The organism is Streptomyces sp. NPDC001515 (assembly GCF_053597115.1).
The window spans coordinates 156451-211767 of sequence record NZ_JBSFHN010000003.1; the positions used below are offsets into that span (position 1 = coordinate 156451).

Annotated in this window: 52 protein-coding genes (1 of these 52 only partly in view); 22 read left to right on the top strand and 30 right to left on the bottom strand. The window is 74.5% G+C overall.

Going from position 1 to position 55317, the window contains the following annotated elements:
• Positions 1 to 115: 115 nt before the first annotated feature.
• Positions 116 to 1681, bottom strand: a complete 1566-nt coding sequence (gene mhpA / locus ACWCXC_RS05825; protein WP_450886848.1) for a bifunctional 3-(3-hydroxy-phenyl)propionate/3-hydroxycinnamic acid hydroxylase MhpA — start codon at positions 1679 to 1681, stop codon at positions 116 to 118.
• Between the two features lie 218 nt (positions 1682 to 1899).
• On the opposite strand from mhpA, the gene ACWCXC_RS05830 reads away from it, so the two are divergent.
• The 5 genes from ACWCXC_RS05830 to ACWCXC_RS05850 all read left to right on the top strand — a co-directional run bounded on the left by ACWCXC_RS05830 (position 1900) and on the right by ACWCXC_RS05850 (position 7014).
• Positions 1900 to 2103 carry a thiazolylpeptide-type bacteriocin gene (locus tag ACWCXC_RS05830; RefSeq protein ID WP_450679970.1) on the top strand — a complete coding sequence of 68 codons (204 nt, stop codon included), beginning with the start codon at positions 1900 to 1902 and terminating at the stop codon, positions 2101 to 2103.
• A gap of 76 nt (positions 2104 to 2179) precedes the next feature.
• On the top strand, positions 2180 to 3826 hold the full coding sequence (locus tag ACWCXC_RS05835) for a class I adenylate-forming enzyme family protein (RefSeq protein ID WP_450886850.1): 1647 nt from the start codon (positions 2180 to 2182) through the stop codon (positions 3824 to 3826).
• Positions 3823 to 4665 carry a 2-amino-3,7-dideoxy-D-threo-hept-6-ulosonate synthase gene (locus ACWCXC_RS05840; protein ID WP_450679968.1) on the top strand — a complete coding sequence of 281 codons (843 nt, stop codon included), beginning with the start codon at positions 3823 to 3825 and terminating at the stop codon, positions 4663 to 4665. The genes ACWCXC_RS05835 and ACWCXC_RS05840 overlap by 4 nt, the downstream gene beginning before the upstream one ends.
• Entirely contained in the window at positions 4637 to 5758 is a 1122-nt protein-coding gene (locus ACWCXC_RS05845; protein WP_450886852.1) for a 3-dehydroquinate synthase II family protein, read from the top strand. Before ACWCXC_RS05840 ends, ACWCXC_RS05845 begins: the two co-directional genes overlap by 29 nt.
• Positions 5755 to 7014 (top strand): FAD-dependent oxidoreductase, encoded by a 1260-nt coding sequence (locus tag ACWCXC_RS05850; RefSeq protein ID WP_450886854.1) that lies wholly within the window; start codon positions 5755 to 5757, stop codon positions 7012 to 7014. The genes ACWCXC_RS05845 and ACWCXC_RS05850 overlap by 4 nt, the downstream gene beginning before the upstream one ends.
• Here ACWCXC_RS05850 and ACWCXC_RS05855 read toward each other — a convergent pair.
• From ACWCXC_RS05855 to ACWCXC_RS05890, 8 genes are all read right to left on the bottom strand, one after another.
• Positions 7009 to 7617, bottom strand: a complete 609-nt coding sequence (locus tag ACWCXC_RS05855) for a LuxR C-terminal-related transcriptional regulator (protein WP_450679965.1) — start codon at positions 7615 to 7617, stop codon at positions 7009 to 7011. The two genes, ACWCXC_RS05850 and ACWCXC_RS05855, sit on opposite strands and share 6 nt — an antisense overlap.
• A 235-nt stretch (positions 7618 to 7852) precedes the next feature.
• Positions 7853 to 9253 (bottom strand): amidase, encoded by a 1401-nt coding sequence (locus ACWCXC_RS05860; RefSeq protein ID WP_450886857.1) that lies wholly within the window; start codon positions 9251 to 9253, stop codon positions 7853 to 7855.
• Complete coding sequence (locus ACWCXC_RS05865) at positions 9250 to 10476, bottom strand: NADH:flavin oxidoreductase (RefSeq protein ID WP_450679963.1); 1227 nt, start codon at positions 10474 to 10476, stop codon at positions 9250 to 9252. Before ACWCXC_RS05865 ends, ACWCXC_RS05860 begins: the two co-directional genes overlap by 4 nt.
• Positions 10473 to 11474 carry an oligopeptide/dipeptide ABC transporter ATP-binding protein gene (locus ACWCXC_RS05870; protein WP_450679962.1) on the bottom strand — a complete coding sequence of 334 codons (1002 nt, stop codon included), beginning with the start codon at positions 11472 to 11474 and terminating at the stop codon, positions 10473 to 10475. The genes ACWCXC_RS05865 and ACWCXC_RS05870 overlap by 4 nt, the downstream gene beginning before the upstream one ends.
• Positions 11471 to 12517, bottom strand: a complete 1047-nt coding sequence (locus tag ACWCXC_RS05875; RefSeq protein WP_450886860.1) for an ABC transporter ATP-binding protein — start codon at positions 12515 to 12517, stop codon at positions 11471 to 11473. Before ACWCXC_RS05875 ends, ACWCXC_RS05870 begins: the two co-directional genes overlap by 4 nt.
• On the bottom strand, positions 12514 to 13548 hold the full coding sequence (locus ACWCXC_RS05880; protein ID WP_450679960.1) for an ABC transporter permease: 1035 nt from the start codon (positions 13546 to 13548) through the stop codon (positions 12514 to 12516). Before ACWCXC_RS05880 ends, ACWCXC_RS05875 begins: the two co-directional genes overlap by 4 nt.
• The gene (locus ACWCXC_RS05885) at positions 13541 to 14509 is read right to left on the bottom strand and encodes an ABC transporter permease (RefSeq protein ID WP_450886862.1); all 969 of its coding nucleotides are present in this window, start codon (positions 14507 to 14509) and stop codon (positions 13541 to 13543) included. Before ACWCXC_RS05885 ends, ACWCXC_RS05880 begins: the two co-directional genes overlap by 8 nt.
• Before the next feature lie 96 nt (positions 14510 to 14605).
• Positions 14606 to 16219, bottom strand: coding sequence for an ABC transporter substrate-binding protein (locus tag ACWCXC_RS05890; RefSeq protein ID WP_450886864.1), 1614 nt, complete (start codon positions 16217 to 16219; stop codon positions 14606 to 14608).
• 342 nt (positions 16220 to 16561) lie between these two features.
• Between ACWCXC_RS05890 and ACWCXC_RS05895 the strand changes: the two genes are divergently transcribed.
• On the top strand, positions 16562 to 18205 hold the full coding sequence (locus ACWCXC_RS05895; RefSeq protein ID WP_450886866.1) for a class I adenylate-forming enzyme family protein: 1644 nt from the start codon (positions 16562 to 16564) through the stop codon (positions 18203 to 18205).
• Positions 18206 to 18279: 74 nt separating this feature from the next.
• Here the strand turns inward: ACWCXC_RS05895 and ACWCXC_RS05900 are convergent, their stop codons facing one another.
• Both ACWCXC_RS05900 and ACWCXC_RS05905 read right to left on the bottom strand, forming a co-directional pair.
• Positions 18280 to 19056, bottom strand: a complete 777-nt coding sequence (locus ACWCXC_RS05900) for an SDR family oxidoreductase (protein WP_450886868.1) — start codon at positions 19054 to 19056, stop codon at positions 18280 to 18282.
• Between the two features lie 115 nt (positions 19057 to 19171).
• Positions 19172 to 19771, bottom strand: coding sequence for a TetR family transcriptional regulator (locus ACWCXC_RS05905; protein WP_450679955.1), 600 nt, complete (start codon positions 19769 to 19771; stop codon positions 19172 to 19174).
• A 177-nt stretch (positions 19772 to 19948) separates the two neighbouring features.
• Between ACWCXC_RS05905 and ACWCXC_RS05910 the strand changes: the two genes are divergently transcribed.
• Complete coding sequence (locus ACWCXC_RS05910) at positions 19949 to 20824, top strand: TIGR03619 family F420-dependent LLM class oxidoreductase (protein ID WP_450886870.1); 876 nt, start codon at positions 19949 to 19951, stop codon at positions 20822 to 20824.
• Positions 20821 to 21312: a nuclear transport factor 2 family protein gene (locus ACWCXC_RS05915; protein WP_450679953.1), complete on the top strand. Its 492-nt coding sequence runs from the start codon at positions 20821 to 20823 to the stop codon at positions 21310 to 21312. The genes ACWCXC_RS05910 and ACWCXC_RS05915 overlap by 4 nt, the downstream gene beginning before the upstream one ends.
• Before the next feature lie 63 nt (positions 21313 to 21375).
• Here the strand turns inward: ACWCXC_RS05915 and ACWCXC_RS05920 are convergent, their stop codons facing one another.
• Entirely contained in the window at positions 21376 to 22296 is a 921-nt protein-coding gene (locus tag ACWCXC_RS05920; RefSeq protein ID WP_450679952.1) for an SDR family oxidoreductase, read from the bottom strand.
• Positions 22297 to 22430: 134 nt separating this feature from the next.
• Between ACWCXC_RS05920 and ACWCXC_RS05925 the strand changes: the two genes are divergently transcribed.
• From ACWCXC_RS05925 to ACWCXC_RS05940, 4 genes are read left to right on the top strand one after another with little or no spacing between them, the layout of a single operon-like run.
• Positions 22431 to 23186, top strand: coding sequence for an enoyl-CoA hydratase family protein (locus ACWCXC_RS05925; protein WP_450679951.1), 756 nt, complete (start codon positions 22431 to 22433; stop codon positions 23184 to 23186).
• 14 nt (positions 23187 to 23200) lie between these two features.
• Positions 23201 to 24049: a CoA transferase subunit A gene (locus tag ACWCXC_RS05930; RefSeq protein ID WP_450887018.1), complete on the top strand. Its 849-nt coding sequence runs from the start codon at positions 23201 to 23203 to the stop codon at positions 24047 to 24049.
• Positions 24046 to 24825 (top strand): CoA-transferase subunit beta, encoded by a 780-nt coding sequence (locus tag ACWCXC_RS05935; protein WP_450679950.1) that lies wholly within the window; start codon positions 24046 to 24048, stop codon positions 24823 to 24825. The genes ACWCXC_RS05930 and ACWCXC_RS05935 overlap by 4 nt, the downstream gene beginning before the upstream one ends.
• Positions 24826 to 24839: 14 nt before the next feature.
• Entirely contained in the window at positions 24840 to 25889 is a 1050-nt protein-coding gene (locus ACWCXC_RS05940; RefSeq protein WP_450887020.1) for an NAD(P)H-dependent flavin oxidoreductase, read from the top strand.
• 64 nt (positions 25890 to 25953) lie between these two features.
• Here the strand turns inward: ACWCXC_RS05940 and ACWCXC_RS05945 are convergent, their stop codons facing one another.
• The 9 genes from ACWCXC_RS05945 to ACWCXC_RS05985 all read right to left on the bottom strand — a co-directional run bounded on the left by ACWCXC_RS05945 (position 25954) and on the right by ACWCXC_RS05985 (position 33799).
• A complete protein-coding gene (locus ACWCXC_RS05945; RefSeq protein ID WP_450886874.1) occupies positions 25954 to 27009 on the bottom strand; it encodes a serine hydrolase domain-containing protein in 1056 nt (351 codons plus the stop codon).
• On the bottom strand, positions 27006 to 27929 hold the full coding sequence (locus ACWCXC_RS05950) for a DUF6895 family protein (protein ID WP_450679948.1): 924 nt from the start codon (positions 27927 to 27929) through the stop codon (positions 27006 to 27008). The genes ACWCXC_RS05945 and ACWCXC_RS05950 overlap by 4 nt, the downstream gene beginning before the upstream one ends.
• A gap of 22 nt (positions 27930 to 27951) precedes the next feature.
• Entirely contained in the window at positions 27952 to 28926 is a 975-nt protein-coding gene (locus ACWCXC_RS05955; protein ID WP_450886876.1) for a DUF6895 family protein, read from the bottom strand.
• A complete protein-coding gene (locus tag ACWCXC_RS05960; protein ID WP_450679946.1) occupies positions 28923 to 29642 on the bottom strand; it encodes a hypothetical protein in 720 nt (239 codons plus the stop codon). Before ACWCXC_RS05960 ends, ACWCXC_RS05955 begins: the two co-directional genes overlap by 4 nt.
• A 10-nt stretch (positions 29643 to 29652) precedes the next feature.
• Positions 29653 to 29829, bottom strand: a complete 177-nt coding sequence (locus ACWCXC_RS05965; RefSeq protein WP_219569054.1) for a hypothetical protein — start codon at positions 29827 to 29829, stop codon at positions 29653 to 29655.
• A gap of 234 nt (positions 29830 to 30063) precedes the next feature.
• A complete protein-coding gene (locus ACWCXC_RS05970) occupies positions 30064 to 31221 on the bottom strand; it encodes an acetyl-CoA C-acetyltransferase (protein ID WP_450886879.1) in 1158 nt (385 codons plus the stop codon).
• Positions 31222 to 31251: 30 nt separating this feature from the next.
• Positions 31252 to 31845 (bottom strand): TetR/AcrR family transcriptional regulator, encoded by a 594-nt coding sequence (locus ACWCXC_RS05975; RefSeq protein WP_450680097.1) that lies wholly within the window; start codon positions 31843 to 31845, stop codon positions 31252 to 31254.
• Between the two features lie 5 nt (positions 31846 to 31850).
• Positions 31851 to 32636 carry an SDR family oxidoreductase gene (locus ACWCXC_RS05980; protein ID WP_450679944.1) on the bottom strand — a complete coding sequence of 262 codons (786 nt, stop codon included), beginning with the start codon at positions 32634 to 32636 and terminating at the stop codon, positions 31851 to 31853.
• Positions 32633 to 33799 (bottom strand): acyl-CoA dehydrogenase family protein, encoded by a 1167-nt coding sequence (locus tag ACWCXC_RS05985; protein ID WP_450679943.1) that lies wholly within the window; start codon positions 33797 to 33799, stop codon positions 32633 to 32635. The genes ACWCXC_RS05980 and ACWCXC_RS05985 overlap by 4 nt, the downstream gene beginning before the upstream one ends.
• A 46-nt stretch (positions 33800 to 33845) precedes the next feature.
• On the opposite strand from ACWCXC_RS05985, the gene ACWCXC_RS05990 reads away from it, so the two are divergent.
• The 9 genes from ACWCXC_RS05990 to ACWCXC_RS06030 all read left to right on the top strand — a co-directional run bounded on the left by ACWCXC_RS05990 (position 33846) and on the right by ACWCXC_RS06030 (position 45113).
• On the top strand, positions 33846 to 34694 hold the full coding sequence (locus tag ACWCXC_RS05990) for an enoyl-CoA hydratase (RefSeq protein ID WP_450679942.1): 849 nt from the start codon (positions 33846 to 33848) through the stop codon (positions 34692 to 34694).
• On the top strand, positions 34694 to 35869 hold the full coding sequence (locus ACWCXC_RS05995) for an acyl-CoA dehydrogenase family protein (RefSeq protein ID WP_450886882.1): 1176 nt from the start codon (positions 34694 to 34696) through the stop codon (positions 35867 to 35869). Before ACWCXC_RS05990 ends, ACWCXC_RS05995 begins: the two co-directional genes overlap by 1 nt.
• A complete protein-coding gene (locus tag ACWCXC_RS06000; protein ID WP_450886884.1) occupies positions 35869 to 36855 on the top strand; it encodes an acyl-CoA dehydrogenase family protein in 987 nt (328 codons plus the stop codon). Before ACWCXC_RS05995 ends, ACWCXC_RS06000 begins: the two co-directional genes overlap by 1 nt.
• A 25-nt stretch (positions 36856 to 36880) precedes the next feature.
• A complete protein-coding gene (locus ACWCXC_RS06005) occupies positions 36881 to 37957 on the top strand; it encodes an acyl-CoA dehydrogenase family protein (RefSeq protein ID WP_450886886.1) in 1077 nt (358 codons plus the stop codon).
• A 37-nt stretch (positions 37958 to 37994) separates the two neighbouring features.
• A complete protein-coding gene (locus tag ACWCXC_RS06010; protein WP_450886888.1) occupies positions 37995 to 38783 on the top strand; it encodes an SDR family oxidoreductase in 789 nt (262 codons plus the stop codon).
• A gap of 127 nt (positions 38784 to 38910) precedes the next feature.
• Entirely contained in the window at positions 38911 to 40452 is a 1542-nt protein-coding gene (locus ACWCXC_RS06015; RefSeq protein WP_450886890.1) for an alpha/beta fold hydrolase, read from the top strand.
• Positions 40449 to 41645 carry a serine hydrolase domain-containing protein gene (locus ACWCXC_RS06020; protein ID WP_450886892.1) on the top strand — a complete coding sequence of 399 codons (1197 nt, stop codon included), beginning with the start codon at positions 40449 to 40451 and terminating at the stop codon, positions 41643 to 41645. Before ACWCXC_RS06015 ends, ACWCXC_RS06020 begins: the two co-directional genes overlap by 4 nt.
• A 151-nt stretch (positions 41646 to 41796) precedes the next feature.
• Entirely contained in the window at positions 41797 to 42612 is an 816-nt protein-coding gene (locus tag ACWCXC_RS06025) for an ABC transporter ATP-binding protein (RefSeq protein WP_450886894.1), read from the top strand.
• Positions 42609 to 45113 carry an ABC transporter permease gene (locus ACWCXC_RS06030; RefSeq protein WP_450886896.1) on the top strand — a complete coding sequence of 835 codons (2505 nt, stop codon included), beginning with the start codon at positions 42609 to 42611 and terminating at the stop codon, positions 45111 to 45113. Before ACWCXC_RS06025 ends, ACWCXC_RS06030 begins: the two co-directional genes overlap by 4 nt.
• Positions 45114 to 45132: 19 nt before the next feature.
• Here the strand turns inward: ACWCXC_RS06030 and hsaA are convergent, their stop codons facing one another.
• The 4 genes from hsaA to ACWCXC_RS06050 form a co-directional block, all read right to left on the bottom strand.
• On the bottom strand, positions 45133 to 46299 hold the full coding sequence (gene hsaA, locus ACWCXC_RS06035) for a 3-hydroxy-9,10-secoandrosta-1,3,5(10)-triene-9,17-dione monooxygenase oxygenase subunit (protein ID WP_450886898.1): 1167 nt from the start codon (positions 46297 to 46299) through the stop codon (positions 45133 to 45135).
• A gap of 22 nt (positions 46300 to 46321) precedes the next feature.
• Positions 46322 to 47923, bottom strand: coding sequence for a FadD3 family acyl-CoA ligase (locus ACWCXC_RS06040; protein WP_450886900.1), 1602 nt, complete (start codon positions 47921 to 47923; stop codon positions 46322 to 46324).
• A gap of 58 nt (positions 47924 to 47981) precedes the next feature.
• Positions 47982 to 48776, bottom strand: a complete 795-nt coding sequence (locus ACWCXC_RS06045) for an SDR family NAD(P)-dependent oxidoreductase (protein ID WP_450886902.1) — start codon at positions 48774 to 48776, stop codon at positions 47982 to 47984.
• A 129-nt stretch (positions 48777 to 48905) separates the two neighbouring features.
• On the bottom strand, positions 48906 to 50465 hold the full coding sequence (locus ACWCXC_RS06050; RefSeq protein ID WP_450685335.1) for an FAD-dependent oxidoreductase: 1560 nt from the start codon (positions 50463 to 50465) through the stop codon (positions 48906 to 48908).
• 175 nt (positions 50466 to 50640) lie between these two features.
• On the opposite strand from ACWCXC_RS06050, the gene ACWCXC_RS06055 reads away from it, so the two are divergent.
• Positions 50641 to 51252, top strand: coding sequence for a TetR family transcriptional regulator (locus tag ACWCXC_RS06055; RefSeq protein WP_450685336.1), 612 nt, complete (start codon positions 50641 to 50643; stop codon positions 51250 to 51252).
• 48 nt (positions 51253 to 51300) lie between these two features.
• Here the strand turns inward: ACWCXC_RS06055 and ACWCXC_RS06060 are convergent, their stop codons facing one another.
• From ACWCXC_RS06060 to ACWCXC_RS06080, 5 genes are all read right to left on the bottom strand, one after another.
• Complete coding sequence (locus ACWCXC_RS06060; RefSeq protein WP_450685337.1) at positions 51301 to 52227, bottom strand: 3-oxoacyl-ACP reductase; 927 nt, start codon at positions 52225 to 52227, stop codon at positions 51301 to 51303.
• Positions 52228 to 52376: 149 nt separating this feature from the next.
• On the bottom strand, positions 52377 to 53165 hold the full coding sequence (locus ACWCXC_RS06065) for a 2-keto-4-pentenoate hydratase (protein WP_450685338.1): 789 nt from the start codon (positions 53163 to 53165) through the stop codon (positions 52377 to 52379).
• Positions 53158 to 53988 carry a MaoC/PaaZ C-terminal domain-containing protein gene (locus tag ACWCXC_RS06070; RefSeq protein WP_450685339.1) on the bottom strand — a complete coding sequence of 277 codons (831 nt, stop codon included), beginning with the start codon at positions 53986 to 53988 and terminating at the stop codon, positions 53158 to 53160. The genes ACWCXC_RS06065 and ACWCXC_RS06070 overlap by 8 nt, the downstream gene beginning before the upstream one ends.
• The gene (locus tag ACWCXC_RS06075) at positions 53985 to 55163 is read right to left on the bottom strand and encodes a lipid-transfer protein (protein WP_450886905.1); all 1179 of its coding nucleotides are present in this window, start codon (positions 55161 to 55163) and stop codon (positions 53985 to 53987) included. The genes ACWCXC_RS06070 and ACWCXC_RS06075 overlap by 4 nt, the downstream gene beginning before the upstream one ends.
• On the bottom strand, positions 55160 to 55317 hold the 3' portion of the coding sequence (locus tag ACWCXC_RS06080) for a MaoC family dehydratase (RefSeq protein ID WP_450685341.1). Its footprint extends 277 nt past the window's final position; only the last 158 of its 435 coding nucleotides appear in the window; its start codon lies beyond the right edge, outside the window — the gene reads right to left on this strand; it ends in the stop codon at positions 55160 to 55162. Before ACWCXC_RS06080 ends, ACWCXC_RS06075 begins: the two co-directional genes overlap by 4 nt.

The window sequence follows — 55317 nt, forward strand, 5'->3', positions numbered from 1 at the left end:
GCCTGCGGGGTTCCCGCCCCCCGCCCGCCCGGCGCGCCCCCGATCCCCGGCCGGGGGGGGGGGGGGGGGGGGCCCCGCGCGGGCCGCCCCACCCCTCCTCCGTGGCCCGGCCGGGCTACGCGGTCGGCTCCAGGGACGGCGCGTAGTGGTCGGCCAGCCCGTGCAGCAGGGCCTCGGTCTGCTCCGGGTTCCGGGCGAGCCCGTAGAGCCGGCAGTCCGGGCGGACCACGGCCGCCGTCGCGCCGAGGGACTCCAGCCAGGCCAGCAGGGCCGCGTCGGCGGGGTCCCCCGGCCGCAGCCGGCGCAGCCGCAGCCGCCAGCGCCCGGCGCGCTTCACCGCGCCGGCGGCGGACGGCAGGGCGGGGTCGCCGGCCGTGAGGAGGACCGGGTCCGGGCCGAGGTGCCCGGCGGTCCCGAGGGCCGAGGGCGGCACCGGCAGGCCCGCGCCGGGGCCCGGCCCGCCGTCGTCCGCGCGGTGGAACAGGCCCCCGTCCGGGGCGTGGACGCCGGGCGGTGCGGGGTGGGCCCGGTCCGCGCCGGGCCGGCCCGCCATCGCCCGGTCGCGGTGGGCGGCGGCGACCGGATCGGTCAGGCAGATCATCCGGCCGAGCGCCACGGACCGGTCGATGCTGCCCTGGGCATGGGGGCGGCGCTCGGCCTCGTAGCTGTCGAGCAGCTCCGGGCGCGCGGCACCGGCCAGGACCCGGTCCAGCTTCCACGCCAGGTCCTCGGCGTCGCGCAGCCCGGAGCACATCCCCTGGCCGGCGAACGGCGGCATCTGGTGGGCGGCGTCGCCGGCGAGCAGCACCCGGCCGGACCGCCAGCGGTCGGCGTTGCGGGCGGCGAAGGTGTACACCGCGTGGCGTTCCAGCACGGCGTTGCCCGGGTGGACGCCGAACATCGCGAGCAGCCGCCAGGCGTTCTCGGTGGTGCCGAAGGTATCGGGGGCCTCGTGCGGCAGACGCATGAACTCCCAGCGGCGGTGGCCCGGTCCGGCGGAGACCGCCACCCGGGGCCGGGCGGGGTCGGCGATCTGCACGTTGCACCGGGGGAAGTCGTCCGCACGGTGCGGTGTCACGTCGCAGGCCATCCAGTCCAGCGCGAAGCCCCCGTCGCTCAGTTCCGCGCCCATCGCCGCGCGCACCATGCTGTTGGCGCCGTCGCACCCGACGACCCAGCGGGCCCGCAGCACCCGTTCCGGTCCCCCGGCGGCGCGGCGCACGGTGAGGGCGGCGCCGGACTCGCTCGCGTCCAGCCGGACCGCCTCGTGGCCGCGCAGCAGCCGCAGCTCCGGAAGGCGCGCGGCGCGTTCGGCCAGCGCCTCCTCCAGGCCCGGCTGGTACATGGAGGTGGAGGCGGGCCAGCGGTGGGCCGGGTCGTGGCCCAGGGCGATCCGGAGCAGGGTGCGTCCGGAGGCGTCGGCGACCACGTAGTCCCGCGACGGCTCCCCGAAGGCGCTCAGACGGTCGCCGACCCCGGCCGCGTCCAGCACGCGGGCGGCGTCGGCGTCGAAGGCGACCGCGCGCGGCATCGGGTAGGGCCGGGGCCACCGCTCGACGACCGTGACCCGCCATCCGCGCCGGGCGAGCAGGATCGACAGGACCTGGCCGACCGGGCCGAACCCGACGACGAGCACATCGGCGGGGGCCTCGTGGGACGCCGGTGGCGGCGCAGCGCTCAACTCTCTCTCCCTTCCCGGGGCGACCGGAAACGTGGTCACGCTAGCCCTCGTTCCACGCCGGGCGGCCCCGTGGAACCCCCTCCGGAAAAGAACGTGATGAATGTCAGGGCGGTCCGGGCGGCCGTTGTCCGGGCCGAGAGGCGACTGCCAGCATCAGCCCGTCATCGAAGCCTCTGCCCAGGCAGAAGCCTCTGTCCAGGCAATGGAAGGGACCTTTCATGAGCATGCTCGCCAACGAGAACCCGGTCGGCGACCTCTTCGCCTCCTTCGACATCACCGAGCTGGAGGTGCTGGAGGTCTCCGACAGCGTGGGTCTGCCGGAGATGGGCGCGAGCTCGTCCGCGCTGAGCGTCTCCTCCGAGGCCGCGGCCGACATCAGCCTCTGCTGCTCGTCGTCGTCCTCCACCTGCTGCTGCTGCTGATCGCGGGTGCCCGCGTACCGGCCCCTCCCGGACCGGTACGCGGGACCGCTTCCCGCATGCCCCGGAGAGGAGCCCCATGAGCGCCGGTCCCCCCGTGCGGACGCCCCCTTCCTGGGCGCGGCACGAGCACTACGCCTTCCGCCTGCTGCACGCCTGGACCCGTCGTCCGGACGCGCCGGCGGTGTACTGGTCGGGGCTCCGCCTCACGGCCCGGGACTGTCTGTCCTCGGTCCTCGGGACGGCCGCCGCGCTGCGGGACGCGGGCATCGCCCCCGGCGACACGGTCGCGCTGCTCACGGCGGCCAACCACCCCACGGCGCTCTTCGCGCGGTACGCCGCGCATCTGCTGGGCGCGGCCGTGGTGTCGGTCCGCGCCGCCAATCCGCGCAGTGACGCGGAGATGCTGCCCGCCGAGGTCCAGGCCGCGGTGGTGCGGGACACCGGAAGCCGGCTCCTGGTCGCCGACGAGACCACGGCCGCCCGCGCGTCCGCGCTGCTCTCGCCCGCGCTGCGCGGTCTGCTGCTGCCCGCCCCGGGCCGCACCGCGCCCCGCGCGCACGGCTTTCCGGACCCGGTGCCCGAGGGCGCGGCTGCCTTCGCCCCGGACGCCGTGGCACCGTACGATCCCGGGGCCCGCGCCCGGGTCACGTTCACCAGCGGTACGACCGGGCTGCCGAAGGGCATCGTCCAGAGCCACCGCACCTGGAACGCGACGGTCGGCGTCTACCCGGCCGCCCCCGGCCCCGACGGGCCGGCCCGCATCCTGGCCGTCACCCCGGTGAGCCACACGGTGGGCTCCATGGTGGACGCGGTGCTCGCCTCGGGCGGCTCCGTGGTGCTGCACGACCACTTCGACGCCGACGCGGTGCTGGACGCCTTCGGCCGCCTCGGGGTGACGGACACGTATCTGGCGGTACCGCACCTCTACCGGCTGACCGAGCGGCTCGCGGGGGGCGGCGGTCCTGATCTGTCGGCGCTGCGCCGGGTGGTGTACAGCGGGACGCCGGCGGCGCCGCGCCGGATCGCCGAGGCGCTGCGCTGGTTCGGGGGCCCGCTGTCCCAGCTGTACGGCTCCTCGGAGGCGGGGGGCATCTGCGGCCTCGACCGCCTCGACCACCGGGAGCCGGAACTGCTCGGCTCCGTGGGCCGGCCGTTCCCCTGGGTGGGGCTGCGGCTGTGCGACCCGGACACCGGGCGCGAGGTCCCACGGGGCGCGGCCGGGGAGGTGTGCGTACGGTCCGCGACGGTCATGGACGGTTACCTCGGCCGTGCGGCGGCGGAGGGGCGCACCCCGGACGGGTGGCTGCGCACGGGTGATCTCGGCCTCCTCGACGTGTACGGCAGGCTCCGGCTGACCGGGCGGCTGGGCCAGGTCATCAAGAGCGGCGGGCAGAAGGTCCATCCGGCCGCCGTGGAGAGGGTGCTGACGGAGTGTCCGGCGGTACGTCAGGCCGTGGTGTTCGGGGTGACGGACGAGGACCGGGTGGAGCGGGTGCACGCGGCGGTGTCGCTGCATCCGGGGAGCGAGGACGACGAGGCACGGCTGCGGGCCCATGTCGGGGCGCGGCTGGACTCGGCGCATGTGCCGGTGCGCATCAGCCGGTGGCCGGAGCTGCCGCTGAACGACAGCGGCAAACCCGATGTGCGGTATCTCCGCGGCCTCGCACGGGCGGCGGAGAGCGGACCCGGCGCGGGCATCCGCGGCGAGAGGAGAGCGGTATGACGGCACATCTGCATTTCGCGCGCGAGATGCGGCTCGGCAGGCTGTTCCGTCACGGGGACGGAAGGCTTCTGATCACCCCGCTCGACCACTCCCTCACCGACGGTCCGGTGGTGCCCCGGGGGAGCACCATCGACCGCCTCACCGGTCAGCTGGCCGAGGGCGGTGTCGACGCGGTGGTGGTCCACAAGGGCGTGCTGCGGCACATCGGCCCGTCCCGCTTCGCGGGGATGTCACTGATCGTGCATCTGAGCGCGAGCACCCGGCACGCGCCGGATCCGGACGCCAAGTGCCTGGTGACCGCCGTGGAGGACGCGATGCGGCTGGGGGCGGACGCGGTGAGCGTCCATCTCAACATGGGGTCGGCCGACGAGGGGCGGCAGATCGGGGACCTGGGCCGGGTGGCGGATCTGTGCGACCGGTGGAACCTGCCGCTGCTCGCGATGGTCTACCCGCGCGGCCCGGGCATCAGGGATCCGCACGCCCCGGAGCTGGTGGTGCACGCGGCGACGCTCGCCGCCGACCTGGGGGCCGACCTGGTCAAGACCCCGTACGCGGGGAGCGTCGCCGAGATGCGCGATGTGGTGGCCGCGTGCCCGATCCCGCTGCTGTGCGCGGGCGGTCCGCGGCGGGGGGCGGACGGCGACGCGCTGGCGTTCGTCAGGGACGCCCTGCTCGGCGGCGCCGCCGGGATCGCGATGGGGCGCAACATCTTCCAGGCCGCCGACCCCCGTCGGATGGCCGCCCAGGTGGCCGCCGTCGTGCACGGCGCGCCCCGGCCGCTTCCGGCCGGCGAGACAGAAGGGCAGTGTGATGAACGGACAGAAGCTGTGCTGGCTTGACATCCGCGGTGCCGGTGCCGCCGCACCCGCGATCATCGAGGAGGCCCTGCACCGGCGGACCGACGGCATCGTCGCCGGTGACGTCCGGACGCTGGCCGGCCTCCCGCCGACCGTGAGCAAGGTGCTGCTGCCCGGCGGTGACGGCTGGTGGCGCGACGAGTGCTTCCCCGGGGAGGCCGACATCGTCATCCTGCCGCCGGGCTTCACCACCGGCCGCGCCGAGCTGGAACGGGCCCATCCGGAGGTGGAGTTCGGGCGTCTGGTGGAGATCACGGATGCCGCGAGCCTGGAGGAGGCCTGCCACGCGGCGCGGACCGAGCGCTGGAGCGTCCTGGACTTCCGCGATCCCACCAAGATCCCGCTGGAGATCGTCATCGCCGCCGCGGCCGGGGCCAAGGGCGCGATCGTGACCACGGCCGCCGACCCCGAGGAGGCGGCGATCACCTTCGGGGTGCTGGAGCTGGGGTCGGACGGGGTGATGATGCCCGGCCGCTCGGTGGGCGACGCCACCGCGCTGGTGGAGGCGGCCGGGTCGGCGACCGGGGAACTGACGCTGACCGAGCTGACCGTCACCGCCACGACGCACATCGGCATGGGCGAGCGGGCCTGCGTGGACACGTGCAGCCAGCTCCGGGAGAACGAGGGGCTGCTGGTCGGCTCGTACTCCAAGGGCATGGTGCTGTGCGTCAGCGAGACCCATCCGCTCCCCTACATGCCGACCCGCCCCTTCCGGGTCAACGCCGGCGCCGTCCACTCCTACGTCGTCGCCCCGCACGGACGCACCAACTACCTCAGCGAACTGCACGCGGGGGCCCCGGCGCTGGCGGTGGACTCCGAAGGGCGGACCCGAGTGGTGCCGGTGGGCCGGGTCAAGATCGAGACCCGGCCGCTGATCTCGGTCGACGCGGTGTCGCCGGAGGGCGTACGGGTCAATCTCGTCCTCCAGGACGACTGGCACGTCCGGGTGCTGGGCCCGGGTGGCGCGGTGCTGAACTGCACCGCGCTCGTCCCGGGCGACACCCTGCTGGGGTACGTGCCCACGGCCGACCGCCATGTCGGCTACCCCATCGACGAGTTCTGCCGCGAGCAGTGAGCGGCACGCACGGCGCCCGGGAGGACTCGTCGGCCGTGGCGGTGGTCGGCGGGGGCATCGCGGGGCTGACCCTGGCCCTCGCGCTGCGCCGCGAAGGGGTGGACTGCACGGTCTTCGAACGGAGCCCGGAACCGGCCGGGACCGGGGCGGGGCTCCAGCTCGCGCCCAACGCCACCCGGCTGCTGCGCCGCCTGGGCGTCGCCGAGGCGCTGCACGCCGTCGCGGTCCTCCCCCGCGCCCTGCGCGTACGCGGCTGGGACGACGACCGTACGCTCGCCACCACCGCCCTGGGCGCGGCCTGCTTGCGGGCCTACGCCGCCCCCTACTACACCGTCCACCGGGCCCAGTTGCACCGGGTGCTGCGGGAGGCCGTCGGCGCCGACCGGCTGCGGACCGGACACCGGCTGACCTCCTGGACGGAGGACGCCGACGGGGTGCGGCTCTCCTTCGCCTCGGGCGCCCGGCACCGGGCCGGCGTGATGATCGGCGCGGACGGGGTGCACTCGGTGGTGCGCGCCCGGCTGGCCGGGGACGCGCCGGTGTTCTCCGGCAGCGCCGTCTACCGGGGTCTGGTCCCGGCCGAGCGGCTGCCGTGGGCGGCGGGCGATCCGGAGATCCGGGTCTGGCCGGGCCCCGGACGCCATCTGGTCTGCTACCCGGTCTCGGCGGGCCGGGAGATCGGCTTCACGGCCACCGTGCCGGCCGCCCCGGCCGGCGAGGAGTCCTGGACCGCCGAGGGCGATCCTGCCGCGCTGGCCACCGCCTTCCGGGACTGGAACCCCTCGGCGGCCGGGCTCCTCGCCGCCGCCGGCACGGTCCGCCGCTGGCTCCTGCACGACCGCGAGAGCCTGACGGAGTGGGTGACGCCCCGGGTGGCCCTGCTCGGTGACGCCGCCCATCCCATGCTGCCCTTCCTCGCCCAGGGCGCGAACCAGGCGGTCGAGGACGCGGTCACCCTGGCCGTCTGCCTGGGCCGGGGCGCCGGAGCCGACGCGCCGGCGGCGCTGCGCCGCTACCGTGACCTGCGTCTGCCGCGCACGGCGCTGATCCAGCGCGCGGCGCGCGAGGCCACCCGCTTCCTGCACCGGCCGGGCCCGGCGCGGTCAGACGGGGGCGGCCCGCCCGCGGACCCGCGCGGTGTGGCGGCGCTGCGGGCGATGGGCCCGCTGTACGGGTACGACGCGGAGGCGGTCGCGAGGCAGGCCGTACCGGAGGGCTCCCCGGCGCGGGCGGCGGCCCGGCCGCCCGTCTCATAACCAGCGCTGTTCGATGGCGATACGGGCCGCGTCGAAGCGGTTGCGGGCCTGGAGTTTGCGGATGGCGGTCGACGCGAGGTTCCGTACGGTGCCGACCGCCAGGTAGAGGTCCCGGGCGATCTCCTTGAGCGAGGCGCCGGAGGCGGTCATCCGGAGCACGTCGGCCTCACGGGCGCTCAGTGGGCAGTGCAGGGAGAGGGGCTGGGCGACGAAGAGGCCGGGGTCCATGGTCAGACAGCCCACCGCCGCCCCGCGTATCGCGCCGATCAGGTACTGGAGTTCGACCTGAAGGGACACCACACTGAGGACCCCGGCGCGGATCGCCTGGTCGGTGAAGCTCGGCGAGGACTGACTCGATATCAGGGCCACGCCGCACTGCGGCTGTTCGGTGCGCAACTGCCCGAGGATGTCCAGGACGTCGTCGCCCACGGTGGCCGTCTCGACCACCGCGACGGCCGGTTCCCACCGCGCCACCGCCGGGAGCAGGTCCTCGTGCTGCTTGGCGGCCCCGACCACCGAGAAGTCGGCCACGGTGTCCAGGTACTTCGCCATGACCTCGACGGACAGGGCGTACTCCCCGGCCACGACGATGCGAATGCTCATGTTTGTCCCCCATGCACACGGAAGCAACACGTTTGGAGGGCCACGTCCGCCTTCGGCGGTGGTCACGGTGGCCGCCCCATATCTCCATGAAAGTACTGCGTGAACGCGTGAAGTGTTTGTGTAATGACGGAGAACAAGGTGTACAGCGTGAGAAGGGTGTGGACAAGAGGTCGCAGGGCACGCGCGACGAGGGGGGCGCCCGTGCGGGCGTCCCCCTCGCGATCCGGCCGGCCGGTCACCCCCCGGCCGGCAGCGCCCACGGAGCCTCGCGCTCCAGTTGCGCGGCGAGGGCGAGCAGGGTGCCCTCGCCGCCGAGCGGCGCCGCGAACTGGACGCCGAGCGGCAGTCCTTCGGTGTCGGCGCCGAAGGGGACGGACATGGCGGGCATGCCGGTCACGTTGTACACGCTGGTGAAGGCGGAGTAGACGGAGGCGTGCCGGTAGAGCGACTCCGGCTCCGCCGTGTCCAGGGTGCCCAGGCGCGGGGTGGGCCGCGCCAGGGTCGGGGCGAGGAGCACGTCGTGGTCGCGGAAGGCGGCGCCGACCTCCCAGCCGATCTCCTGGGCGCGGCGCAGCGCGCGGCTGACGTCGGGGGCGGGCAGGGCCCGGTAGGTCTCGTAGAGGATCCGGGTGAACGGTTCGACGTCGTCGTCGGCCAGGGGCCGGCCGAGCCGTTCGAGCCGGGCGTCGATCTGGGCGACGAGGTCGGCGCCCATCAGGACGCCGGAGGTGCGGCCGACGTCGTCGGGGCGGTAGGGGGCGGTGGTCTCGGTGACGTGGTGGCCGAGGCGTTCGCAGAGGAGGGCCGCGTCCCGTACGGCCCGGAGGCAGTCGGGGTGGACGTCGGGGCCGTCCGGCAGGGCGGTGATCAGGCCGATCCGCAGCCGCCCGGGGTCGCGGCCGGCCAGCTCCGCGAAGGGCGCCCCGGGTGCCGGCGAGCCGTAGGCGTCCCCGGGCAGCGTCCCGGCGAGGACGTCGAGGAGGAGCGCGCTGTCGCGGACGGTGGTGGTCAGGGCGTGATGTCCGGAGACCGGGCCGGACAGGGTGGTGGGGCGGGGCGCGGGCGAGACCCTGCCCCGTCCGGGCTTGAGCCCGAACAGCCCGCAGGCCGCGGCCGGGATGCGGATCGAGCCGCCGCCGTCGCTGGCGTGGGCGACCGGGACCATGCCCGCGGCCACGGCGGCGGCGGATCCGCCGCTGGAACCGCCCGGGGAGCGGGTGGGGTCCCAGGGGTTGTGGGTGGGGCCGTACAGGGCGGGTTCGGTGGAGGCGTTGAGGCCCAGTTCGGGGGTGTTGGTGGTGCCGAGGACCACGGCTCCGGCACGCCTGAGGCGGGCGACGACCTCGCTGTCGCGGCGGGCGACGGCGGTGGCGAAGAGCCGGCTGCCGCCGGTCGCGGGCAGTCCCTCGACCTCGGTGCCCAGATCCTTGACCAGCAGGGGGACGCCGCGCAGCGGGCCCTCGGGCAGTCCGGCGGCCACCTCGGCGCGTGCGGCGTCGTACCGGGTGTGGATCACGGCGCCGAAGCGGGGGTCGTCCCGTTCGATCCGGGCGATGGCCTCCTCGGTGACGGTACGGGCGTCGGCCGCGCCGCTGCGTACGGCCTCGGCCGTGGCGACGGCGTCCCGGGCGGTCACGACACGTACCCGGCGGGCTTGCCCCAGGTCTCGCGGCGGGTGGTGGTCCGGTCGACGAGGACGCAGCGGGTGCCGGTGAAGTTGGTCGGCATGCACTTGTTGCAGTGGATGCACAGCGAGGGGGTGGCCGCGTCCTGTCCGATCCGGTTCACCAGGTCGGGCTCGCGCAGCAGGGACCTGGCCATGGCCACGAACTCGAAGCCCTCGCGCATCGCGAGGTCCATGGCCGGCCGGTCCGTGATGCCGCCGAGCAGGATCATCGGCACCTTCACGGCGGCCCGGATCTGGCGGGCGTCCTCCAGGAGGTAGGCGTCCCGGTAGGGGTAGCTGCGCAGGAAGTGCTTGCCGACCAGCTTGACGCCGAGCTTGATCGGCTGCGGCATGATCGCCGAGAAGTCGTCGAGCGGGGCGTCGCCCTTGAAGAGGTACATCGGGTTGAGGAGGGAGCTGCCCGCGGTCATCTCCAGCGCGTCGACCGTGCCGTCCCGCTCCAGCCACTGGGTGACGGGGATGGCCTCGTCGAGCCAGAAGCCGCCGGGCACGCCGTCGTCCATGTTCATCTTGGCGATCACGGCGATCCGGCCGCCGACGGCGTCGTGGACGGCCCGCATGATCTCGCGGGCGAACCGGGCCCGGTTCTCCAGGCTGCCGCCGTAGGCGTCTGTGCGGTGGTTGACCTTGGGGCTGAGGAAGGAGCTGGCCAGGTAGTTGTGGCCGAGGTGGACCTCGACGGCGTCGAAGCCGGCCTCGATGGCGCGGCGGGCGGCCTCGGCGTGCGCCTCGGTGATGCGGTGGATGTCCTCGACGGTCGCCTCCTTGGCCCAGCTGAGGGTGGTGGCGTGGAAGTGCTTGGAGGGGGAGAGCGCGGGGGCGCCGTTGCCCTTGGGGTTGGCGACCGGGCCGCCGTGGCCGATCTGCGCGCTGATCGCGGCGCCCTCGGCGTGGACGGCGTCGGTGAGCCGGCGCAGACCGGGCATCGCCTCGTCGGTCCAGTGGATCTGGTGGCGGTCGGTGCGCCCCTCCTTGGCGACGGCGCAGTAGGCGACGGTCGTCATGCCGACACCGCCCTTCGCGTAGGCGACGTGGAAGTCGACCAGGTCCTGGGTCACCAGGGACTTGTGGCTGAGCCCCTCGTAGGTCGCGGCCTTGATGACGCGGTTGCGGAGCGTGAGGGGACCGAGCCGGGCGGGGGCCAGGACATCGGGGGTCTCGACGGTGGTCATGCGGGGTTCCTCTCGGGTGGGGCGTGGTGGCAGGCGATCCGGTGGCCGGGCCGGACCTCCCTGAGCGGTGGTTCCTGTGCGGCGCACCGCTCGGTGGCCAGCGGGCAGCGGGTGCGGAAGCGGCAGCCCGACGGCGGGTCCAGGGGGGAGGGGAGTTCGGCGGCCTCGCCGGGGGTCTCGGCGGCGGCCTCCGCGGCGGGGTCGCGCTGGGCCTCGGGGAGGGAGGCGAGGAGCAGCCGGGTGTAGGGGTGCAGGGCCTCGTGCTGCATCCCGTCGGAGGGCAGCACCTCGCAGACCTTGCCCAGGTACATGACCATGACGCGGTCGCTGATGTTCTTGACCACGGAGACGTCGTGGGCGATGAAGACCATGCTCAGTCCGCGCCGCGCGACCGTCGTCTCCAGGAGGTTGAGGATCTGTGCCTGGACGGACACGTCGAGGCTGGAGACGGGTTCGTCGCAGATCAGCACCTCGGGGTCGAGCATCAGCGCGCGGGCGATGCAGACGCGCTGGCACTGGCCGCCGGAGAGTTCGTGGGGGCGCCGGTCGCGTACGGTCGCGGGGTCGAGGCCGACGTCGCGCAGCGCCTCGTCCACCCGGGTGTCCCGGTCCCGGGGGTCGTCGCCGTCCCCCCAGATCGAGAGGCCCTCCGCGACCAGCTCGCGGACCCTGCGGCGCGGGTTCAGGGCGGAGACCGGGTCCTGCATGATGATCTGCATCCGGGCGCGGGCGCGCCGCAGTTCGCCGGGGGCGAGGCCGGTGAGCGTGGTGGGGCCGAGGCGGACGGTGCCGGAGTCCGGGGGCGGCAGCTGGATCAGGGAGCGGCCGACGGTGGACTTGCCGCAGCCGGACTCGCCGAGGATGCCCAGGGTCTCGCCGGGCGCGACCTCCAGGGAAACTCCGGAGACGGCGTACACCTTCTGCCCCCGGCCGGCCGGGTACTCCACGACCAGCTCCTCGGCGCTCAGCGCCGGTGCGGTGGGCCGGTTGCTCGTCATACGGCGGCCTCCTCGGCGGCGCCCAGGGGGTGGTGGCAGGCGACGGTGCCCGGTCCGTCGTGGCCGGCGGGCCGCGGGGACTCGGTGGTGCAGCGGGCGGTGGCGAACGCGCAGCGGGGGGCGAACCGGCAGCCCGGCGGCGGGTCCAGCAGATCCGGCGGCCGTCCCTCGATGGCGGGGAGCAGGGTGTGCGGGGGCATGTCCAGGCGCGGTACGGACGCGATCAGGGCGCTGCTGTACGGGTGCCGGGGCCGGGCGAACACCTCGGCGGTGGGGCCGTGTTCGACGAGGCGTCCGGCGTACATCACGGCGACGCGGTCGGTGCGGCCGGCGACGGTGGCCAGGTCGTGGCTGATCAGGACGGTGGCCATCCTGAGATCGCGGGAGAGCGACTGGAGGAGGTCCAGGATCTGCTTCTGCACGGTGACGTCGAGCGCGGTGGTCGGTTCGTCGGCGATGAGGAGGCGGGGGCCGCAGGCCAGGGCCATGGCGATGACGACGCGCTGGCGCATGCCGCCGGAGAGTTCGTGCGGGTACTGGCGGGCCCGGCGGGCCGGTTCGGGGATGCCGACCTGGCGGAGCAGGCCGACGGCGCGGTCCCGGGCCTCCTGGCGGCCGAGCCCCTGGTGGAGCCGGATGCTCTCGGTCAGGTGCGTGCCGACCCGTTTGACCGGGTTGAGCGAGGTCATGGGGTCCTGGAAGACCATGGCGACCTCGGTGCCCCACAGGGCGCGGCGTCCGGCGGGGCTCAGGGCGTGGACGTCCCGGCCGCCGAGCAGGACCGTTCCGGAGACGGTGGTGTCCGGTCCGTCGGTGATCAGGCCCATCAGGGTGCGGCCGAGGACGGACTTGCCGGAGCCGGACTCCCCGACGATGCCCAGGGTCTCGCCCTCGGCGAGCGCGAGGCCGACGCCGTCGACGGCCCGGAGGGGGCCGCGCGGGGTGTGGAAGACGGTGCGGACGTCGGTGGCGTCGAGCACCGGGGCCGGGGCGGTGCCGGCCGGCGGGGTGGGGGTGGTGGCCGTGGTGGCGCGCGTGGTCACAGTTTCACGCTCCGGGAGTCCCAGCGCCCGCGAGCCTTCTCGCCGACGATGTTGAAGGCGAAGACCGTGAGGAAGAGGAACGCGCCGGGGACGAGCACGATGTGCGGGTGCTGTTCGAAGACCCGGCCCTCCCCTTCGGCGATCATGTTTCCCCAGGTGGGCTCCGGCGGCTGGATGCCGAGGCCGAGGAAGCTCAGGGATGCCTCGGCGACGATGAGGACGGAGATCATCACGACGGCCAGCGACATCAGGGGCAGCAGCACGTTGGGCAGCAGTTCGCGCACCATGACGCGGGTGCGGGTGGCGCCCATGGCGCGGGCCGCGACGACGAACTCCCGGTTGGCGTACGCCATCGTCGTGGCGCGGGCGAGCCGCACCATGCCGGGGATCGTGAGCAGGGCCAGCGAGAGGGCGACGTTGCGCAGGCTGGGCCGCAGGACGGTGGCCAGCGCGATCAGCAGGATCAGCGGGGGCACCGCGAGCAGGGAGTTGGTGGCGATCCCCACGGCCCGGTCGGTGGCCTTTCCGAAGTAGCCGGCGATCATGCCGACGGCGCCGCCGACGACGGTGCCGACGGCGACGGCGGTCAGCGAGATGAGCAGCGAGGACCGGGCTCCGTACAGGGAGCGGGCGAGCAGGTCGAGGCCGAAGCCGTTGGTGCCGAGCGGATGGCTGCCGGTGAACACCGGTCCCGCGAAGACCGGTTCGGCGACAGTGCTCGCCACGTCCCGGTCCTCGGCGAGCGGCAGCCAGGGCGCGGCCAGCATCGCCAGGGTGAGCAGGACGAGCCAGCCGGCGCCGAACCAGAACACCACGTCGAATCCGGGTCCGGCCCACAGCCTGCCGAGCCGTCCGGCTCCGGCGAGCGCGAGTCCGAGGCCGAGCAGGGCGAGCGCGGCCCGGCCGAGCGGGACGAGCTGGGCCGTGGTGGCCCCGTAGACCAGCAGGGCGAGTCCGGCCGCGGTGAGGACCGCGGCGGTGAGCAGGGGCGGTGGGGCGAGGGTCCGCGTGCGCGGAACGCTGTCAGACATGGACACGTCGCGTCCTCGGGTCGAGATAGCCGTAGGAGAAGTCGATGCCGGCGTTGATCACCACGTAGATCACGGCGATCGTGAGCACCGCGCCCTGGACCATCGGGTAGTCGCCCTGGCCCGCCGCGTTGACGATGAGCGTGCCCATGCCGGGGAGCGAGAAGAGGTACTCCACGACGACGGTGCTCCCGATGAGTCGGCCCAGGCTGAGCCCGAGCAGGGTGACCAGGGAGAACGAGGAGGGGCGCAGGGCGTCGGAGAACAGGATGCGCACGGGGCTCATGCCCTTGGCGCGGGCGGCGAGGATGTAGTTCTCGCGCAGGGTGACGATGAGGTCGCCGCGCAGGACCCGGGTGAACATGGCGAGTTCGGCCAGGGCCACGGTGAGGGCGGGCAGGAAGGCGTGGTGGAGGTTGCCGGCGAGGTCCCCGTCACCGATCCGCACCCAGTCCGAACGGGGGAACCAGCCGGCCGAGTTGACCAGGACGAGGACGAGCAGCAGTCCGGCGAGGAAGCTGGGGACGGACAGGACGCCGAAGGTGCCGGCGCCGATGATCCGGTCCGCGGCCGAGTTCTCGCGGTAGGCCGACCACATGGCCAGGGGCACCGCGATCAGCAGGGCGATCAGCAGCCCGAGCGCGGCGATCTCGAAGCTGACGGGCAGCGCGGAGAGCACCCGGTCGGTGACCTCGCTCTGCGGGGGGACGACCGAGTGGCCGAGGTCGCCGGTCAGGGCGTTGCCGAGCCAGTCGAGGTAGCGGGTGACCAGGGGGTCGTCGAGGCCGAGGTCGTGGCGGACCTCGGCGTATTCGGTGGGCGACCGGCCCGCCCCGAGGATGTCCACGGCGGGGTCCGACGGCAGCAGGACCACCAGCGAGAACACCCCGACGCTCGCGATCAGGAGCACGCCCACCAGTTCCAGGGCCCTGAGGGCCAGGCGGCGCAGCGCAGCGGGACTCATGGTTTCCTCCAGATCTGCCCGGTGGGGCAGGCCGGTCGACAGGGGGCGCACGGGGTGCGAGGGGGCCGGGCGGGGGCGGGACCCGGCCCCGGGGCGTCACTTGCTGATCCAGGCCTCACCGAAGAGGGCCATGTACTCGTCGGTCGGGACGATGCCGTGCACGTTCGCGCCCCAGGCGGTGAAGGCGGCGCTGGCGCCGAGGTTCACCAGGGGGACGTCCTCGTTGACCAGGGCCTGGACCCGGTCGAGGATCCGCTTGGTCTCGGCGTCGCCGTCGGCGCGCTGGAGTTCGGCGAGGAGCGCGTCCATTTTCGGGTTCTTGTAGCCGCCCGGGTTTCCGTAGCTCTGCGAGTTCAGGACGCTCTGGAGGCGGTGGTAGGGGTCGCTCTCGGAGATGCTGGCGGCGCCGCGGCTGATGTCGAAGTCGTGTTCCACGTAGGTCTTCGAGGTGCGGTCGGCGATGGAGGGGACGAGGTCCAGCGTCACCTCGAAGCCGACGCGTTCGAGCATCGCCTTGGTGACGACGGCCTTGGCCCGGGAGACGGGGTCGGTGCCGTCCATGTAAGTGAGGGCGCCGTCGTAGCCGTCCTTCTTCGCCTCGCCGAGGAGCTTCTTCGCCTGGTCCAGGTCGACGCCGAGGGGCTTCACGGAGGAGTGCAGCCGGGATTCGGGCGGGAAGATCTCCTTGCCGGGCAGGCCCTTGCCGTTGTAGGCGCGGGCGGTGTCGAGCGTGGGGTCGAGGGCCAGCGCCATCGCCCGGCGGACCCGCAGATCGGCGCCGGGACGCCCGGCGCGGGTGTTGATGGTGACCATGTTGCCGAGGCCGGTGAGGGTCAGCTCGCCGGGGTGCTTCTCGCGGACGGCGTCGTCCACGACGTCGGGGCTGCGCATGTACGTCACGTCGACGGTGCCGTCGTTGAGCGCGTCGAGCTTGGCGCGGTCGGACTGCGGCCAGCTGAAGCGCAGGGCGTCCAGATAGGGCTCGCCCTTCCAGTACGTCTTGTTGGCCTTGAGGACCATCTCCTCCTGCGGGGCGTAGGAGGAGAGCGTGAAGGGGCCGGCGCCGATCGGCTTGAACGTCGTCGTGGCGTACGCGGCGGGCGCCACGATCATGCCGGGCGCCTGGGCGAGCATGGCGGGGAAAGTCGCCCAGGGGGTGCGCAGGGTGAAGACGACGGTGCGGTCGTCGGTGGCGCGGGTGGAGGCGAGGTTCGGGGCGAGCAGGGCGGTGTCGGCGCCCTTGTTCTTCTGGTACCAGGCGATGCTGGCGACGACGGCGTCGGCGTCCAGCGGGGTGCCGTCGGAGAAGTTCACGCCGTCGCGGAGCTTCAGCGTCCAGGTCTTGAGGTCGGCGCTGCTCTCCAGCGATTTCGCGAGCCACGGCTCGTACGACTTCGCGGCGGTGTCGTAGCGCATCAGGACGTCGTAGACGGCGGCGAGGGCGGAGCCGCCGGAGGCTCCGGTGGCGTAGGTGACGGCGGGGCTGAGGCTGCGTGCCTCGGCGTAGTCGGCGAAGCGGAGGGTGCCGCCGCGGACCGGTTCGCCGGCGGCGGGCTGCTTGCCGATGGCGCCGAAGGTGTAGCGGCCGCGTTCGGCCTTGGTCTGCTGGGCCGGCTTTCCGTCCTCGGTGGAGGCGCAGGCGGCGCTGAGCGTCGCCGCGGCGGCCAGGACGGCGACGAGGCGGGCTCTCGTCCGTGGTGCTCGCTTCATATCTTTCCTCCAGGGTGTCCGGAGCCCGGTGTCGGGACGAGCCGGTGCGCTGAGGCGGGGAAGGACAGTGCGGAAAGGAGGCGCGGGGGCGGGACCCCTGCGGATCGGTGGGCGGGACGCTACGGCGGCGCCTCCCGGCCGACGTGACGCATCCCACTCAGCGGGAACCGCCGGGACGGGCCCGGACGGCCCTCACGCGCGCGGGAACGGACCGTTCCGTCCCGGCGCCGGCCGTGGCACGGTGTCCCAGTGACCGGAATCGTCCGGGGACCGAGGGGCGTGCACTGCCGACACTGACGTCGACCGCGATCACCGTGGAGTTCACGACGCCCAGGAGTCCCGATGTCCAGCGAAACGGATCACCGCACCGCCGCCCTCGCCCGGGTGGCCGGGCTCACCGGCCCCGGCGGCCGGTTCGAGCTCTCGGAGGAGGAGGTGCTGGGCAGCCGGCTGCCGGTGTTCCGGCACCGTCAGCGGGCCCTGCACGAGGTGCTGCACGCCTCCGTCGCCCATGCGGACCGCGACTTCATCGTCACGGCCGACCGCCGGATCGGTTTCGCCCGGCACGCCGCCGAGGTCGCCTCGCTGGCGGAGGTGCTGCGCGAGGAGTACGGCATCGGCGTGGGCGACCGGGTGGCCATCGCCGCCGCCAACTCGCCCGAGTGGATCCAGACCTTCTGGGCCACCGTCTCGATCGGCGCCGTCGCCGTCGGCTTCAACGCCTGGTGGTCGGCGCGCGAGATGGCCCACGGCGTGGAGAACGCCGACCCGGCGTTGGTGGTCGCCGACGCCCGGCAGACCGCCAAACTCGCGGACTGCCCGGTGCCGGTGCTGTCCCTGGAGGACGACATCCCGCGCTTCCTCACCGCCCGCCCCGACGCGCCGCTGCCCTCGGCCGAGGTCGCCGAGGACGATCCGGCGGTCATCCTCTACACCTCGGGAACCTCGGGCCGCCCCAAGGGGGCCGTGCACACGCACCGCAATCTGCTGGCCGTCACCGAGTACCACCGGCTGAACGACGCCCTGCTCAGGGAGTTCGGCGACCCCATGCCCCCGGAGGACCGCGTCTACCTCCTGACGCTGCCCCTGTTCCACATCGCCAGCCTGCACAATCTGGCGGTGCCGCGGCTCGCCACGGGCAGCCGCATCGCGCTGCACACGGGCGCCTTCGACGTGGACAAGGTGCTCGGCATGGTCGAGAGGGAGCGCGTCACCAACTGGGGCGCGGTGCCCACCATGGCGCACCGCATGCTCGAACACGGCGGTGTCCACCGGTACGACACGTCGTCGCTGACGGCGTTCGCGCTGGCCTCCGCCCCCTCGTCGACGGCGTTCAAGGAGCGGCTGCGGGAGAACCTGCCGTTCGCGAAGGATTCGCTGGTGGACAGCTACGGGCTGACGGAGACCTGTACGGCGGTGGCGGCGGCGAACCCGCAGGAGCTGGCTGCGGCCCCGGGCACCCTGGGCCGGCCCGTCACCGGGGTCCGTCTGGAGATCCGGGACCCGGCCGGGCAGGTGCTGGGCGAGGGCGAGGAGGGCGAGGTCTGGGTGCGCAGTCAGTACAACATGCTGGGCTACTGGCGCGACCCGGAGGCCACCGCGGCGACGGTCGGCCCGGACCGCTGGCTGCGCACCGGGGATCTGGGCGAACTGCGCGAGGGCCGGCTGTTCCTGAGCACCCGGCGCTCCGACCTGATCATCCGGGGCGGCGAGAACGTCTACCCGGCCGAGGTCGAGACGGTGCTGGCCGAGCATCCGGACGTCCGCGAGTGCCTGGTGCTGGGGGTGCCGCACCCCGATCTCGGCCAGGAGGTGGCCGCCGTGGTGGTGCTCGCCCCGGGCTCCACGGCGACCGCCGACGACCTCCGGGCCCATGCCCAGGAGGCGCTGGCGTACTTCAAGGTGCCCAAGCAGTGGCGGCTGACCACCGAGGAGCTGCCGCGCAACGCGACGGGCAAGGTGATCCGGAACAGGGTGCGGGTCTGAGACCGCCCCGGCCCGGACGACGGGTGCCCCGGCCGTGCTTCACGGCCGGGGCACCCGTGTGCGCGGGGTCCGGGTCAGAAGGTGCCGGGGCCGCGCAGGGTGGCTTCGGCGCCCCCGTCCACGTACAGCACCTGCCCGGTGATGTGGGTGTTGTCGGGCGAGGCGAGGAAGAGCACGGCGCGGGCGATGTCCTCGGGGCGGGAGTGGCCGTTCAGCGGCATGGGCACCGCCGCGTCCATCACCGCGCGCATGGCGGGGTCGTCGAGGAGTCCGGCGCTCATCGGGGTGAGGACGACCCCGGGCGCGACCACGTTGAGCGCGATGCCGGCGCCGGCCCACTCCTCGGTGACGGCGGCGGCGCGGGCCCACCGGGCGAGGGCCGCCTTGGAGGACGGGTAGAGCTGCCGTCCGCGCTCCTGGGCGAGGGCCCGGTCGGCGTGGTCCAGGGCCGCGGGCTCGTCGCCGGCCAGACAGGCGGCGATCACGTCCGGGTCGGTGGGCCGCGTCCCGGAGATGGAGCCGATCGCCACCGCGCGGGGCTGTTCGGCGGCGGCGAGCGCGGGCCGCAGCGCGGTCAGGAACGCGGTGGTGCCGAAGTAGTTGACGCCGACCGTCGCCCGCCCGGGCACGGAGGTCCCGGCGCAGGTGACGGCCGCGTCGAGGACCCCGTCCGCCGCTTCGGTGACGGCGGCGGCCGCGGCGGCGCGGCCCTGCGGGGTCGAGAGGTCGGCGTCGATGTCGCCGCCCCTGAGGTCCACTCCGAGGACCCGGTCGCCCCGGGCGCGCAGCAGGGCGGTGAGAGCGGCTCCGATCCCGGATCCGGAACCGGTGACGACGACGGTGCGGGGCATGGGCGCTCCTCGGGGAGGTGGGGGCCGGACCGCCCGGACGGGCGGGGCCGGTGCGGACGCTAGGGTCCGGGCGCGCGCCCGGGGCGTGCCCGTCCCGCTGACCGGACGGGAGAGGTCAGCCGGGGCCCAGCAGCAGACGGCAGGCCAGGCGGATGCCCTCCAGGGCCTCGCGGGGCGAGGAGCGTTCGTAGAGGACGGTGGTGAGCAGTCCGTACCAGGCCTGTTCCAGGATCCGGGCCACGCTGCGGTCGTGTTCGGTCGGCTCGGCGACACCGGCGGTGCGCAGCACCAGGTCCGCGAGGATCTCGTCGGTGGTACGGGAGCGGCGGTCGGTGCCGGTGGTGGAGACCTGGCCGGACTGCATCATCGCCAGCGCCAGCAGGGGCTGTTCGAAGAGCCGGCGGCTCGCCCCGGTGAGCAGGTCCGCGACGGCCTCGGCGGCCGTGGTGCCGGGCGGGGGCGGCGGGGTCTCGGCCTCCATGCGCAGGACCTGGTCGTGCATGACGGCCGCGAACAGGTGGGGTTTGGAGGGGAAGTAGCGGTACAGGGTGGCGATGGCGACCCCGGACTCGCGGGCCACGTCGTGCATCTGCATCCGTTCCGGTCCGTGCTGGGCGCCCAGGCGGGCCGCGACGCGCAGGATGCGGGCGTGGCGCTGGTGCTGTCTGACCGAAGTGGGGCGTGCGGGGGTCCGCTCGCCGTTGGTTCGGGGCACGGTGCTCCGTCCTTCCGCCGGCGGCCGATGGTCTCCCGCCCGGTGCGGGGCCGGGGAGGCCGGTTCCGTTGAGTGGGACGCGCGGCCTCCCGCCCACCGGGACGGGCGCTGCGGGTGCCGGGCGGGCGCGTCTTGGATGGGCGGACACTCCCCGTCCCCGCCCGAAAGAGGTTGTCCATGCGGATCGGCATCACCAGTCCGGTCGTCACGGCCGTGCCCGGCGTCCACTCCCCCTGGGAGCGCACGGCCGGCATCGAGGAGCTGGGGGTGGTGGCCGAGGCGGCCGACCGGCTCGGCTTCGACCATCTGACCTGTTCGGAGCATGTCGCGGTGCCGGTGGAGGTGGCCGAGCAGCGCGGCGGCACCTACTGGGACCCGCTCGCCACCTTCGGCCATCTGGCCGCCCGGACCCGGCGCATCCGGCTGGCCACCCAGGTCCTGGTGGTGGGCTACCACCATCCGCTGGAGATCGCCAAGCGCTACGGGACGCTGGACCGGATCTCCGGCGGCCGGCTGGTGCTGGGGCTCGGGGTCGGCAGCCTGGAGGAGGAGTTCCGGCTGCTGGGCGCGGCCTTCGAGGGCCGGGGCGCGATCGCCGACGACGCGATCGCCGCCCTGCGCGCCTCGCTCTCCCGGCGCGAACCGTCCTACCGGGGCGAGCACTTCGCGTACGAGGGATTCGTGGTCGAGCCGCACGCGGTGCAGCCCCGGGTGCCGTTCTGGATCGGGGGTCGTACCCCGATCTCGCTGCGCCGGGCGCTGGCCCACGGCGACGGCTGGGTCCCCTTCGGGCTGCCGCTGGAGCGGCTGCGAGGGATGCTGGAGGCGGCGGCGGTGCCCGAGGACTTCGAGGTGGTGCTGAGCGCGGGCCGGCCGCTGGATCCGTCCGGGGACCCGCAGGGCACGGCGGAGCGGTTGCGCGCGGTGGCGGAGGCCGGGGCGACGCTCGTCGGCGTCTCGCTGGGCGCGGAGTCGGTGGGCCATTACGTCGAGCAGTTGGAGGCCCTGGCGACGCTCGCGGACCTCGGCGCGGACGGGGAGGCGCGGGCGTGAGCGGGGACCGGCTGGCCGCGCTGGAGGCCCGGCTCGCGGCGCTGGAGGACGAGCGGGAGATCGCCCGCATGATGGCGTCGTACGGGCCGCTGGTGGACGGCGGCGACGCGGTGGGGGTGGCGGCGCTGTGGGCGCCGGACGGGGTGTACGACATCGACGAGCTGTTCCTCGCCGGGCGGGAGCGGATCGAGGACATGGTGCGCTCCCCCGCCCACCGGGACTGGATCGCGGGGGGCTGCGCGCATGTCGTAGGTCCGCCTCACATCACGGTGGACGGCGACGAGGCCGTGGCCGTCTGCCACTCGCTCATGGTGGTGCGGGAGGAGGAGCGTTACGTGGTGCGGCGGGCCACCGCCAACCACTGGCGGCTGCGGCGGACCGGGGAGGGCTGGCGGGTGGTCACCCGGACGAACCGGATCCTGGACGGCCGCCCGGAGTCGCCGGAGCTGCTGGTGCGCGGGGTGCGCGGCGAGCCCGCGGATTCCTGAACGCCCGTGCGGCGGCGCCGGAACCGGGCTCCGGGCCCGCTCCGGCGCCGCCGCGCGTCCGGGTCAGCGCGCCCCGTACACCGGCTGCGGGGTCTCGGCCCGCGCGAGGAGTCCGGTGGCGGCCTCGCCCGCCTCGGCCGGGGTCCAGCGGGCGCCCTTGTCGGCGGTGGGGCCGGGGCGCCAGCCCTCCATCACGGTGATGCGTCCGGCCTCGGCCTCGAAGACCCGGCCGCTGACGCCCTCGCAGGCGGCCGAGCCCAGCCAGACGACGAGGGGCGAGACGTTCTCCGGGGCCATCGCGTCGAAGCCCCCGTCGCCGGGCGCCGCCATGGTCTCGGCGAAGGTCTCCTCGGTCATCCGGGTCCGGGCGGCCGGGGCGATGGCGTTGACCTGGACCCCGTAGCGGCCCATCTCGGCGGCGGCCACCAGGGTCAGGGCGACGATCCCGGCCTTGGCGGCGGAGTAGCTGCCCTGGCCGACGCTGCCCAGGAGCCCGGCGCCGGAGCCGGTGTTGACGACCCGGGCCCGCGGGGTGCGGCCCGCCTTGGCCTCGGCGCGCCAGTGCGCGGCGGCGTGCTTGAGCGGCAGGAAGTGGCCGCGCAGGTGGACGCGGGTGACCGCGTCCCAGTCGTCCTCGTCCAGGTTGACCAGCATCCGGTCCCGAAGGAAACCGGCGTTGTTGACGAGGGTGTCGAGCCGGCCGAAGGAGTCGAGGGCGGTGGCGACGAGGGAGGCGGCGCCCTCGGCGGTCGCGATGTCCCCGTGGTGGGCGACGGCCTCGCCGCCGGCCGCGCGGATCTCCTCCACGACCTGCTGGGCGGGGCCGGTGCCCGCGCCCGAGCCGTCGAGGCCGACGCCGAGGTCGTTGACGACGACCCTGGCCCCCTCGGCGGCGAAGGCCAGGGCGTGGGCGCGGCCGAGTCCTCGGCCGGCGCCGGTGACGACGGCGACGCGTCCGGTGCACAGGGCGGTCGGTGTGGTCATGGCGGATGTCCTTCCGTTCGACGGGCGGGGAGCGGGGGCCGGACCACTCAGTGGTACGGCGCCCTCCCACGGCGTCCGTATCGCTGCTACCTTGAACCAAACAAACGTTAGGTGGAAAGGTAGCTGATCTGCTCATGGGTGTCTCCACCTCGGTCCCGGAAGAGGGCGTCGCCGTCGTCACCGTGGACTTCCCTCCGGTCAACGCCCTTCCCGTCCGGGGCTGGTACGACCTCGCCGCCGCCGTGCGCGCCGCCGGGGCCGATCCGGACATCCGCTGCGTGGTCCTCACGGCCGAGGGCCGGGGCTTCAACGCGGGCGTCGACATCAAGGAGATGCAGCGCGCGACGGGCCCCGAGGCCCTGATCGGCGCCAACCGGGGCTGTTTCGAGGCGTTCGCCGCGGTCTACGAGTGCGAGGTGCCGGTGGTCGCCGCCGTGCAGGGCTTCTGCCTGGGCGGCGGGATCGGGCTGGCCGGCAACGCCGACGCGATCGTGGCCAGCGAGGACGCGACCTTCGGCCTGCCCGAACTGGACCGGGGCGCGCTCGGCGCGGCCACGCATCTGGCCCGGCTGGTCCCCCAGCATCTGATGCGCACCCTCTACTACACCTCGCGCACGGTCACGGCCGTCGAACTGCACCGGCACGGCTCGGTCTGGGACGTCGTCCCCCGGGAGAAGCTCGCCGCGGCCGCGCTGGAGCTGGCCCGCGAGATCGCCGCGAAGGACGGCTCCCTGATCCGGATGGCCAAGGCGGCCATCAACGGCATCGACCCCGTCGACGTGCGCCGCAGCTACCGCTTCGAGCAGGGCTTCACCTTCGAGGCCAATCTCAGCGGTGTCGCCGCCCGTGTGCGCGACACCTTCGGCACGGACAAGGAGCAGCAGGCGTGACACACGACAAGACGATGACGCCCGAGGACGTCGTCGCCCGGCTGGAGAGCGGCATGACGCTCGGCATCGGCGGCTGGGGTTCGCGGCGCAAGCCGATGGCCCTGGTCCGGGCGCTGCTGCGCTCGGACGTGACCGATCTGACGGTGGTCTCCTACGGCGGCCCGGACGTGGGCCTGCTGGCGGCGGCCGGGAAGATCCGCAAGCTGGTGGCGGCGTTCGGCACGCTCGACTCGATACCGCTGGAGCCGCACTTCACCGCGGCCCGGCAGCGCGGCGCCTTCGAGATGGCCGAGCTGGACGAGGCGATGATGATGTGGGGGCTGACGGCGGGCGCGCAGCGGCTGCCGTTCATGCCGGTGCGCGCCGGACTGGGCTCGGACCTGATGACGGTCAACCCGGCTCTGCGCACGGTCACTTCTCCGTACGACGACGGCGAGAAGCTGGTGGCGGCGCCGGCCCTGCGGCTGGACGCGGCACTGGTCCACGTCAACCGCGCGGACCGGCAGGGCAACGGCCAGTACCTGGGCCCCGATCCGTACTTCGACGACCTGTTCTGCGAGGCCGCCGACCACGCGTACGTCTCCTGCGAGCGGATCGTCGAGACGGCCGACCTGCTCAAGGAGCACGGGCCGCAGACGCTGCTCGTGAAGCGGCCGTTCGTGGACGGGGTCGTCGAGACGCCGAACGGCGCGCACTTCACCTCGTGCGTGCCCGACCACGACCGGGACGAGTCCTTCCAGCGCGCCTACGTGCGGGCCGCCCGCGACCCCGAGGCATGGCCCGCCTTCGTCGAACGGTTCCTGTCCGGGGACGAGGCCGCCTACCAGGCCGCCGTCACCGCGTTCCACCAGGAGGAAGCATGAGCGCCACCGACACCACCGCCACCCGGGCCGTGAGCCGCGCCGAGTACTGCGTGGTGGCCTGCGCCGAGGCATGGCGCGGCGCGGGCGAGATCCTCGCCAGCCCGATGGGCACCGTGCCGGCCATCGGCGCCCGGCTGGCCCGGCTGACCTTCTCCCCGGAGCTGCTGCTGACCGACGGGGAGGCCCTGCTGATGGCCGACACCCCGGCGGTGGGGGCACGGCCCGGCACCGTCGAGGGCTGGCTGCCCTTCCGGCAGCATCTGACGCTGACCGCCACGGGCCGCCGCCACGTCATGATGGGCGCCAGCCAGATCGACCGGCACGGCAACCAGAACATCTCCTGCATCGGCGACTGGGCCCGGCCCGCGCGCCAGTTGCTCGGGGTGCGCGGGGCGCCGGTCAACACCCTCAACAACGCCACCAGTTACTGGGTGCCCAAGCATTCCTCCCGGGTCTTCGTGGAGCACGTCGACATGGTGAGCGGGGTCGGGTACGCACGCGCGGCCGAGGCCGGCCCGTCCGCGACCCGCTTCCACCGGATCCCCGAAGTGGTCAGCAACCTCGGGGTGTTCGACTTCGAGACGCCCGACCGCACGATGCGGCTGCGCTCGCTGCACCCCGGGGTGAGCGTCGAACAGGTCACCGAGGCCACCGGATTCGCCCTCACCGTCCCCGACGAGGTGCCCTTCACCCGGGACCCCACCGAGGCGGAGCTGCGGCTGATCCGCGAGGTCATCGACCCCGCGGGGCTGCGCGAGCGCGAGGTCCCGGCGTGACCGCGACGGCTCCGCTGCCGACCGCGCTCACCGAACTGGTCGGGGTGCGGTACCCGATCGTGCAGACGGGGATGGGATGGGTGGCCGGTCCCCGGCTGGTGTCGGCCTCCGCGAACGCGGGCGCGCTCGGCATCCTGGCCTCCGCGACGATGACCGTCGAGCAGTTGCGCGCGGCGGTCCGGGAGGTGAAGTCCCGTACGGACGCGCCGTTCGGCGTGAACCTGCGGGCGGACGCCGGGGACGCGGGCGAACGGGTGCGGATCATCGTCGAGGAAGGCGTGCGGGTGGCGTCCTTCGCCCTCGCCCCCTCCAAGGAGCTGATCGCGCGGCTCAAGGACGCCGGCGTCGTCGTCATCCCCTCGGTGGGGGCGCGCCGGCACGCGGAGAAGGTCGCCGCGTGGGGCGCGGACGCGGTGATGGTGCAGGGCGGCGAGGGCGGCGGGCACACCGGCGAGGTGGCCACCACGGTGCTGCTCCCCCAGGTGGTCGACGCCGTGGGGATCCCGGTGATCGCGGCGGGCGGCTTCCGCGACGGCCGCGGGCTGGTCGCCGCGCTGGCCTTCGGGGCGGCCGGGATCGGCATGGGCACGCGCTTCCTGCTGACCTCCGACAGCACCGTCCCGGACGCGGTGAAGGCGAAGTACCTGGCGGCCACCGTCAAAGACGTCACGGTCACCGACCGGGTGGACGGACTGCCGCACCGGATGCTGCGCACCGCGATGGTCGACTCGCTGGAGCGCGCGGGCCGGGTCTCGTCCCTGCTCCGCGCGGTACGGCACGCCTCGGCGTTCCGTAAGGAGTCCGGGGCGAGCTGGCCGCAGCTGGTCCGGGACGGTCTGGCGATGAAGCACGGCAAGGAGCTGACCTGGAGCCAGGTGCTGCTGGCGGCCAACACCCCGATGCTGCTCAAGGCGTCGCTGGTGGAGGGCCGCACCGACATCGGCGTGATGGCCTCGGGACAGGTGGCCGGGCTGATCGAGGACCTGCCCTCGTGCGCGGAGCTGGTGGAGCGCGTCATGGCCGAGGCGCGGGCGGTCCTGAAGGAGCTGCCCGGGGCCGACTGACCTCCCGCACACGGCCCGGGGGCGGTCCGGATCCCTTCGGACCGCCCCGCCTCCGCGCGGAACGTCAGAGCCTCTCCGTCAGCAGTGCGTGGACCGTCGCGACGAAGGGGTCCGTCCGGTGGACGCGCCGGGCGCACATGGCCGCGAGGGCGGTCCCGGTGTCGGGGCGGAAGCCGAGGAACATCTGCTGTCCGAGCGTGGCTCCCGCGTGGAAGCAGACCGGTCCGCGCGGTGACGGGTGGCGGAACCAGGTGAGCGTGTGCGTATGGGCGTGCCCCAGCCCGCGCCGCAGCAGCGGCCGCCGTACGTCCGTGAACGCGGTGGCCAGCGCGGGCGTGGGCGCCGCGTTACCCGGAAGGTGGGCCTCCAGGAAGGTCAGCAGGTCCGCGGGTGCCGCGCGGACCGCTCCGGCGGCGGGGAAGCCTCCGGTGTCCAGCGCGGGCAGCGGTGTGCCGTCGCGCCGGTGTCCCACCGCGTCACCGGGCGGGGGTCCCGGCCGCAGCCGGGTGCCGTGCAGTCCGAGCGGGTCCAGCACCTCTCGCCGGAGCAGCGCCTCCCAGGGCGTACCGGTCGCGGCGGCCAGGGTGTGGCCGAGTACGGAGACGGCGAAGTTCGAGTAGTGCCAGCGGGTGCCCGGACGGTGGCGCGGGCGGGCGCGCAGGAACGCGCGGACGACGCGCTCGGCCGGGTAGCGGCTGTAGGGCGCCGTCGACCACCGGGGCAGCGCCTGCGGATAGAAGTCGGCCGGCAGCCCGGGGAGTCCCGAGGTGTGGGTGATCAGATGGCGCAGGGTGATCGCGCGCACCGAGGGGTGCACCGGATGCCCGGGGGCCAGCAGGTCGGCCGCCCGGTCCTCGTACCGCACCCGGCCCGCGGCGACGAGGGCGGCCAGGAGCAGCCCGGTGAAGGGCTTGGAGGCGGAGCCCAGTTCGTAGCGGGGCGCGTCGTCCGGCCGTACGCCCGCGTCGAGCCGGTAGGTGCGCCGGCCCCGGTCGCTGAGCGCGATCACGAGGCCGGGCGCGTCGATGGTCCGGGCGGCGTCCGCCAGCAGGCGGGCCCGCTCGCCGTCGTCCGGGTGCGGACCGGCCGGGGTCCGGCGGAGCTCCTGCGGGGCCGTCACGCCGGGGCCGGCGCGGAGAGGTCCGACAGGGCGCGGGACAGGGCCAGCGCGGAGGCGAACGCGGCGACCAGCGTCGGATGGTAGACGAGGTCGAAGACGGACTCCTCGTCGCCCTCCGGCATCTCGCCCATCACCGGCATCGCCCCGTCGGGCTGCTGGGCCGCGGCGAATCCCGCCCAGGCCGCCGGGTCGAGGGTGGGCTCGGGGAGGCACGCGTCCACGACGAGCAGTTCGCCCAGCAGGTCCCACCGTCCCAGGTCGAGCCAGTCGTCGAGCCACACCGGCAGCCAGAGGGCGAGGTAGTCCGCCACCTCGGCGGGGAGCCCGGCGGGTTCGGCGCCCCAGTCGGTCAGGTGGAAGACGGTGTGGGTGATGTCGTAGCCGATGTTCCCCTCGACCGTCCAGGGCTCGGGCTGCCGGGACAGCCAGGTGCGCCGGAACGCCTCGTCGGCCGGCATGCTGGGCTCCAGGCCGAAGCGGCGCTCCATGGCGCTGAGTCCGAGCCGGCGCACCGGCACCACCTCCAGCGCGCCCCAGCTGGTCAGCCGGTGGTTCAGCCGGACGGCCGCCTCCAGGGGCGGTGCCTCGTAGCCGAGTTCCCGGAACGGTACGTAGACCTCCATCGGGACCGGGCAGAGCGGTTCGCGCCGCTGACCGTCGAGGAGGCGGCTTCCGGATCCCAGCAGTTCGTGCCAGGCGTGGTCGAGGAGCTTGCGGGCCAGCTCGGCCTGGCGGGAGCCGGCGACGCCCTCGCGGAAGATGACCTTGCTGATGAGCGCCAGTTCGCCCAGCGGCTTGAACCGGTCCAGGACGCCCACCTCGGGAGGCGGGTCGTCGTCCAGGCGGAATCCGGACCGGTGCGTGTACAGCCATTCCAGGGCCCGCGCGCCGACGTCGTGGATCTGCTGGATGCCGTTCATGCGGCGATTCCCTTCGTACGGCTCATGCGGAGACCCGGCGACCGGTCAGCCGGCGCAGGCACAGCGCGGCGGCGAACGCCGTGACCAGGGTGGAGTGGTAGCAGGCGAGGAAGGGGTACGGGTCGGGGTCCCCGTCCGCCGGATCGGCCGTGGGGCCCGTCTCGGGCACCGAGCCGCCCGGGGCCTGCGCGGCGGCGAGCGCGGGCCAGGCCGCGTCCAGCAGATCGGCGGGCGGCGGGCCCGGCAGCGCCGCGGCGACCGCGAGCAGTTCGCCCGTCAGGTCCCACTGGAGGCTCTCCAGGCAGCCGTCGGTCCAGGGCGGCAGCCAGGCGCGCAGATAGGCGTCGATGTCCGCGGGCATCCACTCGGGGAAGCAGCACCAGTCGGTGACGTGGAAGACCGTGTGGGTCAGCGCGTAGCCGGAGGGCCCCTCGAACATCCAGGGTTCGCTGAGCCCGCCCAGCCAGGTCCGCGCGAGCACCTCGCCGGCGTCGGCGTGCGGCGCGTCGCCGACCCGCACCTCCGAGTTGATGAGTCCCAGCTCCCGGTTGGCCTGCTGCTCGGTGCGGGCCCACCCCCGGGTCGCGGCGAGGGTCCCGGCCAGGGCCTCGAAGCGCTCGTTGCGCAGTCCCTGTCCGGCGAAGGCCGCGTAGATCTCGTACGGGTACGCGGCGAAGGGCTCGGCGCGCAGCAGGTCCAGGAGCAGACCGCCCGCGCGCACCTGGTCCCACGCGAACGCGACGAGGTCCCGGGCCGTGCGGTGTTCCGGCGTGTCCGGGTCGGTGCTGCGGCACACGGTCGAGCAGAGCTGGGCCAGTTCGCCCAGGGGTTTGAGGGTGTGGTCGACCTTGGTGTGCGGTTCCAGCACGTCCGGCGGGAGCACGAAGCCGCTGCGGTGGGCGTCGGTCCAGCCGAGCGCCCCGCGCAGCACGCCGGGCAGGACGGACAGGGCCGCGCCCGCCGTGGCGCCGGGTGCGGTGGCCGCCGGTGCCGTCACCGGTGCCGTCCCTCGGCCATCAGCCGGGCCGCCCGGACGTGCAGGGCGACACGGGGGTCCGTACCGCCCATGAGTTCGACGAAGTCGAGTCCCCGGTCCAGGCCCAGACTGTCCGGGCGGCCGTCGAGTGCGGCCAGCCAGCGGCCGGTTCCGGCGGCCTGGAGCCAGTCGCGCCGGCGGACCGCGCGGACGAAGCCCCGGGACAGGTCGACGACCCGGTGGGCCGCGGCACGGTGCACGGCCGACGAGGCGGCGGGCACGGCGAGCGGGGCGAGGACGGAGAGCTGATGGGTGAAGGACTGCCACGGGGCGCCTTCGAGCCAGGCCGCGTCCGGTTCCTCGGCCGGGGCGGCCGCGAGCGGCGCCCGGCCCGCGCCGACGGCGGCCGGCGCCGTCCGGTGCAGGGCGGACACCATGCCCCAGTGGCTCCACATCGCGGCGTCCGAGGCGTCGGGCCGGGGCGGGAAATCCCGCACGGCGCGGTGGAGGAGGGCGACGTCGCCCGGATGCGGATGGCGCCCGTGGAGCACGCTGGGCAGCAGCAGATCGGCACCGATGACGCGTACCGCGGCGATTCCCGTCCGGTCGTCCTCGTCGATCCCCGCCGCGCCGCACACCGTGGCGAGGTGGTCCCCGCTCCGAAGAGCGAGGACCACCTCTGTTGCCAGGTCATGCACGGCGCCCGCGAGGGGAGACGGAGCATGTGACTGGTCCATGGCCTGCCGACTAGCCCTTCTTCGGGCGCGGGGTCGGAGGCGAGAGGAGCAGCGCGGAGCCGCCGCCCAGGAGGGCGAGGTACGCGCACTCGCGCGAGTCCCGGTAGAAGCCCTCGGCCTCGCCCGGGTTGAGCGCCTCGTCGAGGTCCAGCTCGATGTCGGTGGCAGTGGTTTCCGTGGTGTACATGGTGATGCCCCGTCCTGTAGGAAATGGGGGTTGCCGTACGTTCCGAGTGGAATCCACGGAATGCGCCTCCGCAAACCGAGAGGCCCCGCCCAGGGAGTTCTCCATTCAATTGAATGATGAATTCAGAACTCTCCGGTAAGTCCCTGACCAGGGGAAATGCGCATTTCCTTCATCGAATGGAGGGTAGTGCGCGGGGCGCATTCAGCGTTTCCCGGCGCGCTCCCGGCAGGCTCTTCAGAGTCGCTCGATGATGGTGACGTTGGCCTGGCCGCCGCCCTCGCACATGGTCTGGAGGCCGTAGCGACCGCCGGTGCGCTCCAGTTCGTGCAGGAGCGTGGTCATCAGCTTGGTGCCGGTGGCGCCGAGCGGGTGGCCGAGCGCGATGGCGCCGCCGTTGACGTTGACCTTCTCCGGATCGGCGCCGGTCTCCTTCAGCCAGGCCAGCACCACGGGCGCGAACGCCTCGTTGATCTCCACCAGGTCCATGTCGTCGATGGACATCCTGGCCTTCTTCAGCGCGTACGCCGTCGCCGGGATGGGCGCCGACAGCATCCGGATCGGGTCCTCGCCGCGCACCGAGAGATGGTGGATGCGGGCCCGGGGCGTCAGCCCGTGCTCGGCGACGGCCCGCTCGGAGGCGATGAGCAGCGCCGAGGCGCCGTCGGAGACCTGGGAGGAGACGCCCGCGGTGAGCCGGCCGCCCTCCACCACGGGCTTGAGTCCGGCCATCTTCTCCAGGGAGGTGTCGCGGCGCGGGCCCTCGTCCACGGTGACGTCCCCGTAGGCGACGGTCTCCCGGGCGAAGCGGCCTTCGTCGATGGCGCGCAGCGCCCTCTGGTGGGAGCGCAGGGCGAAGTGCTCCATGTCCTCGCGGCTGATTCCCCACTGCTCGGCGATCAGCTCGGCGCCGTGGAACTGGTTGACGGGGGCGTCGCCGTAGCGGGCCCGCCAGCCCTCGGAGCCTGCGTACGGGCCCTCGGTGAGGCCGAGGGGTTCGGCGGCCTGACGGCTGGCGAAGGCGATGGGGATCATCGACATGTTCTGGGTGCCGCCGGCGACGACCAGGTCCTGGGTGCCGGACAGGACGCCCTGGGCGGCGAAGTGGACGGCCTGCTGGGAGGAGCCGCACTGCCGGTCGACGGTGGTGCCGGGCACCTCCTCGGGCAGGCCCGCGGCGAGCCACGCGGTGCGGGCGATGTCGCCGGCCTGCGGGCCGACGGTGTCCAGGCAGCCGAAGACGACGTCGTCGACGGCGGCCGGGTCGATGCCGGAGCGCTCGACCAGCGCGGTGATGACGTGGGCACCGAGGTCGGCGGGGTGGACGGCGGACAGGCCGCCCTTGCGGCGGCCGACCGGGGTGCGGACGGCTTCGACGATGTAGGCCTCGGCCATGACTGCTGCTCCTTGGATGAGAGAGGGGGATCAGGTGCGGGTGGTGATGCCGGAGAGGACCATCGACAGGTACTGCCGGGCGATCTCCTCCGGGCTGTGGGTGCCGCCGGGGCGGTACCAGGAGGCGGCGACCCAGACGGTGTCGCGCACGAAGCGGTAGACGAGCCGGACGTCGAGATCGGCGCGGAAGGCGCGTGCGGCCACGCCGCGCTCCAGGGTGCGCAGCCAGGCGTTCTCGAACTTCTGCCGGGAGTCGGCGAGATGGGCGAAGCGCGGCTGCGCGGCCAGGTGCCGGAACTCCTTCTGGTAGATCGCGACCGCGGGCCCGTGCCGGTCGATCTGGCGGAAGGACTGGGTGACGAGCCCCGCGATCGTCTCGGTCGGGCCGAGCCGGGCGGCGAGCACGGTGTCGTAGCCGGCCCACAGCTCGTCCAGGAACGCCGTGAGGATCTCGTCGAGCATCGACTCCTTGGAGTCGAAGTGGTAGTAGAGGCTGCCCGCGAGCAGGCCGGCCTCGTCCGCGATGCGGCGGACGGTCGTGGCGTTGTACCCCTGGGCGGCGAACACCCCGGCGGCGGTGGCGAGGAGTTCGGCGCGTCGCTCGGCGTTGGGGGTCGGGGTGATCGCCGTCACGCCCTCTGGCTGCTGACGGAGACGGTCTCCCCCGTCATGTACGAGGAGTAGCCGCTGGCCAGGAAGACGATGACGTTGGCGATCTCCCAGGGCTCGGCGTAGCGGCCGAAGGCCTCGCGTGCGGTGAGTTCGTCGAGGAGTTCGGGGGTGGTGACCTTCACCAGGTGGGGGTGCATGGCCAGGCTCGGGGCGACGGCGTTGACGCGGACGCCGAAGTCGGCGGCCTCCAGGGCGGCACAGCGGGTCAGGGCCATGACGCCCGCCTTGGCGGCGGCGTAGTGGGCCTGGCCGCGCTGGGCGCGCCAGCCGATGACGGAGGCGTTGTTGACGACGACACCTCCGGCGGCGCGCTCCCTGAAGTGGCGCAGGGCGGTGCGGGTGCAGCGGAAGGTGCCGTTCAGGGTGACGTCGAGGACCTTCGTCCACTCCTCGTCGGTCATGTCGACGAGGTCGGCGGTGCCGCCGAGTCCGGCGTTGTTGACGACGATGTCGAGGCCGCCGTGGCGTTCGGCGGTGAGGGCGAACAGCGCGTCGACCTGGTCCTGGTCGGTGACGTCGCAGGCCAGCGCGGCGACGCGGTCCGCGCCGAACTCCTCGGCGAGCGCGTCGGCGCTCTGGGCGAGGCGGCGCGCGTGGGCGTCGGAGAGGACGACCCGGGCGCCCTCCTCCAGGAACTTCCGGGCGGTGGCCCCGCCGATTCCGGCGCCCGCGGCGGCGGTGATCACCGCGGTGCGTCCGTCCAGCAGGGAGTGGCCCGGCACATAGGGCGGCGGGGTGGTCACGGGCGGATCTCCTTGGGCAGGCCGAGGACGCGCTCGGCGATGATGTTGCGCTGGATCTCGTTGGATCCGGCGTAGATGGTGTCGGAGCGGGAGAAGAGGAACAGCCGCTGCCAGTCGTCCAGTTCGTACGGGGCGGCCGGGGCGGTCATGCCGCCGGCGCCGAGAACGGCCATGGCCAGTTCGCCGAGTTCGCGGTGCCAGGTTGCCCAGAAGATCTTGCCGATGGACGCCTCGGGGCCGGGAGCTCCGGCCGCGACGCCGTCGAGCATGCGCAGGGCGTTGCAGCGGATGGTCTCCAGACCGGTCCAGGCGCGGGCCAGGCGGTCCCGGATCAGCGGGTCGTCGGCGGCGCCGTTGCGGCGGGCCAGGGCGATCAGGGTCTCCAGTTCGCGCCGGAAGCCGACCTGCTGGCCCAGTGTGGAGACGCCGCGTTCGAAGCCGAGGGTGGCCATGGCGACCTTCCAGCCGTCGCCCGGCGCCCCGACGACGTGGTCCGCGGGGGTGCGGGCCCGGTCGAAGAACACCTCGTTGAACTCGGAGGTGCCGGTGAGCTGCTGGATCGGGCGGACCTCGACGCCCTCCTGGTCGAGCGGGACCAGCAGATAGGAGAGCCCGGCGTGGCGGACCGATCCGGGTTGGGTCCGGGCGACGACGAAGCACCACTGGGACTCGTGGGCCAGTGAGGTCCAGATCTTCTGTCCGGTGACGACCCAGTCGTCGCCGTCCCGTTCGGCCCTCGTGCGCACGTTGGCGAGGTCGGAGCCCGCGTCGGGCTCGCTGTAGCCCTGGCACCACAGCTCCTCCGCGGCGACGATCGGCGGCAGGAACCTGGCCCGCTGCTCGGGGGTGCCGAAGGCCACCAGGGTGGGTCCGAGGAGCTGCTCCCCGATGTGGTTGACGCGGGCGGGCGCGTCGGCGAGGGCGTACTCCTCGTGGAAGGCGACCTGCTGCTCGATGGTGGCGCCCCGGCCGCCGTACTCCTCGGGCCAGCCCACGCAGGTCCAGCCCTCGGCCGCCATGTGCCGTTCCCAGGCGAGCCGTTCGGCGAATGCCTCGTGCTCGCGGCCGGGGCCGCCGCGGCCGCGCAGGCCCGCGAAGGGGCCCGTGAGGTGGGCGGCCAGCCAGCCGCGGATCTCGGTGCGGAACTCCTCGACGCTGCTCATGGGGGTACGTTAATCTACCAAACACTTGTTAGGGAAGGAGGGGCCGATGTCCGCTGCCCCCGACGAACCGGTGCGCTACGAGAAGCGGGGCCCGGTCGCGATCGTGACCATGAACCGGCCCGCGTACCGCAACGCGCAGAACTCCGCGATGACCTACGCCCTGGACCGGGCGTTCTACCGCGCGGCCGACGACGGCGAGGTGAAGGCCGTCGTCCTGGCCGGTGCCGGCGAGCACTTCTCCGCCGGCCACGACATCGGCACCCCCGAACGCGACGCGCACCTGCCGTTCGAACGCCGGGCGGGCCTGTGGTGGGACCACTCCGACAAGGAGGGCGCGGAGAGCCGCTTCGCCCGGGAGTCGGAGGTCTATCTCGGCATGTGCCGGCGCTGGCGCGACCTGCCCAAGCCGCTCATCGCCTCCGTCCAGGGCGCGTGTGTGGCCGGCGGGCTGATGCTGGCCTGGGTCTGCGATCTGATCGTGGCCTCGGAGGACGCGTTCTTCGCCGATCCGGTGGTCCGCATGGGCATCCCCGGCGTCGAGTACTTCGCCCACCCGTGGGTGATGCCCCCGCGCATCGCCAAGGAGTTCCTGTTCACCGGGGACCGGATGAGCGCCCGGCGCGCCTACGAGGTGGGCATGGTCAACCGGGTGGTGCCCCGGTCCGAACTGGCCGGTCACACCGAGGAACTGGCCCTGCGCATCGCCAAGATGCCGCGCATGGGCCTCGCCCTCACCAAGCGCGCCGTCAACCAGGCCGAGGACCTCCAGGGCCTGCACACCGGCATGGACTCGGTGTTCGGGCTGCACCACCTGGCCCACGCGCACAACGCCGAGACCGCGCCCGACGCGCTCGGCGGCATGGACATCCGGGCGATGAAGAAGGCGGGCGGCTGATGGACCTGGCATTCGACGCGGCCGACGAGGCGTTCCGCTCCGAGGTACGAACCTGGCTGGCCGCCCACGTGCCGGCCGCCCCCCTGCCGTCCCTGGAGACCGCCGAGGGCTTCGCCGCCCACCGGGCCTGGGAGGGCGTGCTGTCCGCCGACCACTGGTCGGTGGTCTCCTGGCCGCGGGAGTTCGGCGGGCGCGACAGCTCCCTGCTGCACTGGATGATCTTCGAGGAGGAGTACTACGCGGCCGGCGCCCCCGGACGGGTCAGCCAGAACGGCATCAACCTGCTCGCCCCGACGCTCTTCGAGCACGGCACCGCCGAACAGCGCGCCCGGGTGCTGCCCCCGATGGCGCGCGGCGAGGTCATCTGGGCCCAGGCATGGTCCGAGCCGGAGTCCGGGTCGGACCTGGCCTCGCTGAGGTCGCGCGCGGTGCGGACGGAGGGCGGCTGGCTGCTGAGCGGCCAGAAGACCTGGTCGTCCCGGGCCGCCTTCGCGGACCGGGCCTTCGGCCTCTTCCGCAGCGACCCGGACGCGGACAAGCCGCACCGGGGGCTGACGTATCTGATGTTCCCGCTGGACGCCGAGGGGGTGACGGTCCGGCCGATCGGCCGGCTCGACGGCAAACCGGCCTTCGCCGAACTCTTCCTGGACGAGGTGTTCGTCCCCGACGAGGACGTCATCGGAGAGCCCGGCCAGGGCTGGCGGGTGGCGATGAGCACCACCGGCAACGAACGCGGGCTGACCCTGCGCAGCCCCGGCCGGTTCACCGCCGCCGCCGAACGGCTCACCGCCCTGTGGCACGCGCACGGCGACCCCGCGGACACGGCGCTGCGCGACCGCGTCGCGGACGCGGTGATCGGGGCACGCGCCTACCGGCTGTTCTCCTACGCGGGCGTCTCCCAGGTGCTGCACGGCGAGGGCGGGCCCGCCGGGGCCGCCTCCAGCCTCAACAAGATCTACTGGTCGGAGCTGGACATCGCGCTGCACGAAACGGCGCTCGATCTCCTCGGCCCCCACGGCGAACTCGCCGACCACGCCGCCGAATCGCCCGCCGGCGGCGCCTGGGCGGAGGGCTACACCTTCTCCCTGGCCGGGCCCGTCTACGCCGGAACCAACGAGATCCAGCGCGACATCATCGCCGAGCGGCTGCTCGGCCTGCCGAAGGGACGCCGGTGATGCGCTTCTTCCCCGACGCCGAGCAGCGGGAGTTCACCCGCTCCCTCGACGCCCTGCTGACCTCCGCCGGCACCCCGGCCGTGATCCGGTCCTGGGCCGCCGGCGACCACGCACCGGGACGGGAGCTGTGGGCCAGGCTGGCCGAGGCGGGGGTGTTCGCACTGGCCGTGCCCGAGAAGTACGACGGGTTCGGACCCCTCCCCGTCGAACTGGCCCTCGCCTTCGAGGTGCTGGGACGGCACGCCGTGCCCGGGCCGCTGGTCGAGACGGTGGCCGCCGCCGCCCTGCTGGACAGGCTCGGCGACGACGGCGAGGCCGCCGCGCGGCTGCCCGGGATCGCGGCGGGCACCTCGCTGGTCACGCTGCGCCCGGCCGGGCCCGGCCCGTTCGCCCTGGACGCCGACGCCGCGGACACCGTCCTCGTGGTGGACGGCGACACCCTGCTCCTGGCCGAGGGGGCGGGGCCCGTACAGCCCTCGGCCGATCCCGCGCGGCGGCTCGCCCGGCCCACGGGCGGCACGGTCCTGGCCGCCGGTCCGGCGGTGGCGGCCGCCGCCGCGCACGCGGCCGACGTCGCCGCGCTGGCCACGGCCGCCCAGTGCCTGGGGCTCGGCCGGGCCCTGCTGGACCGTACGGTCGCCTATGTCACCGGGCGCACCCAGTTCGGCGTGGCGATCGGTTCGTTCCAGGCGGTCAAGCACCGGCTGGCGGACACGCTGCTGGCGCTGGAGTTCGCCGAGCCGCTGGTGCGGGGGGCCGCGCTGGCGCTGGCCGGCGGGGACCCGGACGCCGGACGGGACGTCGCCGCCGCCAAGGTCACGGCGGGCGAGGCCGCGTACGGCGCGGCCCGCACCGCGCTCCAGTTGCACGGCGCCGTGGGCTACACCGAGGAACTCGATCTGTCGCTGTGGATCCGCAAGGCCCGGCCGCTGCGCGACGCCTGGGGCACTCCGGCCGCGTGCCGGGCCCGCGTCCTGGCCGTCTGACCCGCATGCCGAAGGGAGCAGTCCGATGAGACTGACGCAGGAGCAGGACGAACTGCGCGCGGCCGTGCGCGCGGTTCTGGAGCGGCATCCGGGCGACGCCGCCTGGAAGCCGCTGGCCCGGCAGATCGGGGCGGCGGGACTGGCCGTGCCCGAGGAGTACGGCGGGGCGGGCGGCGGCGCCCGGGACGTCCACGTCCTGATGGAGGAGCTGGGCCGGAGCCTGAGCCCGCTGCCCCTCCTGGGCTCGGCGGTCCTCACGGCGGGGGCGCTGCTGGCCTCCGGGGACGGGGCGGCGTGCGCGCGGCTGCTGCCGGGACTCGCGGACGGCACCTCGGTGGGCGCCCTGGCGTGGGCGGAGGGGGGTTCCTGGGAGACCGGGGCGGTCCGGGCCTCGGCGGTGCCGGGGCCGGACGGGGAGTGGCGGCTGACCGGGGCGAAGGAGTACGTCCTGGACCGGCCGGAGACCGATGTGCTCCTGGTCGCCGCCCGGACCGGGGCCGGGGTATCGCTCTACGAGGTGGCGCCCGGCACCGACGGGGTGCGCCGGGAGCCCGTCGTCCCCATGGACTCCACCCGGGCGCTGGCGCGTTGGGTGCTGGACGGGGCCCGGGCGCGGCTGCTGGGCACGGACGGCGGGGGCGGGCGGGTCCTGGAGCACGTACGGGACCTGGCGTGCACGGCCCTGGCGGCGGAGCAGGTGGGGGCGGCGGAGGCCTGTCTCGAACTCACCGTCGCCCATGCGCGGGACCGGGTGCAGTTCGGCCGGCCCATCGGTTCCTTCCAGGCCGTCAAGCACCGGCTGGCCGACGCCTATGTCCTGGTGGAGTCGGCGCGTTCGGCCGCGCTCGGTGCCGCGTTCGCCGCCGACCGGGACCCGGATGCGCTGCCGCGTGCCGCCGCCGTCGCGAAGTCCGTGTGCTCCGAGGCGTTCTCGGCGGTGGCCGGCGAGACGATCCAGCTGCACGGCGGGATCGGGATCACCTGGGAGCACGACGCCCACCGCTACTTCAAGCGGGCGCACGGGACCGGCGAACTGTTCGGCCCGCCCGCCCTCCACCGCGCCCGGCTCGCCGCCGGGCTCGGACTCGTCGCGGCACGCTGACGCCTGCCCCGGTTCACCACAGAAAGGCTGAATCACCATGGACATCGGCACCCCTCTGGACTTCACCGGGCGCGTCGTCCTGGTCACCGGCGGCACCAAGGGCATCGGTGCCACCATCGCCGAGGCGTTCCTCGCGGCGGGCGCGGACGTGGTCGTGTGCGGGCGCTCCGCCCCCGGGACCCTGCCCGGCGCGGCCGGGCGGAGCGCCGTCTACGTACCGGCCGACGTGCGCGATCCGGAGGCGGCCGGCGCGCTGGTGGAGGCGACCGTGGAGCGTTTCGGACGCCTCGACGTGCTCGTCAACAACGCGGGCGGCTCCCCCGACGCCGACGCGGCCACCGTCTCGCCGCGCTTCGTGGAGAAGATCGTCGCGCTCAACCTCCTGGCCCCGTTCCATGTGGCGCAGGCGGCCCACCGGGTGATGGCCGGTCAGGACGGCGGGGGCTGCGTCATCAACATCGGCAGCGTCTCCGCCCACGACCCGCAGCCCGGCACCGCCGCGTACACCGCCGCCAAGGCCGGGCTGCTGGCCCTCACCAAGGCCCTGGCCCTGGAATGGGCCCCGGCGATCCGGGTCAACCACATCACCACGGGGCTGATCCGCACCGAGAGCGCCGCGTCGGTCTACGGCGCGGACGGCGGGGCCGCGGTGGCGGCGGTGATCCCGATGGAGCGGATGGCGGTGCCGGGCGACGTGGCGGGCGCCTGCCTGTTCCTGGCGGGCGGACTGGCCGCGTACATCACCGGGGCGGACCTCGCGGTGCACGGCGGCGGGGAGTTCCCGGCCCGCTATCTGGCGGCCGGAGGGGCCGACGGGGCGCGGTAACCGCCGGCCCGGACCGGGCCCGTAGGGGGGGTTTCCCCCGGTCGAGCCGACCGGATGGCCCGATGGTGACGGGCCACCCGGGCTCCTAGCGTCGTGCGCGTATCTCCCACCCGATCCGAGGAGCACGATGCGCGTCATCCGTCCGGCCACCCTGGGCCTCGGCCTGGCCTGTTTACTCGCGGGCGGTCTCCCCGCGTCCGCCGTGTCCGCCGAACCGGTCCGCCCGTCCCCGGTCTGGGGGCCCTGTTCACCGCGGCAGACGGAGCTGCGGGACGCGGGCGCCCTGTGCACGATGGTGACCGTGCCTCTCGACCACGCCGACCCCGGCGGTCCGACGATCCGGATCGCCGTCTCTCGCATCCCGGCAACGGGGGCGCCCGGGAAGCGCCGGGGCATCCTGCTGTCCAACCCGGGCGGCCCCGGCGGCACGGGCCTGGCCAACACCCTTTATCTGCGGTCCGCGTTGGGGAGCGCGGCCGAGAACTACGATCTGATCGGCTTCGATCCCCGCTTCCTCGGCGAGTCCACTCCCGTCACCTGCGCCCCCGCCGCTCCCGCGCCCGCCCCCGGGCCCACCACGACCCGGCGCGCCGAGTTCGACCGGTCCGTGCGGGACGCCCGCGACACCGCGCGCCGCTGCCGCGAGCACGGCGACAACGCCCGGCTCCTGCCGCACGCCACCACCCGAAACGTCGCCCGTGACATGGACGCGATCCGCGCCGCGCTGGGCGAGCGCCGGCTCTCGTACTACGGCGTCTCCTACGGCGCCGATCTCGGCGCCGTCTACACCCAGATGTTCCCCCGCCGCGCGGACCGGATCGTCCTGGACTCGTCGACGGACCCCGCCGCCACCCAGTACGAGCTGTTCCAGCGGGCTGGCCGCCCCCTCGAAGAGGGGCTGGGCGACTGGGCCGCGTGGACCGCCCGGCACGACGCGGACTACCGGCTCGGCACCACGCCCGCCGAGGTCCGCGCCCGGGTCCAGCGGCTGCTGGACGGGGCGGAGCGCCGGCCGGTCGTGGTCTCCGGCGTGCCCCTGACGGCACCGCTGGTGCGCCTGGTGCTGAGGCAGTTCGTCCAGCACACGGAGTACGACCCGGCGCTCGCCTCCACGGTCCGCGATCTGGCCGACGCCGCGGCGGGCCGGCCGGTCGAGCCCGGACCGGACCTCGCCGCGATGCTCGGTCTGCTCTCCTCGCCCGATCTGGCGGACAGCATGCTGGGCGGGGCGCTCTTCATGTGCGGTGACCGGGGCTGGCCCGCCGGGGGCTGGCCGAAGGACCCGGAGACGTACTGGCGGAACATGGAACGCAGCCGGGCGGACCAGCCCGTGTTCGGACCGCTCGTCAACGGGATGACCGCACCGTGCGCCTTCTGGACCAGCACCTCCCGCGAGCCCGCCACGGTGATCGGCAACGACGTGGACGTGCTGATGCTCCAGGCGCGGTACGACAACAACGTCCCGTACGAAGGGGCGCTGGCCCTCCACCGCCGGCTGACCGGTTCACGGCTGGTCACGGCGGACATCCGGTCCCACGGCGTGTTCGGCCGGGGGCTCGACGGACTGACGCCCGTCCCCTGCGCCGACCGGGCCGTCGTCGCCTATCTGCGCGACGGCACGCTCCCCGCCGCCGACACGGTCTGCCCCCGGACCGGGGTGGTCCGGTGATCAGCCGACGCGGAAGCCTGGCCGGCGCGGCCGCCCTGCTCACCGGGGCGTCCGCCGCCCCGGCCGCCGCGAGCGGGCGGCGCGGGGGCGCCGGTGCGCGAAGCCGCCTCCAGCACGACGTGGACGCCCTCCTGGCCACCGGGGCCACCGCCGTCCTCGCCGAGGTGCGGGACGCGAACGGCCGGACGACGGCACGGGCGGGACACGCCGATCTGTCCGGACCGGCGCGCCCGGTGCCCAGGGACGCGTACTACCGCCTCGGCAGCGACACCAAGACGTACACGGCCGTGCTGGTCCTCCAGCTGGTCGCGGAGGGACGCCTCGCGCTCACCGACACCGTCGAACGGTGGCTGCCCGGCGCGGTGCGGGGCGCGGGCAACGACGGCCGCCGGATCACCGTGGCGCATCTGCTGCGGCAGACCAGCGGGCTCAACGACTACCTCGCCGTCTCCCCCGACGCGGCCGACGCCTTCACCCCGGAGGGCTACCGCCGCGCCCGCTTCCGGTACACCGCCCCCGAGGAGCAGGTGGAGGCGGCCGTGTCCCGGCCCCCGCTCTGGCTGCCGGACGCCGCGCACCCCGAACGGGAGCGGCGCTTCGGGTACTCCAACACCAACTACGTGGTGGCCGGATTGATCGTCGAGCGGGTGACGGGCCGTTCCTGGACCGAGGAGCTGTACGACCGGATCATCGGTCCGCTGGGCCTGCGCCACACCCTGACCCCGGGCACCTCGCCGTACGTCCCGCAGCCCACCGCCACCGCGTACACCTGGTTCCCGGACGCCGGCGGGCCCACCGACACGACCCTGGCGTCCGGCGGAGGGGCGGACGGCGGGGTGATCGGCACCACCCGTGACCACACCGCCTTTCTGCGCGCGCTGATGGGCGGCCGGCTGCTGGGCCCGGCCCAGCTCTCCGCGATGAAGAAGACGGTGCCCGCCGGCGACTGGATCGGGGTGCCCGGGGTCCGCTACGGGCTGGGCATCGCCTGGCGCCCGGTGGCGGGCAGCCGCGAGGGCGTCTGGTTCCACGGCGGTACGCATCTGGGGACGGTGTCCGAGAGCGGGGTGACGCCGGACGGGTCGCGGGCCGCGGCCTGTGCGGTCTTCACCCTGCGCATGGGCGATCCGGCGCAGGACGCCCAGGACGCGGCCGGGCGGCGGCTGGTCGACCGGGCGCTGACGGGGCGCTGAACCGGGACCGGGCCGGGGCACCGCCGCTGGTGGCGGGTGCCCCGGCCTGGGGTTATCCCCACCTCTGTTCCACCGGCGGTCGCCATGGTCCGGGCCCGGCGTGATCCGTAGCGTCGAGGTCATCGGCTCGGCGGATCACGAGAGGACGGACATGAGGAAGCGCGACGGCGAAGGACGGCGGACGGACGAGCGGCCGGAGGCCCGGGAGGCGTCGGCCCCCGCCGTCGAACTGCGCGGGGTGCGGCGGCGGTACGGGCGCGGCTCCGGTGCGGTGCACGCGCTGGCCGGCATCGATCTGGTCCTGCCGCGCGGCACGTTCACGGCGGTGATGGGCCCCTCGGGGTCGGGCAAGTCCACGTTCCTCCAGTGCGCCGCCGGGCTGGACCGGCCTTCGGAGGGTTCGGTGCGCCTGGGCGGCACGGAGATCACCGGCATGGGCGAGACCCGGCTGACCGAGCTCCGCCGCAGCCGCGTCGGTTTCGTCTTCCAGGCGTTCAACCTGCTGCCGTCGCTCACGGTGGAGCAGAACGTGCTGCTGCCCATGCGCCTGGCCGGACGGCGCCAGGACCGGCGCCGGGCGGCCGCCGCCCTCGCGCGGGTCGGGCTCGCCGACAAGGCGCGGCGCCGCCCCGGCGAACTCTCCGGCGGCCAGCAGCAGCGCGTGGCCGTCGCCCGCGCCCTGATCACCGATCCGGACGTGATCTTCGCGGACGAGCCGACCGGAGCCCTCGACACCGTCACCGCCGCCGAGGTCCTCGGTCTGCTGCGGCAGGCCGTCGACGGCCTCGGGGCCACCGTCGTCATGGTCACCCACGACCCGGCGGCTGCCGCCTGGGCCGACCGCGTGCTGTTCCTCGCCGACGGCGTGCTGGCCGGGTCCCTCGACCGTGCGCCGGCGGAGCGGATCGCGGCGCGCATGGCCGCGCTCACGCCCCGCCCCGGTCCGCTCGCGGGGGTCGCGGCATGAGGTTCGCCCCCAACGGACTGGCCCGTGCGGCCGTCCGCTTCAAACCCGCGTCCTTCGCGGGGACCTTCGTCGCCCTCATGATGGCGGCGCTGATCGTCTCGGCGTGCGGCATCCTCCTGGAGACGGGCGTGCGCGCCTCGGTTCCGGCCCAGCGCTACGCGGGAGCGCCGGTCGTCGTCGCCGCGGACCAGTACGCCCGCCTCGTCACGGGCAGCGGTGACAGCCGGTCGGAGTCGGCGGTCCCGCTGCCGGACACGGCCCGGGTGGACACCGCGCTGGCCGGACGGGCGGCGCGCGTGCCGGGGGTCGCCGCGGCGGTCCCCGACCTCACCTTCCCGGTGCGGCTGGGCGAGGGCGCGCTGACCGGCCACGGCTGGGGGTCGCACCTGTTCACCGGGACCGCGCTCACCTCCGGTGCCGCGCCCCGGGCCGACGAGGTCGTGCTCGACGCGCGGGCCGCGCGCACCGTGAAGGCCGGGGTCGGTGACACCGTCACCCTCGAAACGGCGTCCGGGCGGGCGGACTTCCGCGTCTCGGGGCTCGCGTCCGCCGGTCCGGGCGAGACCGCCGAGGGGGCGACCGCCTGGTTCTCCGACGCCCGGTCGCCCATGCTGGCCGGTCATCCCGGAAAGGCCGACGCGATCGCCGTCCTGGCGAAGGACGGCGACTCCCCCGGTCAGGGGGCGGCCCTGGCCGCCGGGGTGCGCGAGGCGCTCGCCGGCAGCGGGGCCGAGATCACCACCGGCGACGGCCGGGGCGCGGTCGAGGACCGCGGGCTGGCCTACGCCAAGGAGACGCTCACCGGGCTCGGCGGTTCGTTCGGCGGGATCGCCGCCCTGGTCGCCGTCTTCACGATGGCCGGCACCGTCGCCCTCTCCGTCGCCCAGCGCGCCCGGGAGTTCGCGCTGCTGCGGGCGGTCGGGGCCACACCGCGCCAGATCCGCCGCGCGGTCGCGTCCGAGGCGCTGCTCGTCGCGCCGCTCGCCGGGCTGATCGGCTGTCTGCCGGGGATCGGGCTGGCGCACTGGTGGTTCGGGCAGTTGAAGGAACGCGGCGCGGTCCCGGACGCCGTGGACCTGCGTGTCTCGTGGATCCCGCTCGTCGTCGCCGTCTCGGCGGGGCTGGTGACCGCGCTGGTCGCCGGCTGGGCGGCCGGTCGCCGCCCGGCGCGGATCAAGCCGGGCCGGGCACTGGCCGAGGCATCCGTGGAGCGGACGCGTCCCGGGGTGATCCGCACCCTGCTCGGACTGGGCGCCCTGGTGGGCGGCGCGTTCTTCACCGTCTTCGCCGCCCGTTCGGCCGGGGACGACGCCGCGAACGCCGCGCTCGGTGTCGTCATGCTGTTCATGCTCGCCGTCGCCCTGCTGGGCCCGCTGGTGGCACGGCTCTGTGCCACGCTGCTCGGGCTCGCCCTGGACGCCCGCGGTGACGCCCCGGCCACGCTCGCCGCCGCCAACTCCCGTACGAACGCCCGCCGGCTGGCGTCCGCGATCACCCCGATCGTCCTGGCCACGGCCTTCGCCTCGACGCTCACGTTCATGCACACCAGCGAGAGCCGGGTCGCCGCCGACCAGATGCGGGCGGGAACGACGGCCGACCATGTCGTCACCGACTCCGCCGGGCTGCCCGCCGACGCCGTCGCCCGCGCCGCCCGCGTGCCCGGTGCGACGGCCGCCGTGGGCCTGCTCGACACACAGGTGCTGGTGCCCGTCGGTTCGGGGGGTGACCGCTGGTTGCAGGGTGCACCGGCGCAGGGCGTCACCGGAACCGGTGCCGCGCTCGGGCGGGTGCAGGACCTCGATGTGCGCGAGGGCAGCCTGGACCGGATCGGCGGGGGACGGATCGCCGTCGACCGGATGCTCGCCCGGTCGGCGGGGGTGGGGGTGGGCGACAGGCTCCCGATGTACCTCCCGGACGGTACGAGGGCGCGCCCCGAGGTCGTCGCGGTGTACGGCAGGGGCCTCGGGCTCCCGGCCGTCACGATGGACCGGGCCTCGCTCGCCGGGCACGTCACGTCGGGTTTCGCCACCACGCTCCTGGTGCGCGGCGGGGACGCCGGGGCGCTCGCCCCTCTGGGGACCGTCACCGACGCCTCCGGTCACGCGGTCGAGGTGACCACCGACCGCGCGCTCAACGCGTGGGCCAACTACACCATGGCCGGGGTCCTCGGCGGCTTCGCCGCCCTCGCCGCCGTCAACACCCTCGTGATGACCGTCCTGGACCGCCGCCGCGAACTCGGCATGCTCCGGCTCGTCGGCGCCACCCGGCGCCAGGTGATGGCCATGCTGCGCTGGGAGGGCCTGCTGGTGGCGGCGGCCGGCCTCGCGCTGGGCACGGCCATCGCGGCGGCCACCCTGTTCCCGATGGTGCGCGGTCTGACCGGGGAGTCCCCGTACGTGCCGCCGCTGGTGTACGGGTCCTTCGCCGCCGCCGCTGTGGGGCTCGCGCTCCTGGCCGTCACGCTCCCGGCACGCGGGGCGCTCCGCGCCCGGGAGGGCTGAGGCGCGCGGGGCGGCCGGCTCAGACCAGGTTGTCCTCGACGGTGAGGCCGAAGGCGCCGCGCCCGTACATGGCCAGGGCGCGTTCCACGTCGTTGGCGACGTGGACGCTCCCGGCGTGGGCGTCGCGCCAGGCGCGTTCGACGGGGTTGCCGCGGCGCAGGGCGTTGCCGCCGGCGGTCTTGAAGAGCAGGTCGATCGCGGCGACGGCCCGTTCGGTGCCCCGGACCTGGTCGCGCCGGGTGCGCAGCCGCAGTTCCATGGGGATCTCGGCGCCGTCGGAGGCCAGGTCGTACAGTTCGCGCAGGTTGCGGTCCATCTGGAGGACGGTGGCGTCGATGTCGGAGGCGGCCCGTGCGATGGCGACCTGGGCGAAGGGGTCCTCGGTGAACCGGCCGCCGCCCAGGCTGAGCCGGACGCGCTCCTTCATCCGGGTCACGTAGGAGGCGTAGCCGCCCGACACCGCCCCGATCACCGGGGCGGTCACGGCGCAGGTGAAGACCGCGCCGAACGGCAGCCGGTAGAGCGGCCCCGGGTTGATCCGCTGGCCGGGCACCGTGAGGCGGGCCTGTTCGTAGTTGCGGAGCACCCGGTGGGCGGGGACGAACGCCGATTCGACGAGGATGTCGTTGCTGGCGGTGCCGCGCAGCCCGACCACGTCCCACATGTCCTCGATCCGGTAGTCGGAGCGGGGCACGAGCACGGTGAGGAAGTCCACCGGCCGGCCCTGGGCGCCGGTGACGAGGGCGCCGAGCAGCGCCCAGTCGGCGTGTTCGCAGCCGGAGGAGAAGCTCCACCGGCCGGTGAGCCGGTAGCCGCCGTCGACCGGGGTGAGCCGGCCGACCGGGGCGTACGCGGAGGAGATCCGGGTGTCCGGGTCCTCGCCCCACACCTCCTCCTGGGCCTCCTGCGGGAAGAGGCCGAGCTGCCAGGCGTGGACGCCCAGGACGGACGCCACCCAGCCGGTGGAGCAGCAGACGGCGGCGAGCGCCCGCACCACCGCGTAGAACCGGACCGGATCGGTCTCCAGGCCGCCGTAGCGGGCGGGCTGGAGCATCCGGAAGACCCCGGCGCCGGTCAGTTCGCGGATGGTGGCGTCGGGGATCCGCCGCTGCTCGTCGGTCGTCCCGGCCCGCTTCTCGATGGCCGGCAGCAGTGCGCGTACCTTCTCCAGGACCTCGTCGGTCATGGTCCGTCCTTCCTGCCTCGTGTCAGTGCGTCCGCAGGGCGGCCTTGTCCACCTTGCCGGTGGCGTTGCGCGGAAGGGTCTCGACGACCACGACCTCGCGGGGGACCTTGAAGTTGGCGAGCCGGTCACGGCAGTGTCCGGTCAGCTCGTCCGGGCGGGTCCCGGCGCCCGGGCGGAGGGTCACGTACGCCCGGCCGACCTCGCCGAGGCGGCGGTCGGGCACGCCGATCACGGCGGCCTCGGCGACGGCGCGGTGGCCGGCGAGCACCTGCTCCACCTCGGCCGGGTACACGTTGAACCCGCCGACGACGAACATGTCCTTGGACCGTCCGGTGATCATCAGGTTGCCCCGGTCGTCGAGGCGGCCGACGTCGCCGGTGTCGAGCCAGCCGTCCGGGTCCACGGCGGCCGCGGTGGCGTCCGGGTCGTCGAGGTAGCCGAGCATCACGTGGTAGCCGCGCACCAGGATCCGGCCGTCGCGTCCGGCCGGGAGGGGGAGCCCGTCCCGGCCCGCCACCCGGACCTCGGTGCCGTCGATCGGGCGGCCGGCCGTCAGCGCGACGGTCTCCGCGTCGTCGTCGGCCGAGCAGACGGTGACGGTGCCGCAGGTCTCGGTGAGTCCGTAGGCGGTGAGGACCTCGGGGAAGAGTTCGGCGCGCATCCGGCGGACGAGGGCGACCGGGACGACGGAGGCGCCGGTCACCGCGAGCCGGAGCGAGGAGAGGTCGTAGCGGTCGCGGCCGGGGGCGTCGAGCAGTTCGGTGTAGATGGTGGGCGGTCCGGGGAGCACGGTGATCCGTTCCTCCTCGATGGCGCGCAGCGCCCGCTCCACGTCGAAGACCGGCTGGAGGACCATGGTGGCGCCGCGCAGGAGACAGGCGAGCACCCCCGCCTTGTAGCCGAAGCAGTGGAAGAGCGGGTTGATGACCAGGTAGCGGTCCTCGCCGGTGAGGCCGGTGCGTCCGCTCCAGGCGCGGTACGTGGTGAGGTTCTGCCGGTGCGTGGTGAGCGCGCCCTTGGGGCGGCCGGTGGTCCCGGAGGTGAAGAGCAGGTCCGAGGGGTCGTCGGGGCGGACCGCCCCGGTGCGGGCGCGGGCCTGGTCGTCCGTCACGGCCCCGCCCCCGCGCAGGAAGGCGTCCCACGGCAGGATGCCGGGGCGGTCGACCGCGTCGAGGGTGACCACGTGCTCCAGCGCGGGCAGTGCGGGCACCGGGCCGCCGCCCCCGGCGGTCTCCTCCCCCGCGCCGAGCAGGGCGAGGTAGTCCTTGCCGAGGAAGCCGTTCTCGACGAACAGCAGCCGCACGCCGCCGCGTTCCAGGAGCCAGCGGGTCTCCTCGCCCCGGTAGCGGGTGTTGACGGGGACGAGGACGGCCCCGGCCGAGGCGGCGGCCAGCGCGGCGATCACCCAGCGGTGGCCGTTGGGCGCCCAGACGGCGATCCGGTCGCCGGGGCGGATGCCGAGCGCGATCAGGGACTTGACCGCCGCGTGGACGTGGTCGCGCAGCCGGGCCCAGTCGAGCCGGACGCCGCCGTCCACGACCGCGTCCCGGTCGGGGTGGCGGTGGGCGGCGCGGGCGAGGGCGGCGGGGACGGTGAGGGGGTGCTCGTGCTCGGTGTCGCTCATCTGCTCTCCGGGAGGGACGGGCCGCGCGCGGGGCGCCGGGCCGGGGCGGCGGTGCCGTTCAGGGCGACGGCGGCAGCAGCCGGGCGGACGCCTCGTGGGCGCCGAGCACCAGCTCGGCGCGGGGGAATCCGCTGCGCTTGACCGCGGCCCCGTCGTTGCCGCCGGCCACCAGGACGGGGCCGTCGGCGAGATGGGCGAGCCCTTCGCGGGCGACGTCGTCCGGTTCTGCGACGTTCAGTCCGGGCAGGTCCATGCGGAGTCCGGCGCGTTGCATGGCCGGGGTGCGGGTCACGCCGAGGACCAGTTCCAGGACGTGCACGCCGTGCGGGCGCAGCTCCAGCCAGAGGCCCTCCGCGAAGATCCGGCTGAAGGCCTTGGCGGCGGAGTAGACGCTGATCCGCGCCTGGCCGAGGTAGCCGGAGAGCGAGCCGACGAGCACGATGCCGCCCCGGCCGCGTTCCTTCATCCGGGCGCCGAAGTGGTGGGTGAGGGCGAGCTGGGCGGTGATGTTGAGGTCCAGGACACCCTGGACCCGGTCCAGGTCGCCGGTGACGAACTCGTGGCCGTAGCTGTTGGCGCCCGCGTTGAAGATCAGCAGCCCGACCTCCAGGTCCTCGGTGGCGGCGCGGACGGCGTCCGGGGCGCCGGGGTCGAGCAGGTCGAGGGCGAGGGTGCGGACCTCGGCGCCCCGTGCGCGGACCCGTGCGGCGGTCTCCTCCAGGGGGCCCGGCTTGCGGGCGATCAGGACGAGGTTGATCCCGGCGTCCGCGAGCTGTTCGGCGAACGAGGCGCCGACCCCCTCGGAGCCTCCGGCGACGACCGCCCACGGCCCGTACACACTCTTGTCGACCATCAGGTCCCTCTCTCGTTCCTCGGTGGTTCCGGCCGGCGGTGCGGCGACGGTAGATCGGTGCCCGGTGGCGGCGCCCCCGGGGATCCCACTGGCCGGGACGCGGACGGACGCGCCCCGGACCGGGCGGTTTCAGCGGCCGGCGGCGGCGCGTTCGCGCATGTCGCGGACGGCCAGCGAGGCGAAGACCATGGCGGTGCCCAGGGGCACGCCGGGGCCCGGGTAGACCCGGCCGGTGAAGGAGGCGCTGGTGTTCCCCGCCGCGTACAGGCCCTCCAGCGGCCGTCCCCCGGTGTCCAGGACGCGGGCGCGGGCGTCGGTGCGCAGGCCGCCCTTGGTGCCGAGGTCGGCGAGGACGATCCGGGCCGCGTAGTAGGGCGGCCGGTCGACGGGGACCAGGCAGGGGTTGGGGCCGGTGGCGCCCCGCCGGTCGGCGAAGAACAGGTCGTAGGGATCCTCGCCGCGCCGGTGGTCGAGGTCCTCGCCGTCGGCGGCGAAGCCGTTGAAGCGGCGCACGGTCGCGATGAGGGCGTCGGCCGGGACACCGATGAGCGCGGCGAGTTCGGACAGGGTGTCCGCCCGGACCCAGGCGCCCGCTTCGAGCTGGGCGGCGGGGTCGCAGGGCGGCACGGTGATGGCGGGCAGCGCGCCGCCGTGGCGGGAGTCGAAGACCAGGTGGACAACGGAGTCCTCGGCCGCCGCGGCGATGGCGCGGCCCATGCGGTCGTAGGGCAGCGACTCGTTGGCGAACCGGCGTCCCGAGGCGTCCACGGCCAGTCCGCCGCGCAGTCCGAGGGTGAACGCGGCGGAGCCGTCCGGCAGTTCGGTGCCGGGGCACCACCATGCCTCGTCCATGAGCGCGGTGTCCGCGCCCGCCCGGACGGCTGCGTTCAGCAGCTCGCCCGTGTTGGTGCCCCGGGGGGCCATGGTCCAGGCGGCCCGGCCGGGCACCCCGTGCGCGGTGCGCAGGGCGTCGTCGCCCTCGAAGCCGCCGGCGGCCAGCAGCACGCCGTGCCGGGCCCGGAGCCGGACGGTGCCGTCGGCCGTGCGGGCCTCCACCCCGGTGATCCGGCCGTCCTCGGTGACCAGACCGGTGACGTGGTGGCCGGTGCGCACCCGCGCGTTCCCGGTGCGGGTGGCGGCCAGCAGCAGCCGGCCGATCAGGGCACGGCCCGCCGACAGGGGTGCGTCGGGGTGGTCCTGTCCGGCCCGGTCCCGGTCGACCGCCGGACGGACCAGCGGCAGCAGCTCACCGAGCAGGCCGGGGTCGAGGTCGAGCGGGACGAAGGAGCGTCCGGCGTCCATGCGGCCGGGCGCGTCGACGTAGTCGGGGAAGGCCCGCCACTCGAAGGCGAGGGCCGGGTCCTCCTCCAGGCGGGCGACGAGTTCGGGCGCGTGGCGCAGGAAGGCGGCGCGGCGCTCCGGCTCGGCGTCGCCGGTCAGCGCCCGCAGGTAGGCGTCGGCGGCTTCCGAGGAGTCGTCGAGCCCGGCCCGTTCCTGGACGCCGGTGCCGGGCAGCCAGCAGGCCGCGCCGGAGTAGGCGGAGGTGCCGCCGAGGCGGCCGGTGCGCTCCAGTACGACGGTGTCGAGACCGTCCAGCGCGGCCACCAGGGCCCCGGTCATCGCTCCCGCGCCGGACCCGACGACGATCACGTCGTGGGTGGCGTCCCAGTCCTGCCGGCCGTCCCGCATGAGGTGCCCTTCCTGCCGCTTCGTGGTGTGCGGTGCCAGCTCATCGCGGACCGGGCCGGCGGGGCGGGCCCGGTCCCGCTGACCGGTACGGCGGGCGGGCGCGGCCTGACGCGGGGCCGGGCCGGGCGTATTGTCTGAGCCGTCGTGGAGCCCATCGATCCCCGGGAGGGAGAGCGTGCCCAGAATCGCCGAGGCCCGTGCCGGGGCCGAGCCCACCTCCCCGAGGCAGCGCGCACGCCGGCAGAGCATCCTGGAGGTGGCCGCGGACCTCGCGGCGTCGACGGGGCTGGAACGGGTGCAGATGCACGAGGTCGCGAAGGGGGCCGGGGTGGCGATCGGCACCCTGTACCGCTATTTCCCGTCCAAGACACATCTGTTCACCGCGCTGATGGCCGACCAGATCGAGGGGTTCGCGGCCCGGGTGCCCGAGCGCGCGCCGGACACCTCTCCCGAGGACGCGGTGTTCGGGACGCTGCGCAGCGCCACCCGCAATCTGCTGCGCCGTCCGGCCCTGGCGACGGCGATGATCCAGTCGGCGAACGCCGCGCGGGCCACGACCGTCCCGGACCTGGCCCGGATCGATTCGGGCTTCCTGGACCTGCTGCTGCGCGCCTGGGGCGTGCGGGAGCCCACGGAGCACCACATCGCACGGGTGCGGCTGCTGATCCTGCTCTGGTACGGGGTGCTGCAGTCGCGGCTCAACGAGCGGCTGAGCCCGGAGAAGGCCGACGCGGATCTGCGGATGGCGTGCGCGCTGCTCCTGGCCCCGGGCCCGGACACGGACTGACCGGGCCGGCGCGGTCGCGCGGGCCCGGTCGCCCGGGTGCGGAGGCGTTCAGCCGGTCGGCTGGGTGCCCGTCGTGTCGAGCGCGGCGACGCTGTAGGCGGCGTACGTGCGGTGCGGGTCGCGGCCGTCGAAGTACGGGGTCAGCTGCGCGTCCAGCTCCTCGGGGGTGAAGGTGCCGTCCGCCGCCGTGAACTTCCGCTCCACGGTGGGCGGGGCGAGCAGCGCGACCATGTCGCCGTAGACGACGAAAACCTGGCCGTTGATGGAGTCGGCGGCCGGGGAGGCCAGATGGGCGACGAGCGTGGCGACGCGTTCGGGCGCCATGATGTCCAGGCCGCCCGGGGCGGTGGTGCCCGCTCCGAACGCCTCGGCCGTCATGGCGGTGCGGGCCCGGGGGCAGATCGCGTTGGCGCGTACCCCGTAGCGGGCCAGGCCCTGGGCGGTGGCCAGGGTCAGCGCCGTGATGCCGGCCTTGGCGGCGGAGTAGTTGGGCTGGCCGGGGGCGCCGAACAGGAATGCCTCGGACGAGGTGTTCACCACGCGCCCGTAGACCGGGGCACCGGCGGCCTTGCTCGCCGCGCGCCAGTGCACGGCGGCGGCGCGGGAGAGCCCGGCGTGCCCCTTGAGGTGGATGCGGATGACGTCGTCCCAGTCGGACTCGCTGAGGTTGAAGAGCATCTTGTCGCGGAGCACACCCGCGTTGTTGACGACGATGTCCAGGCCGCCGAAGCTCTCCACGGCGGCCTCGACCAGCCGGTCGCCCATCGACCAGTCGCCGATGTCGCCGGTCACCGCGACGGCCCCGCCGCCCAGCGCCTTGATCTCGGCGGCGACGTCCTCGGCGGCGGGGCCGATGTCGTTCACCACCACATCGGCGCCGAGCGCCGCGAGTGCCAGTGCCTCGGCGCGGCCGAGCCCCGCCCCGGCGCCGGTGACGACGGCGGTACGCCCCTGAAGGGTCTGCGTCGCGCTCATGCTGCCTCTTTCCGTGTTCCGTCGGACCGTTGAAGGTGACGGCGCACCCCGGACAGGTCGTCGAGGTGCGCCGAGGCAGCAGAAACTAGTATTGATTTCAGTTTTGTAGGGGCGGTGTCCCGTTCAGTGGACGGCTCCGGCGCCTCCGTTCAGGGCGCGAAGGTGACGTGGACGGCTCCGAGCCCGTCGAACTCGGCGCGGAAGGCGTCCCCGGGCCCCACGTCCACGGCCGCGGTGCAGGACCCCGGCAGGACGACGTGCCCGGCCTCCAGGGTCACGCCGAAGGAGGCGACCTTGCGGGCGAGCCAGGCCACGGCCTCCGTCGGGTTCCCGAGCACCGCGCTGGTGTGGCCCCGGGCGATCTCCGTCCCGTCCTTGAACAGGACGGCCGTGATGTCCGCCGGGTCCAGGTCGGCCGGACGGACCCGGGCGGCGCCCAGGACCACCCCGGCGGAGGAGGCGTTGTCGGCGACGGTGTCGGCCAGTCCGATCCGCCAGTCCTTGATCCGGCTGTCGATCAGCTCGATGCTCGGGACGAGGTACTCGGTGGCGGCGAGGACGTCCTCGGTGGTGCAGCCCTCGCCGGGCAGGGTGCGGCCGAGGACGTAGCCGATCTCGACCTCGATGCGCGGGAAGCAGTAGCGGGCGGTGTCCACAGGGGTGTCCTCGCAGAGCACCATGTCGGAGAGCAGATGGCCGTAGTCGGGTTCGTCGACGCCCATCATCCGCTGCATGACCTCGGAGGACAGCCCGACCTTGTGGCCGCGCACGGTCCGCCCGAGGGCCAGCTGTCTGCGGATGTTGACGAGCTGGATCTCGTACGCGTCCGCCGCGTCCAGCCCCGGGTACAGGGCGGTCAGCGGCTCGACGGGGGTCCGCTCGCACTGGGCGGTCCACAGCAGATCGGCGGCCTCGGCGCGCCGGGCGGGGTCAAGCATGGCGGGTCTCCTGGGGTGCGGTGGGGCCGAAACGGACGCGTCCGCCGGACAGGACCGTGCGGTCGCCGGCGGACGCCTCGAAGAGCAGGGCTCCGTCCTGCGCGTCGTGCCACGCGCGGGCGTCGAGCCGGTCGCCCGGGAAGACCGGGGCGGCGAACCGGGCGTCGAGTTCCCGCAGGTCGGCGGGGTGGGCGCCGGTCAGGTCGGCCAGCGGCAGCAGGGTCGCTGCGAGGGTGCACAGCCCGTGCAGGAAGGGCCGGTCCATCCCGGCGGCCCGCGCCGCGTCCGGGTCGATGTGCATGGCGTGCCGGTCGCCGAGCAACCGGTAGAACGCCGCCTGGCGGGCGTCGGTGACGACGCTCGCGGTGCGGTCGGCGGGGCGGTCCGGGCGGCGCGGGGCCGAAGGGCCGCGTTCACCGCCGAAGCCGCCGGCGCCGGGCGCGAAGACCGACCAGGTCGCGGTGAAGGCGGGGCAGTCCACCTCGACGTCGAAGACGGCGGCGGAGCCCTTGTCCCGGACCCGGGCGACGCGCGCCGAGGCGGTGAGTTCACCCTCGGGCGGCAGCGGCTCGCGGACGACGAGATGCTGGCTGCCGTGCACGGCGGTGGTGGTGTCGAAGGCGCCCAGCGCCCCGAGGGCGTCCGGCGCCCACTGGGCGAGGGTCAGGGCGAAGGTGGGCAGGACCCGCAGCCGCTCCTCGTACACGAGGTCGAGCCGGTCGGCTGGGGCGCCGACCGCCAGCGCGTAAAGGACCGCGTCGCGCGCCGTCCAGGAGACGGTGCGGCTGCCGAGCGCGCGCCCCTCCCAGGGGGAGGCGGTCATCGGTCGGCCCCCAGGATCAGTCCGCTGGTGGGCACGCCCGTGCCGGCGGTGACCAGGACGTGGTCGGCCCGGTCCGGCTGGTTGCGGGACGTGCCCCGGATCAGCCGGACGCCCTCCGCGATGCCGTTCATCCCGTGCAGGTACGCCTCGCCGAGCTGGCCGCCGTGGGTGTTGAAGGGCAGCCGGCCGCCGAGTTCGAGATGGCCGTCCGCGATGAAGTCCTTGGCCTCCCCCGGCTTGCAGAAGCCCAGTTCCTCCAGTTGGGGCAGGACGAGCGGGGTGAAGTGGTCGTAGAGGACGGCGGCGTCGACGTCGTCCGGTCCGAGGCCGCTCTGGGCGTACAACTGCCGTCCCACCAGACCCATTTCGGGGATGCCGGTGATGGAGGGGCGGTAGTAGCTGGTCATCATGTGCTGGTCGGCGCCGAGCCCCTGGGCCGCCGAGCGGATCACGGCGGCGGGCCGGGGCAGATCGCGGGCGCGTTCGGCGGAGACCACGACGAGGGCCTGGCCGCCGTCGGTCTCCTGGCAGCAGTCCAGCAGCCGCAGCGGCTCCGCGATCCAGCGGGAGTCGCGGTGGTCCTGGAGGGTGATGGGGCGGCCGTGGAAGTAGGCGGCCGGGTTGTTCGCCGCGTGCTTGCGGTCGATGACGGCGACCCGGCCGAAGTCGTCGGTGGTGGCGCCGTATTCGTGGAGATAGCGGCGGGCGAACATCGCGACCCACTGGGCCGGGGTGTTCAGCCCGAACGGCGTCATCCAGGCGTAGGCCGCGCGGTCGGCGCCGGTGTCCATGGGGCGGTCCGCCTGCCCGAGCCCGTAGCGCTCGCCGGAGCGCTCGTTGAACGCCCGGTAGCAGACGACGACGTCCGCGACGCCCGTGGCGACGGCCATCGCCGCCTGCTGCACGGTGCCGCACGCCGCTCCCCCGCCGTAGCCGACGCGGGAGAAGAAGGTCAGGTCGCCCATGCCGGTGTTGCGGGCCACATGGATCTCGGAGTTGGTGTCCGCCGTGAAGGTGACCAGGCCGTCCACGTCGGCGGGGGTGAGACCCGCGTCGTCCAGGGCGGCGAGCACCGCCTCGCAGGCCAGGCGCAGTTCGCTGCGCCCGGAGTTCTTGGAGAACTCGGTGGCGCCGATGCCGGCGACGGCCGCCGCCCCGGAGAGGGTCCCGTTCATCGGTTCCCCTCCGGAAGGCGGACGGTCACGGTGCCGGTGAGGTGGTCGCCGAGCGCGTTGGCCCCGCGCACGGCGATCTCGACCAGGCGGTCCGGGTCCGAGGCCGAGCGGACGGTTCCGGTCAGCACCATGGTGTCGCCGGGGTGGTTGGGGG

Bases quoted from the DNA above. Each gene is read 5' to 3' on its own strand.
- ACWCXC_RS06050 (WP_450685335.1), bottom strand. From the start codon at position 50,465: ATGCGGGACGGCCGGCAGGACTGGGACGCCACCCACGACGTGATCGTC.
- ACWCXC_RS05925 (WP_450679951.1), top strand. From the start codon at position 22,431: ATGGGTGTCTCCACCTCGGTCCCGGAAGAGGGCGTCGCCGTCGTCACC.
- ACWCXC_RS06015 (WP_450886890.1), top strand. From the start codon at position 38,911: ATGCGCGTCATCCGTCCGGCCACCCTGGGCCTCGGCCTGGCCTGTTTA.
- ACWCXC_RS05895 (WP_450886866.1), top strand. From the start codon at position 16,562: ATGTCCAGCGAAACGGATCACCGCACCGCCGCCCTCGCCCGGGTGGCC.
- ACWCXC_RS06060 (WP_450685337.1), bottom strand. From the start codon at position 52,227: ATGAGCGCGACGCAGACCCTTCAGGGGCGTACCGCCGTCGTCACCGGC.
- ACWCXC_RS05910 (WP_450886870.1), top strand. From the start codon at position 19,949: ATGCGGATCGGCATCACCAGTCCGGTCGTCACGGCCGTGCCCGGCGTC.
- ACWCXC_RS05960 (WP_450679946.1), bottom strand. From the start codon at position 29,642: ATGGACCAGTCACATGCTCCGTCTCCCCTCGCGGGCGCCGTGCATGAC.
- ACWCXC_RS05965 (WP_219569054.1), bottom strand. From the start codon at position 29,829: ATGTACACCACGGAAACCACTGCCACCGACATCGAGCTGGACCTCGAC.
- ACWCXC_RS06040 (WP_450886900.1), bottom strand. From the start codon at position 47,923: ATGAGCGACACCGAGCACGAGCACCCCCTCACCGTCCCCGCCGCCCTC.
- ACWCXC_RS05920 (WP_450679952.1), bottom strand. From the start codon at position 22,296: ATGACCACACCGACCGCCCTGTGCACCGGACGCGTCGCCGTCGTCACC.
- ACWCXC_RS06070 (WP_450685339.1), bottom strand. From the start codon at position 53,988: ATGACCGCCTCCCCCTGGGAGGGGCGCGCGCTCGGCAGCCGCACCGTC.
- ACWCXC_RS05880 (WP_450679960.1), bottom strand. From the start codon at position 13,548: ATGTCTGACAGCGTTCCGCGCACGCGGACCCTCGCCCCACCGCCCCTG.
- ACWCXC_RS05935 (WP_450679950.1), top strand. From the start codon at position 24,046: ATGAGCGCCACCGACACCACCGCCACCCGGGCCGTGAGCCGCGCCGAG.
- ACWCXC_RS06005 (WP_450886886.1), top strand. From the start codon at position 36,881: ATGAGACTGACGCAGGAGCAGGACGAACTGCGCGCGGCCGTGCGCGCG.
- ACWCXC_RS05930 (WP_450887018.1), top strand. From the start codon at position 23,201: ATGACGCCCGAGGACGTCGTCGCCCGGCTGGAGAGCGGCATGACGCTC.
- ACWCXC_RS05830 (WP_450679970.1), top strand. From the start codon at position 1,900: ATGAGCATGCTCGCCAACGAGAACCCGGTCGGCGACCTCTTCGCCTCC.
- ACWCXC_RS05995 (WP_450886882.1), top strand. From the start codon at position 34,694: ATGGACCTGGCATTCGACGCGGCCGACGAGGCGTTCCGCTCCGAGGTA.
- hsaA (WP_450886898.1), bottom strand. From the start codon at position 46,299: ATGACCGACGAGGTCCTGGAGAAGGTACGCGCACTGCTGCCGGCCATC.
- ACWCXC_RS05950 (WP_450679948.1), bottom strand. From the start codon at position 27,929: ATGAACGGCATCCAGCAGATCCACGACGTCGGCGCGCGGGCCCTGGAA.
- ACWCXC_RS05855 (WP_450679965.1), bottom strand. From the start codon at position 7,617: ATGAGCATTCGCATCGTCGTGGCCGGGGAGTACGCCCTGTCCGTCGAG.
- ACWCXC_RS06065 (WP_450685338.1), bottom strand. From the start codon at position 53,165: ATGCTTGACCCCGCCCGGCGCGCCGAGGCCGCCGATCTGCTGTGGACC.
- ACWCXC_RS05970 (WP_450886879.1), bottom strand. From the start codon at position 31,221: ATGGCCGAGGCCTACATCGTCGAAGCCGTCCGCACCCCGGTCGGCCGC.
- ACWCXC_RS05865 (WP_450679963.1), bottom strand. From the start codon at position 10,476: ATGACCACCGTCGAGACCCCCGATGTCCTGGCCCCCGCCCGGCTCGGT.
- ACWCXC_RS05990 (WP_450679942.1), top strand. From the start codon at position 33,846: ATGTCCGCTGCCCCCGACGAACCGGTGCGCTACGAGAAGCGGGGCCCG.
- ACWCXC_RS06030 (WP_450886896.1), top strand. From the start codon at position 42,609: ATGAGGTTCGCCCCCAACGGACTGGCCCGTGCGGCCGTCCGCTTCAAA.
- ACWCXC_RS05840 (WP_450679968.1), top strand. From the start codon at position 3,823: ATGACGGCACATCTGCATTTCGCGCGCGAGATGCGGCTCGGCAGGCTG.
- ACWCXC_RS05835 (WP_450886850.1), top strand. From the start codon at position 2,180: ATGAGCGCCGGTCCCCCCGTGCGGACGCCCCCTTCCTGGGCGCGGCAC.
- ACWCXC_RS06045 (WP_450886902.1), bottom strand. From the start codon at position 48,776: ATGGTCGACAAGAGTGTGTACGGGCCGTGGGCGGTCGTCGCCGGAGGC.
- ACWCXC_RS05870 (WP_450679962.1), bottom strand. From the start codon at position 11,474: ATGACGAGCAACCGGCCCACCGCACCGGCGCTGAGCGCCGAGGAGCTG.
- ACWCXC_RS05890 (WP_450886864.1), bottom strand. From the start codon at position 16,219: ATGAAGCGAGCACCACGGACGAGAGCCCGCCTCGTCGCCGTCCTGGCC.
- ACWCXC_RS05845 (WP_450886852.1), top strand. From the start codon at position 4,637: ATGAACGGACAGAAGCTGTGCTGGCTTGACATCCGCGGTGCCGGTGCC.
- ACWCXC_RS05900 (WP_450886868.1), bottom strand. From the start codon at position 19,056: ATGCCCCGCACCGTCGTCGTCACCGGTTCCGGATCCGGGATCGGAGCC.
- ACWCXC_RS06075 (WP_450886905.1), bottom strand. From the start codon at position 55,163: ATGAACGGGACCCTCTCCGGGGCGGCGGCCGTCGCCGGCATCGGCGCC.
- ACWCXC_RS06000 (WP_450886884.1), top strand. From the start codon at position 35,869: ATGCGCTTCTTCCCCGACGCCGAGCAGCGGGAGTTCACCCGCTCCCTC.
- ACWCXC_RS05885 (WP_450886862.1), bottom strand. From the start codon at position 14,509: ATGAGTCCCGCTGCGCTGCGCCGCCTGGCCCTCAGGGCCCTGGAACTG.
- ACWCXC_RS05985 (WP_450679943.1), bottom strand. From the start codon at position 33,799: ATGAGCAGCGTCGAGGAGTTCCGCACCGAGATCCGCGGCTGGCTGGCC.
- ACWCXC_RS06010 (WP_450886888.1), top strand. From the start codon at position 37,995: ATGGACATCGGCACCCCTCTGGACTTCACCGGGCGCGTCGTCCTGGTC.
- ACWCXC_RS06025 (WP_450886894.1), top strand. From the start codon at position 41,797: ATGAGGAAGCGCGACGGCGAAGGACGGCGGACGGACGAGCGGCCGGAG.